This window comes from Saccharothrix sp. BKS2, assembly GCF_047689505.1.
Classification (GTDB): domain Bacteria; phylum Actinomycetota; class Actinomycetes; order Mycobacteriales; family Pseudonocardiaceae; genus Actinosynnema; species Actinosynnema lopnurensis.
In genome coordinates, this window is the sequence record NZ_JAUQOL010000001.1 from 519,045 (window position 1) to 576,284 (window position 57,240).

Consider the following 57,240-nt stretch of genomic DNA (forward strand, 5'->3'; position numbering starts at 1 on the left):
GAAGACCACCCTGGCGCCGGGCTCCAAGGTCGTCATGGACTACTACGAGCGCGCCGGCCTGCTGCCGTACCTGGAGAAGCTGGGCTTCCACCTGGTCGGCTACGGCTGCACCACCTGCATCGGCAACTCCGGCCCGTTGCAGGAGGAGATCTCGGCGGGCATCGACGAGGGCGACCTCGCGGCGGTGTCCGTGCTGTCGGGCAACCGGAACTTCGAGGGCCGGATCAACCCCGACATCAAGATGAACTACCTGGCGTCCCCGCCGCTGGTGGTGGCCTACGCGCTGGCCGGCACGATGGACAAGGACATCACCACCGAGCCGCTGGGCACCGACGCCGAGGGCCGTCCGGTGTACCTGGCCGACATCTGGCCGTCGGCGCAGGAGATCTCCGAGGTCGTCGCGTCGTCGATCTCGCCGGAGGGCTTCACCAAGGGCTATGCGGACGTGTTCGCGGGCGACCAGCGGTGGCGGTCGCTGCCCACGCCGACCGGCAACACGTTCGACTGGGACGCGGAGTCCACCTACGTCCGCAAGCCCCCGTACTTCGAGGGCATGGAGATGGAGCCGACCCCGGTGACCGACATCGGCGGCGCGCGCGTGCTGGCGCTGCTGGGCGACTCGGTGACCACCGACCACATCTCCCCGGCCGGCGCGATCAAGGTCGACTCGCCCGCGGGCAGGTACCTGACCGAGCACGGCGTGGAGCGCAAGGACTTCAACTCGTACGGGTCGCGGCGCGGCAACCACGAGGTGATGATCCGGGGCACGTTCGCCAACATCCGGCTGCGCAACCAGCTGCTGGACGACGTCCAGGGCGGGTACACCCGCAACTTCCTGGCCGGCGGCGAGCAGACCACGATCTACGACGCGTCGGTGGCCTACGCCGAGGCCGGCGTCCCGCTGGTCGTGCTGGCGGGCAAGGAGTACGGCTCCGGCTCCTCCCGCGACTGGGCCGCCAAGGGCACCTCCCTGCTGGGCGTGCGCGTGGTGATCGCCGAGTCCTTCGAGCGGATCCACCGCTCCAACCTGATCGGCATGGGCGTGCTGCCGCTCCAGTTCCCCGCGGGCGAGGACGCCGCGTCCCTGGGCCTGGACGGCACCGAGACGTTCGACTTCACCGGCATCACCGCGCTCAACGACGGTGAGACGCCGCGCGCGGTCCACGTCAAGGCCACCAGGGAGGACGGCGCGGAGGTCGAGTTCGACGCGGTCGTCCGCATCGACACCCCCGGCGAGGCCGACTACTACCGCAACGGCGGCATCATGCAGTACGTGCTGCGCAAGATGGTCCGCGGCTGACCCGCCCGACCGACGAGGGGCCGTCCACCACCCGGTGGGCGGCCCCTTTTTTCATGCCACGCCCGCTGGAATGACAATCGAACAGCCAGTCGAAATCAATCGAAATCGTCGAACGAGTACACGCATGTGAATCTTTTTGACATATCCGAACACGACCCCCTATTGCTGGAGAGGAGAACGCCGCCACCGTTCCCACCCGCGCACTGCCGACAACGCTGTCGGCCGAGTCCAACGGAGGACTTCGTGAGGAGAACAACCGCGCTCGCGTTATCCGCGACGCTCATCGGCGGATTCACGTCAGCCGTCGTCGCGACCACACCGGCGGCAGCGGCCGAGGCGTCCCCGATCGGTTTCGCCTCCGTCAACGCCCTGGGGCAGAACGGCACCACCGGCGGGGCGGGCGGCCAGACCGTGACGGTCACCAGCCGCAGCCAGCTCGAGGCCGCGGTCGAGCGGACCGACCCGGTGGTCATCCAGGTCAGCGGCACCATCCAGATCAGCGGGATGCTCGACGTCGAGTCCGACAAGACGATCATCGGCGTGGGCACCGGCGGCCGGATCACCGGCGGCGGCCTCGACGTCGACGGCACGCACAACGTGATCATCCGGAACCTGACCTTCACCGGCGCCAACGACGACGCGATCAACATCACCGACGGCGCGCACCACGTCTGGGTCGACCACAACGACCTGTCCGGCGCCTACGACGGCGCGCTGGACGTCAAACGCGGTTCCGACTACGTCACCGTCTCCTGGAACCACTTCCACGACCAGCAGAAGAACTCGCTGGTCGGCCACTCCGACGGCAACGGCGGCCAGGACGACGGCAAACTCCGCGTCACCTACCACCACAACTTCTTCGACGGCACCGCGGAGCGCAACCCGCGCGTCCGCTTCGCCGACCCGGTGCACGTGTTCAACAACTACTACCGGGACGTCCAGGGCACCGACTCCTACGGCGCGGCCACCGCGATGGACGCGGGCGTGCTGGTCGAGGGCAACTACTTCGAGAACGTCGCCTCGCCGACGAAGGTCCAGATCTTCGAGTCCGACCCCGGTCGGCTGGTGGAGCGCAACAACGTCTACGTGAACTCCGGCGCGCCCGAGTCGGACGGGGCGGTCACCGAGCCCCGCACGTACTACGCCTACACCGTGGACGACCCGAACACCGTGCCGGCCAAGGTCCGCGCCGGCGCGGGCGTGGGCAGGCTCGGCTCGCCCGTCCCCGACACCACGCCGCCCGCCGCGCCGGGCGGCCTGCGCTCCAGCGGCACCTCGGCCACCAGCGTGTCGCTCGCCTGGAACGCCGCCACCGACAACGTCGGCGTCTCCGGCTACACCGTCTACCGCGAGGCCGGCGCGACCGACGTGCGGGTCGGCACCGCCACCGGCACCTCGTTCACCGTGACCGGCCTGAGCCCGGCCACCGACTACACCTTCTACGTGGTGGCCGGGGACGCGGCCGGCAACGCCTCGTCGCCGTCCGGCGCGGTCACCGTGCGGACCCCCGACCAGGGCGGCGGGCAGCCGACCGACGGCCCGGTGGGCTTCGCGTCGGTCAACGCCCTGGGCCAGAACGGCACCACCGGCGGCGCGGGCGGCCCCGAGGTCACCGTCACCAACGCCACCGACTTCATCGCCAACATCAAGGCCGACGGTCCGCGCGTGGTGAGGGTGCAGGGCCTGATCACCCTGCCGGCGGGCATGTACGACGTGTCCTCGGACAAGACGATCATCGGCGTGGGCGCGAGCTCCGGCATCACCGGCGGCGGCCTCAACGTCGGCCTGCCGGTCAGCGAGGTCACCTCGCCCCCGGCCAACGCGGTGCACAACGTGATCATCCGCAACATGGTGTTCCGCAACGCCAACGACGACTCGATCAACGTCCAGATGTTCTCCCACCACGTCTGGATCGACCACAACGACCTGTCCGCGGGCAAGGACGGCCTGATCGACGTCAAGCGCGGGTCCAGCTACGTGACGATCTCGTGGAACCACACCCACAACCACACCAAGAACATGCTGCTGGGCCACGACGACGACAACGGCGCGCAGGACATCGGGTACCTGAAGGTCACCTACCACCACAACTGGTTCGACAAGACGCCGCAGCGCAACCCGCGCGTCCGCTTCGGCAACCCGGTGCACGTGCTCAACAACTACTTCTACGACAACAGCGACGTCGGCGTGGCCTGCCAGCAGCAGGCGGGCTGCTGGGTCGAGGGCAACTACTTCGAGGACGTCGAGGAGCCCATGACCACCAGCTACGCGGGCCCGAAGGGCAGCATCGTCGAGCGGAACAACCACTACACGGGTGAGTCCGGCGACCCCGTGGTGGGCGGCTCGGTCGAGAACCCGGCCAACTACTACCGGTACACCGCAGCCCCGGCGGCCGACGTCAAGGCCATCGTGACCCAGGGCGCGGGCACGGGCAAGATCTGACCCGCTCCGGACCGCGCGCGGGCCGTCCCACACCGGGGCGGCCCGCGTCGCGTGCATGTCGGGAGCTGACCGTCACCGCGTGGTGACGGTCAGCTCCCGGTCGGCGGGCGAGGAGGCGGTAACGGTCAGCGTGCGGCTCTCGGCGTCGTACTCCCACCCCGGGGCGTCCGCGCCGTTGACCGCCAACCGCGTCGGCTCGGCCACGCCGCGCAGCCGCACCGTCCACGTCCGCTCGGCCACCGCGCCCGCGAACGACCCGGCGCGCGGCTCGACGGTCACCGAGCCGTCCTCCTCGGAGTAGCGGATCGCGGTGCGGGCGGACTCGCCCCGCCGGTACCCCAGGCCCTCCCCCTCGTCCTCGTACAGCTCGAAGGAGCCCGAGGCGCCGGCGACCACGTCCAGGACCAGGTCCCCGACCTGCTCCCGGGCGTTGGAGGTGTCGTCGGCGCTGGTGGGCAGGATGCCGCCGACCCGCAGGAACACCGGCATGGTGTCGAGGTCCGAGGTCACCGTGGTGGTGGTCGGCCCGGTGACGGTCTCGCCGGTGAAGTAGTCCACCCACGTGCCCGGCGGCACCCACAGCTCCGTGGGCACGTCCTCGGTCCCCGGCGAGGTCACCGGCGCCACCAGCACGTCGTCGCCGTACATGAACTGCGACGGGTGCTCGTACGCCTCCGGGTGCCCCGGGTGGTCGAGGTAGAGGGGCCGGTTCATCGGCAGGCCCGTGTCGTGCGCCTGCCGCGCCACCGTGTAGGTGTACGGCAGCAGCGCCTTGCGCAGCTTGAGGAACTTCACCGCCGCCTCCTCGACCCCCGGGTACTCCCACGGCAGCCGGTAGCCGTGGTTGGAGTGCAGCCGCAGCAGCGGCTGGAAGGCGCCGAACTGCACCCAGCGGGCGTAGAGGTCGTCGGGGAGCCGGTTGTCCGGGTTGCCCGCGTAGTTGTGGCCGCCGATGTCGTGGGACTGGTACGGCATCCCGATGTTGCCGCGGCTGCTCGTGTACTCCGAGGCGAACGCGAGCAGCTCCCAGGTGGAGGAGGTGTCCATCGACGTGTCGACGGTGTAGCGGTGCTCGGCCCACGGCCCGGCCGGGTAGACCTGGTTGCCGCCGTAGCCGTTGTAGCCGCCGCCGCTGCGGTTCCAGGAGAAGCCGCGCAGGCCCCGCTGCTCGGCGCGGCGGACGTACTCGGCGTTGAAGGCGCTGTCGGGGGAGATGCCCTCGGGCCGGAACGCGCTGCCGTCGCAGCACGAGTCGAGCCACCACAGCAGGTCCGGCTCCAGCTCCTCGAACTCCCGGTGCAGGTCGAAGTACGCCTGGCGCTGGCGCGGGTCGCTCAGGTCGAACACCCGGCAGTCCATGTCGCCGCCCATGCCGCACTCGCCGGGCGCCAGCTCCCGGCCCGCGGTGCGCACGGCCTCCGCGTACCGGGGGTCGTTCGCGTCGATGCTGGGGTGGATGTTGAGCGCCACCCGCAGGCCCTGCTCCTCGGCCCAGCGGAAGAACCCGTCCGGGTCGGGGAACAGCGACTCGTCCCAGTTCCAGCCGTTCCACTTGTTGGGGCTCTTGAAGTCGGTGTCCACCACCAGCACGTCCAGCGGGACGCCCGCCGCCTCGAACGCGGGCAGCAGCTCGTCGCGGTAGTGGTCCTGGTCGTGGGCGGCGTAGCGGGAGTACCAGTTGCCGAACGCCTGGCGCGGCAGCATCACCGGCGGCCCGGTCAGCTCCCTGAGGTCGCGCAGCCCCTGGCGGTAGTCGTGGCCGTAGCCGAAGAGGTAGCCGTCCTGGTAGCCGTCGCGCTCGGCCCGGGGCGTGGTCGAGCCGTCGGGGTTCGCGATGGCGGTCCCGCTGTCGTCGAGCAGGTACCAGCCATCCCGGCTGAGCAGCCCCTCGTACATCATCACCGGCAGCGAGCGCGGCTGGTCGACGTAGTCGAGGCTGCGCCGCCAGCCGCCGAGGTTGGCGGCCGCGTGCTCGGCCCCGGTGTGCTCGGGGAAGCCGTCGCCGGGCGGGGTGACGGCCACGTGGTCGACCGCGGCGTCGCAGCCGCCGTCGGGGCAGCGGAGGGACAGCGGTGTCCTGCCGGCGGGCAGGGTCAGCACGGCGCCCGCCTCGGCCCACTCGCCGCCGGTCGGCTCCAGCGCGACCGCCTGCTCCCGGTCACCGGCCCGCACGACCAGCTCCTGGGCGCGGTCCGCGCGGTAGCGGAGGTGGACCCGGTACTCGCCCGCCGCGGTGACCTCCCGCTGGCTCCACTCGACCCCGGCGCCCGGCGCGGTCAGGTCCGCGACGTACCCGGGACCGGTGTACCCGTCGGCGTCGCGCACGCCCTGCGCGCCCTCCAGCGCGAGCATGGTCTCGGCCTCGCACACCCCGCCCAGGCCGCACGCGCCGGGCCGGCCCCACGTCGGGCGGGCGGTGACCGCCTCGCCGCCCGCGTCCAGCTCGACCCGGAGGTTGTCCGGCCCGAACCGGCCCGAGCCCTGCCGGTAGCGCAGCGTCAGCCGGTCCGTGCGGATCACCAGGGAGCCGTCGACCTCCTCGGTGGTGAACGCGGTGGTGGCCAGGCCGCGGTTGACCGCGTTGTACGTGGGCCGGTCCTCGAACTCCCCGTCCTCGGCGTACTCCGCGCGGATCAGGGTGGGCGTCAGGACCTGGAACCGGGCCTGGCCGTCCACCACCGCGCCGGGGTGCTCCTCCCGGTCCCGGAACACCACCGCGAGCACCACCACGAGGACCGCCACGACGACGACCGCGAGGAGCACCAGCACGCGCTTGGACATGGAACGGGCCCCCGGGGGTGGTGCGATCGGCTCTCCACCGAGATGGACGCCGAGCGCCGCGGGAGGTTGCCCGCGGGCGGAACCGGCGCGGCCGACCCTACCCGCGGGGAACGCGCCGGTGCGGCCGCCGCGAACGCGACGACCGCACCGGGAAACCGCAGGGGACGGGCTAGAAGGGCTGGGCGTTGGGCTGGAAGACCTGGCCGTTGGCCGGGGCCTTGAGGTTCACCAGGTAGTCGGTCACCAGGGTGTCCACGCCCGCGCTGTCACCCAGGATGCAGTGCCCGAACGCGTCCACGCTGAGCAGCCGCGCGTTGCCCAGCTGGCGGGCCATGCGCTGGGAGAACTTGTACTGCGTGGCCGGGTCGTAGTAGTTGCCCACCACGACGACCGGGTTCGGGGTGCGCTTGCCCCACGGGCCGGCGTAGCGGTCGGGCCGCGGCACCGGCCACGTGGCGCAGGTCAGCAGGTCGGAGGTGGCCTGCGAGCGGCCGAAGGTCGGCGACTCCCGCTCCCACGCGGCGGCCACCGCCGGGTACAGCTGGGGGATGCGCAGGAACGGCTTGTCCGAGCAGTTGACGCCGTAGTACGAGTCGTCGAACTCGTACGGGGTGTCCGCGGTGGGCAGTGGCCGGACGTCGGCCAGGCCGCGCCGGTTGGCCAGCGGCGGCAGCTCGTCGACCTGCGCCTGGGCCGAGAACGGCGCGGCCTCCGGGTGCAGCACCGCGTAGACGGCCTGCAACCACGCGGCCAGCGCCTTGAAGCGGGTCGGCGCGTACAGGTCGCCGGCCACGCGGCCCACGTAGCCGTCGTAGGTCACGACCTGGCCGGACGGCAGGGTGATCGACCGGGTGCGCAGGTGGTCGCGGACCTCGTCGAACTTGGCCCGCGGGTTGCCGTCGCTGTAGGCGCACCTGTCGCCGTCGGCGTCGCAGCGCTTGAGGAAGGCGTCGAGCGCCAGCTCGAAGCCCTGCGCGCGCTGCCGGTCGTACTCGGCGCCGTTGGTGGTGCGCAGCGCCGGGTCGACGTTGCCGTCCAGCACCAGGGCCCGGGACTTCGACGGGAACATGTTGGCGTAGGTGGCGCCGATCAGCGTGCCGTAGGAGAAGCCGACGAAGTTCAGCTGCCGGTCGCCCACGCCCTGCCGCAGCAGGTCGAGGTCGCGGACCACGGCCTCGGTGGACATGTGGTCCAGCAGGGGGCCGGCGGTGCGCGCGCACGCGTCGGTGTAGTCCTCGGTGGCGACCATGGTGTCGCGGATCTGGGTCCGCGTCAGCGGGATCGCGGACATCCGGCCGAAGACCTCCTCGGCCTCCTCCAGCGTCTCGAAGCAGCGCAGCGGCGAGCTGCGGCCCACGCCGCGCGGGTCGAACCCGATCAGGTCGAACCGCTCCATCACCCCCGGCTGGAAGAAGGAGCTGCCGTAGGCGGAGTAGATGAGCCCGGCGCCGCCGGGGCCGCCGGGGTTGAGGAACAGCGAGCCGACCTTGTTCGCCTGGTCGTCGGCGGGGCGCTTCATCAGCGCCAGGGTGATCTTGGGCCCACCCGGCCTGCGGTGGTCCAGCGGCACGGGGTGGTTGGCGCAGCTGACCTTGGTCCGCTGGGCCTCGGGGATCTCGGCGAGCACGTCGGCCGCGCAGGTCGACCACTCGACCGGGGTGGCGCCCTGCGCTTCCCGGGCGGCGGCGGAACCGGTTCCGACCAGCCCTGAAACCGCGGTGCCCGCGGCCAGGGTCAGAACCAGCGCTCTGTATCGGAGTTGCATGGGGTAGCGCTCCCTCTGTTCACTCGGCGTCGCCCCTCAGAGACACCGCGACGCCATCGCGCGAGGCTCTCACCCGATCGTGTCGAGCAATACCCGCAGAACGGAGGATTTCGTGGCCGCCGATCGGTTCTTGCCCGGCCTGGAGCTGTCCGAGCGGTTCTACCGGGAGGCGGTCGAACCGCTGGTCCACGAGCACTTCGGCCCGGTGCCGCACAGCGCGGCCCGGATCGGCTCCGGTTCGGAGGTGCTGGGCTTCGACACCCCCCGATCGGCGGACCACGAGTGGGGGCCGCGCCTCCAGCTGTTCCTGGACCCGGAGGACACCAGGGCCGACGACGTCCGGGCCGCGCTGGCGGAGCACCTGCCCAAGACCTTCCTCGGGTGGCCGACGCACTTCGCGACCACCGGGGACGATGCCTCCGGCGTGATGGCGCCCACCTCGGGGCCGGTGGACCACCGGGTGGAGATCACCGACCTGGGCAGCTGGTTCGACCGGCAGCTGGGCTTCGACCCCCGCGCGGGCGTCACCGCGGCGGACTGGCTCGCGGCGCCCACCCAGCGGCTGCTGGAGACCACGGCGGGCGCGGTGTTCCACGACGGGCTCGGGCAGCTCGACCCGGCCCGCGCCGAGCTGCGCTGGTACCCCGACGACGTGTGGCGGCACGTGCTGGCCTGCCAGTGGCTGCGGATCTCGCAGGAGGAGGCGTTCGTCGGCCGGTGCGGCGAGGTCGGCGACGAGCTGGGGTCGGCCGTGGTGGCGGCCCGGCTGGTGCGCGACCTGATGCGGCTGCGCCTGCTGCTGGACCGCCGGTACCCGCCCTACTCGAAGTGGCTGGGCAGCGCGTTCGCCCGGTACGCCGAGCTGGTGCCGGTGCTGCGGGCGGTGCTGGCCGCCGAGGACTGGCGCGAGCGGGAGGAGCACCTGGTGGTGGCCTACGAGCACGTGGCGCGGGTGTGCGACGGGTTGGGGTTGGCCGAGCCGGTCGACCCGACGGTCCGGTGGTACCACGACCGGCCGTTCCGGGTGCTGCGCGCGGACCGGTTCACCCGGGCGCTGGCCGCCGCGGTGACCGACCCGGAGGTGGCCGCGCTGCCGCTGGTGGGGGCGGTGGACCAGTTCGTGGACAGCACCGACGTGCTCAGCCACCCGGCCCGGTTGCGCGGCCTGGCGTTCCGGGCGGTCGCGGCGCACTGACGGCGCGGGGCCGGGGCGCGGCCGCCGGACTTCACCGGGCCGGACTTCACCGGGCCGGACTTCACCGGGCCGGACTTCACCGGGCAGTGCCCGGCCGACCGCCCCACGACCGGCCGAGCACCCCGCACCTACCCGACCGCGCGGGCCAGGCTCAGCGCGAACCGCCCCTCCTCGTCGGTCCACCACCGGTGCAGCTCGAAACCCGCCGCGGCCAGCTCCCGCTCCACCCCCGCGCGCCGGAACTTCGTCGACACCTCCGTCCGCAGCTCCTCACCCTCCGCGAACTCCACGTCCAGACCCAGCGCCGCCACGTGCGACCGCACCGGCCGCAGCGCCCGCAGCCGCATCTCGATCCACTCCTCCTCGGCGTTCCACAGCGCGACGTGCGCGAAGTCGGCCGGGTCGAGGTCCGCGCCCAGCTCGCGGTTCACGACCCGCAGCACGTTGCGGTTGAACTCCGCCGTCACCCCGCGCGCGTCGTCGTAGGCGCGCACGAGCACGTCCGGCTCCTTCACCAGGTCGGCGCCGAGCAGCAGCCACTCCCCCGCGCCCAGCACGTCCCGCACCGAGCTGAGGAACTTGTCGCGCTCCTCGGGGATGAGGTTGCCGATCGTGCCGCCCAGGAACGCCACCAGCCGCGGCGGCGCACCCGGCAGCAGGCCCAGGTGCTCGGTGAAGTCGCCGACCACGCCGTGCACGCGCAGGCCCGGGTAGTCGGCCAGGATCGCCCGCGCCGCCTCGACCAGCGCCGACGACGACACGTCCAGCGGCACGAACTCCTCCAGCGTGCCGTGCCCGCGCAGCGCGGTGAGCAGCAGCCGGGTCTTCTCCGACGAGCCGGAGCCCAGCTCCACCAGGGCGCGGGCGCCGGTCGTGCGGGCGATCTCGTCGGCCCGCGCCACCAGGATCTCCCGCTCGGCCCGGGTCGGGTAGTACTCGGGCAGCCGGGTGATCTCCTCGAACAGCTCGCTGCCGACCGCGTCGTAGAACCACTTCGGCGACACCCACTTCGGCCGCGCGGTCAGGCCCGCCCTCGCCTCGGCCCGCAGCGCGAGCGCCGCGTCCTCCGGGGTCAGGTGCACGTCCAGCACAGGCTCGGTCATCCTCGTCCCATTCCCTTGATGTCCACAACGGACACACCGGTCACATCCGCCGTGACCGCGTGGCCGTCGGGCAGTTCCCGCCAGTCCGGGTCGTCGTCGAGCGGCTCGGAGGCCAACGTCACCGCGCCGCCGCCCGCGCGCACCCACAGCGAGTGGGTCCACGTCGTGCCGGCGAGCACGGTCCCGTCGGTGAGCAGCAGGTTCAGCCGGGAGCCCGGGGCGGCGGCGGCCACCTCGGACACCACGTCGGCCAGCGCCGCCGCCGGCTCGGCGCCCGCGTCGAGCCGGGCCCGCACCAGCGCCCACAGCAGCGCCGAGTCCGTCGGCGCGTCCAGGGTCAGCAACGCCTCGGTCGGCAGCGCCCCCGCGAGGTCCACCACGGACCCCGGCCAGTCCGCGACGCGGCCGTTGTGGCTGAACAGCCACCGCCCGTCGGTGAACGGCGCGCACGCGGTGTCCACCACGGGCATCCCCACCGTCGCCGACCGGACCGCGGCCAGCACCGCGCCGGACACCACGACCCGGCTCAACCGGGCCAGGTTCTCGTCCGACCAGATCGCGCCCGCCCGGCGGTAGCGCACCGCCGGACCGCCCGGCGCGGGGTACCAGCCCACGCCGTAGCCGTCCGCGTTGACCGTGCCACCGCCGCGCATGTCCGCCGGCGCGTACGACTGCCGCTCCAGCGAGTGCGGCGGGTCGTGCACCAGCGCGGCGAGGGGCACGGCGGGGCCCAGGTAACCCAGGTGGCGGCACACCTCAGGTCGATTCGTCCCGGCCCGCGTCCCGCGCGCAGCGGAAGCCGGCGAAGATCTGCCGCCGGATCGGGTAGTCCCAGTTGCGGAACGTGGCGCGCACCGCGGCCGGGTCCGTGCCGAACGACCCGCCGCGCAGCACCCGGTGGTCGGGGCCGAAGAACACCTGCGAGTACTCGGCGTACGGGAACACCTCGAACCCGGCGTAGCCCCGGAAGTCCGAGCTGGTCCACTCCCACACGTCGCCGATCAGCTGGTGCACGCCCAGCGGCGAGGCGCCCGCCGGGTACGCGCCGACCGGGGCGGGCGACAGGTGCCGCTGGCCGAGGTTCGCGTGCCGCGCGGTCGGCTCCTCGTCGCCCCACGGGTAGCGGCGGGACCGGCCGGTGGCCGGGTCGAACCGGGCCGCCTTCTCCCACTCGACCTCGGTGGGCAGCCGCTTGCCCGCCCACCGCGCGTACGCCTCGGCCTCGTGGAAGCAGACGTGCACCACCGGCTGGTCCGGGTCGAGCGGCGCGGTCACGCCGAACGCGGTGCGGTGCCACCGGTCGCCCTGCCGCTGCCAGGAGCGGGGCGCGACCAGGCCGGCCTCGCGCACGTGGGCCCAGCCCGCCTCGCTCCACCAGCGCGGGTCGGCGTAGCCGCCGTCGGCGATGAACTCCAGGTAGGCGCCGTTGGTGACCGGGGTGGTGTCGATGAAGAACGGGTCGGTGACCACCTGGTGCGCGGGGCGCTCGTTGTCCAGCGCCCACGCCTCGGTGGAGGTGCCCATGGTGAACGGGCCGCCGGGCACCAGCACCTCGGCGGGCCCGACCGGGCCGCCGCGCGGCGGTGGCGGCGCGTCGAGCACCGGGTCCCCGACGCGCAGCTGGTGCGTGGCCAGCATGGTTTCGCCGTGCTGCTGCTCGTGCTGCACGACCATGCCGAACGCGAACCCGCCGTCGAGGAGCCGGCGGCCCTCCAGCGGGGTGCGCTCCAGCACGTCGAGGACCTTCTCGCGGACCTCGGCCACGTACCGGCGGGCCTCGGCCGGGCCGAGCAGCGGCAGCTCCGGGCGGGAGGACCTGGCGTGCTTGAACGCGTCGTACAGCTCGTCGATGTCCGCGCGGACCGGCTCCCGACCGCCCACGTCGCGGACGAGCCACAGCTCCTCCTGGTTGCCGATGTGCGCGAGGTCCCACACCAGCGGCGACATCAGCCTGGAGTGCTGGCGCACCAGGTCGTGGTCGTCGACGGCACCGGTGAGCAGCGCGCTGCGCTCGCGCGCCCTGGTGAGCCGGGTGGCGACGTGGTCGCGCAGGCGCTCGGCGGCGGACCGGTCCCCGCCGGGGCCTGCCGTAGTGGTGCCCGTGGTGGTGCCGATCCTGTCCGTGCCGATCCTGTCCGTGCCGGTCATGAACGCCCCCCTGGCGTCTTCTCGTCGAGCGTGCGGTGCAACTCCCCCGCGATCGCGTCGGCCTGCTCGGCCGACACGTCGGTGTTCGTCAGCGCGGCGCACCCCAGTTCGACCACGTCGCGCGCGGCGCGGGCCAGCACCGGGTCGTGCAGCCCGTAGCGGGCGGCGGCGAGCCAGCGGCCCGCGGCCGTCTCGGTGGCGGCCAGCGTGGCGTCGACCACCTCGGCCGTGCTGAACAGCGCGGCCATGAGCACCACGGGCGGCACCCAGCCACCGTCCGACGGCGTGTCCAGGTACCGCACCTCCACGTACCCGCGCGGGCGCACCGGCGGGAACTGGAGGCTCAGGTGGTAGTCCAGGTCGTCCGGCGTCGGCGGCCGGTCCAGCCCGCCCGCGACCCAGTCCGCGAAGGTCAGCGGGCGCGGCGGCGTCCAGTCCGGCCCCGGTCGGCGGACCACGATGACCGGCGCGTCGAGCACGCGCCGCGCCCACGCGGCGGCCGGGTCGGCGCACACCGCCGCGGGGCGGGTGCGCACGGGGTCGGTGGCGTAGAGCGAGCGCATCCGGGCGCTGGCCCAGTCCGTGCGCCGGCCGGCCACGCCGGGCGAGTTGGCGAACAGGGCGTTGAGGACGGGCCCGAGCGCGTGCACCGCGGCCCACCGCTTCGGCAGGTCCTCCAGCAGGCCGAAGTCCAGGCAGACCTGGAGGCCGGCGGTGCTGCACATCATCGTGATGCCCTCGGGGCCGAACGGGGCGAACGCCTGCTCCATGGCCGCGTAGCGGGGCACCCGGAGCAGCCGGTGGGGCGGGCGGAACGGGTCGGCGCCCCGGCTGCCCAGGCGCAGGCCGGCCGGTTCGAGCAGGCGCTGGAGGTGGTCGACGTCGGCGGCGACGGTCTTGAGGAGGTCGCTCAGCGATTCGCGGGGCGGGGTGGAGATCTCCACCTGACCGCCGGGCTCCACCGTCAACGGGGTTCCGGAGGGGAGCGGTCGCCGGGGGCTGTCCGGGACGAGAGCGGGTGGGGCGTGCTCGCCGAGCGCGGTCGCGAGGGCGGCGGCGTCCAGCGGGCGGGAGGGGTCTTCGACGTGGTGGACGGTCCATTCCAGTTCGACTCCGAGCAGCCTCGGAGGTCCGTGCTTGAAGCAGACCGAGGCCACGTAGGCTTCGGCCTCCGCTCGGTCCCGGAAGACCGCCGGGACGGGCCCCTCCGCGGGGGCGTTACGGACAGCAGTCACTTTGCGCACTCCCGGTGATGATCCTCGTCTGATCGACGCTACACGGGGGTACCGACAAACACAGCAGCCCCAAACCCCTGCGGTTGCCCGGTGTCCACCCTGTGAGCAGGGTGTTCACCTCGCGGACAGCGGGTAGTGGGCGGATCTTCGCGGCCGCGCGGCCCCCTGGGGCGGCTCACCTGCCGGGTCGCTCACCTGCCGGGTGGCTTGCCTCCCAGGTGGCCCCACCTCCCGGCAGCCCACCCTTGGACAGCCCGCCCTTGGCGGCCGCCCTCGAGGGCCCGCCTCCCCGGAGCCCTGCCTTCAACCACCCCAGCCAACCCCGGCCCGCCGCACCTCCCCGTCCCGCGCCTCCCCGTCCCGCCCTTCCCCACCCCGCACTTCCCCACCCCAGACCTCGGCCCTCCGCCGGAACGCCGCCCGCGACGACGGCACGTCGAGCGCGATCCGGTCGAGCAGGTCCCCCGGGTGCACCCCCACCGGCAGCGCGAACGGCGCCCGCAGCACCCCGGCGTGCCCCGCCGCGAACGGCACGAGCCGCACCACCACGTCCTCCCGGTCCGCCACCGCCCGCCACTGCTCGGCCAGCACCCCGGCATCACCGACCCGCGCGTGCAGCGCCGCCTCGTGCACGAAGAACCGCCCGGCGGGCACCACGCCCCCGCGCTCCTCGCCGAGCGCGGCGGCGTAGGCCGGGGTGCGCAGCGGCTCCGGCACGCACAGCGTCTCGAACACCACCAGCTCCACCCCGGCGGGCGCGGCGACCCCCGACCCGACCAGTCCGAGGAGGTCGATCAGGTCCGGCCCGCGACGGCCGCGGTCCTGCGTGGACGGTCGACGCGCGGGCCACCCCAGGACCGCCGCGGTCCGCGACAGCGGCCGGATGCCCTCACCTGCGGTCACACCACCCCACCGTAGTGGTCCTGACCAGGTGTTTCGACCCCTGATCGACAAGTACACCCCAAAGTGGACCTGCCCAAGCCGTACGTACTGATTGGATTTCGCCGGGCCACCCTGGCAACATCGACCGGTGCCCAGGGTGAGCCAGGACCACCTCGACGCCCGCCGCCGCCAGATCCTGGACGGCGCGCGTACGTGTTTCGCGCGCTTCGGCTACGAGGGCGCGACCGTGCGCCGCCTGGAGGAGGCTACCGGCCTCTCCAGGGGCGCGATCTTCCACCACTTCCGCGACAAGGAATCCCTCTTCCTCGCCCTCGCCGAGGACGACGCGCTGCGCATGGCGGAGGTCGTCGCCGAGCAGGGCCTGGTGCAGGTGATGCGCGACCTGCTGTCCGCGCCCGCGCCCACCGGCGACGCCGAGCACCCGGCGGACTGGCTGGGCACCCGGCTGGAGGTGTCGCGTCGGCTGCGCACGGACCCCGAGTTCCGGGCGCGCTGGGCCGAGCGGTCGCGGCAGCTCACCGACGCCACCCGGCAGCGCCTGGAGCGCCAGCGGGAGGCCGGCAACCTGCGCGACGACGTGGACGTGGACGTGCTGACGTCGTTCCTGGAACTGGTGCTGGAGGGCCTGGTCTCGCACCTGGCCATGGGCCTGCCCGCGGACGACCTGGAACCCGTGCTCGACCTGGTCGAGGAGAGCGTCCGCCGGCACCGCCGCACCGGGTGACCCGGCACGCCCGGTGACCCGGTACCTGCTGTCGGCGGGTCTCGCTCGCCTCGCGGACGAGATGGTGGGCGTGGCGGTGCTGCTGCTGGTCGCCTCGCGCACGGGCTCCGAACTGCTCTCCGGCCTGGTGGTCGCCGCCTACACCGTGCCGTCGGTGGTGTCCGGGCCGCTGCTCGGCGCGTGGCTCGACCGGGCCCGCCGCCCCGTGCTCCTGCTGGTGGGCAACCAGGTCGTGCTCGCGGCGATGGCCCTGGCCATGCTCGCCGCCCCGGCGGCGCTGCTGCCCGCGCCCGCCTTCGTCGCGGGCGTCACGCTGCCCATGACCAGCGGCGGCTTCACCAGCCTGGTGCCGCGGCTCGCCGCGGCGGGGCGGGTGGACCTGAACCGGGCGACCTCCCAGGACGCGCTGCTGTTCAACGCCGCCGCGATCGGCGGCCCGGCGCTGGCGGGCGTGCTGGGCGCGACCGCGTCACCGGCGACGGCGGTGGCCGTGATCGGCGCGCTGTCGCTGGTGGGCGCGCTGTGCACGGCGGCGCTGCGGGTGCCGCCGCACCCGGCGGACGCGCACCCGTCGCTGTGGACCGCCGTGCGGCGCGGGCTGCGGCACCTGGCGGTCACTCCCCCGCTGCGCGGCGCGACGACCGCGTCGGTGCTCGGCTACGGCGCGTCCGGCCTGGTGTTCACCACGCTGCCGTTCCACCTGGAGGACCTGGGCGCGGGCCGGGACGCGACCGGCATCGCCTGGGCGGTGCTCGAAGTGGGCTGCGTGGTGGGCGTCCTGGCGGTGCGGCGCCGGCTGCCGGGGTGGCGACCCGAACGCGTGGTCTTCACGACGGTCGCGCTCTACGGGGTCACGCTGCTGCTGTGGCCGCTGGCCGGCGGGTTCACCGCGCTGCTCGGGGTGGTCCTGCTCAGCGGCCTGGCGCAGGGACCGACGCTGCCCGCCACCATCACCGCCCGGCAGCGGTACACGCCGGGGCCGCTGCTCGGGCAGGTCTCGACCACCGGGGCGAGCCTCAAGATCGGCGCGTTCTCGCTCGGCGCGGCGGCCGGCGGCACGCTCGTGGAGGTGTGGGGGTGGGCACCCGTTTCGGTGATCTTGCTGGTGGCGGGCTGCGAGCTGGTGGCCGCGCCACTCGGCGCGATCGCCGCGAGGTCCCCGCGCGACCGCCCGGCCACCCCATAGGATCTCCGGCATGGCCGACCCGCGAGCTGCCCACGTGCACCGGGTGCGGGTGCGCCCGGTCGACTGCGACCGCCAGGGGATCGTGCACGCCTCCCGCTACCCGGTCTTCTTCGAGGCCGCGATGGTCGAGGCGCTGCGGTCCCTGCTGGGCTCCTACAAGGAGCTGGAGAAGCACGGCGTCGACTTCGTGGTGTCGGAGACGTCCATCCGCTACCTGCGCCCGGCCCGGTTCGACGACCTGATCCGGATCGGCGTGCGGGTGCGCACGCTCGGCACCACGACGCTGACCATGGGGTTCGACGCGGACGTGGACGGCACGCCGGTCGCCACCGGCTGGAACCGCTACGTCTCCTTCGGGACCCCGGAGCTGCGCAGCACCCCGATCCCGGACGACTTCCGCCGGGTGCTGGAGCGCAGGCCCGCGCCGAGCCGGACCGCCAGGCCGACGGGCGCCAGGACCCCGGCCGCCCGGACTCCCGCCGCCCAGAACCCCGCCGCCCCGAACCCCGCCGCCGGATCCGTGCCCGCGCCCCGCACCTGATCCCGGCCGGACCCCGACCCGGCCACCGGTCACCTCAGACCTCCGCGCGCACCCCGACACCCACCGCGTGCCCGGCACCGGCCCCCTCGGCACGAGCCACCACCCGACCACCCCGGACGCGGACCGCGACCTCAGTCTCGTCGCTGACCGCCGGCACCCCCGCCGCGGCCGCCAGCGCGCCGTCCTCGTCGCACACGACCCGCACACCCGGCCACGCCCCCACCGGGAACGCCTGCCGCAGGCACCCGCACAGCTGCCCCACCACGAGCCGGACCAGCGGCGCCAGCTCCCCCGGCTCCCCGGTGACCGCGGCGACCGTGACGGGCCCACCGGTCCGCACCGCCTCCTCCGCGGCGGCCAGGCGGTTGAGCCCGAGCACGACGACCACCCCGTCCCCGTCCGGCGTGACCGGCGCGGCGCGCACCAGGTCCACCGCGGTCGGCGGTCGCCACGGCGCGTCCCCCACCCGCACCGGCGGCCGCTCGGGCGGCGGCCACCAGTCGCTCAGGTCCAGGCCCGCCAACCGCTCGCAGGCGCTGATCACGTCGAACGGCTCGCCGAAGCCGGGCGCGGCGGCGGCCAGCCCGCTCGCGCCGTGCAGGGCGGTCAGCACGGTCTCCGCGACGCGGACCATCCGCCTCGGCGGCCCGCCGGACCGGGGACCGGCCGGGGTCAGGCGCTCCACGGCCAGGCCGAGCAGCAGCGCGTCGAGCTTGAGCAGCTGGGTGAACGGGCGCCGGGTGCCCTCCTCGGCGGCCACCTCGGCGGGGAAGTCGCGGTGCAGCGGGTCGAACGCGGGTGAGGTGACCCACGCGCGCGCCAGCGCGCCCAGGGCGGTGCGGAGGTCGGTGCCCAGCTGGGGGTTCGGCGGCACGGACGCGCGCTCCACCAGGTCGGCCAGCACGGCGAAGTACAGCGCGCGCTTGCCCGGGAAGTTGGAGTAGACCGCCCCGCGGGTCAGCTCGGCGCGCTGGGCGATTCCGTCGACCTTCGCGTCCCGGAAACCGCGCTCGGCGAACTCGGCGCGCGCCGCGGCCAGCACCCGCGCGCGGTTGCGCTCCTGGAGCTCCGCCCTGCTCAGCCGCACCGTCACGCTCCCCGTTTGCCCCGCGCCGCGCGATCAAGATACCGTGCGCCACTCAGATGACAAGAACATCTGATCTCAACATCTGGAGTTGCCGATGACCGTCCCCGAGCTGAACCCCGCCGACCCGGCGGTGCTGCTCGACCCCTTCACCGCCTACGGCCGGGCCCGCGAGGAGTCACCCGTGGCGCGGATGACGCTGCCCGGCCTCGGCACGCTGTGGATCGTCACCCGGCACGCGGACGCCCGGGTGGTGCTGGGCGACCCGCGCTTCGAGGTCAACTCCGCCAGCTTCATGCGCCTGCCGGGCATCCCGGAGGACTGCCTGCCGTACCTGCGCACGATGGCCGAGATCGACGGGCCCGAGCACACCAGGCTGCGCAGGCTGGCCGCGCCCGCGTTCACCGCCCGCCGGGCGGCGGCGCTGCGCTCGCCGGTCGAGGCGACCGTGGAGGCGATGCTCGACGCGCTGCCGGCCGGCGACACCGTCGACCTGCACGAGCACTTCGCCCGGCCGCTGCCGATGGAGGTGATCTGCGAGCTGGTCGGCATCCCGCCGGGCGACCGGGCGCGGTGGCGCGAGCACGGCGCGGCCGTGGCGGCGGGTCACGGCGGGGCGTTCGTCGCGGCGATCCCCGGGATCATCGCGGACGCGCGGGCGGCCGTGGCGCGGCGCGCGGCCGAACCGGGCGACGACCTGATCTCCGAGCTGCTGCGCGCCAGGGCGGAGGACGGCGACCGGCTCTCCGAGGTCGAGCTGGTCACCCTGGTGTGGCACCTGGTGCTGGCCGGGCAGACGCCGACGAACCTCGTCACCAACGGCCTGGTGGCGCTGCTGGACCACCCCGACCAGCTGGCCGCGCTGCGCGCCGACCCCGCCCTCCTGCCGCGCGCGGTGGAGGAGCTGACGCGGTGGGCCGGGCCGCAGCTGCTCACCACGCCCCGGTACACGCGGGAGGAGGTGTCGATCGGCGGCGTGGTGATCGGCGCGGGCCAGGCGGTGACGGCGGCCATCGTGTCGGCCAACCGCGACCCGCGCGCGTTCGACGACCCGGACCGGCTGGACGTCACGCGCACGCCCGCCGTCGGGCACCTCGGGTACTCGCACGGGCCGCACTTCTGCCTGGGGGCGGCGTTCGCGCGGGTGCAGACCGAGGTGGCGCTCGCGGCCGTGCTGCGGAGGTTCCCGGACCTGGCCCTGGCGCAGCGGCCCGAGCCCATCCCCGACGGCGGCACGTGGCGGCTGGCGTCGCTGGTGGTCCGGCGCTGACCGGCGGCGGGGTGGGGCCGCCCGGCCCCACCCCGCGAGGGTCCCCCCGACCCCCGACCCGCCCACCCCGGACCCGGCGGCCGGACCGTCGCCCCAGCCGCACCCGAAACCGCCCGATCGGGACCTTTCCGCTCACTCGACCGGGTAGCGTGAACCGTGCCCGACGACCTCGACTACTCCCCGCTCACCGCCCCGGTCGACCCGGCCGCGGCATTGGCGCACGCGAAGGCGAACGGCGACCGCCCGGCCCGCGACCTGGCCTGCTGCGCGTTCTTCTCCGCCCTGGTGGCCGCCGCCTTCTTCGGTTTCCTGAGCGTCCCGCTCAACATGTACCTCGCCGGCACCTACCCGGACGGCGGTGTGGGCGTCCGGCTCCTCGGGCTGCTGCCGCCGGCGATCGGTCTCGGGCTGGTCGTCGCGGTGGTCGTCCTGCGCCACAGGAGCGGCCGGCGGGAACTGATCGACCACTACCGCATCATGCGGTTCGCCGGCCGGAACGGCCTGGGTTACCGGATGAAGGTCAAGGACCCGGAGCAGCCCGCCGGGATCTTCTACATCGGCATCAACCGCTGCGCCTCCGACGTCGTCGGCATCAACGGCCCGCGTCCGGTGGAGGTCGGCCAGTACAGCTACACGGCCGGCTACCGCAACGGGGAAACGTACCGCTGGGGCTACGCGACCACTCCCCTCGACGCCGACCTCCCCCACCTGGTGCTGAACTCGCGGGCGAAACGCACGGGCACCGTGACCGCGTCCGGCGGGGACTCGCTCGGGCGACTCGACCTGCGCGGCCCCGGCGCCGAAGCCTTCAGCGTCTCCGGGCCGTTCGGCAGGACCCCGGAGATCCAGGCCCTGCTGGACCGCACCCTCTTCTCCCCCGACCTCCTGGCCCGGTACGCCGAACGCCCGGTCCACATCGAACTCGTCGAGAACCGCCTGTACTTCTTCTCCCCCGAGCCGCTCTCCACCACCGACCCGGACACCTGGCGCCGGCTCCTCGCCCTGCTCACCGACACCGCGGAGCGCCTGGAATCCTGAGCGCGGGTCACCGGAAGCGGAAGAGGACCCGTCGTGCGGGCTCCCGCGAGAGGGGGCCTCCCCGGGCCGGGACGCGGGCCCGCGGCTCCTCCGGGTCCGCCCGCGGCCGGCACGAGGTGATCCCCGCGCCGGGCGGCGGTTCGGCGTACCGCAGCGCCGGTTCCGGCGCGTCCGGGCCGCCGGGCACCGCGAAAGCGCCGTGCGCGCGGCCGGACCGCAGCGCGCCGGGGCGCCCGACTCGACCCGGTGGCCGGCCGCGGGGCAGCCGCGCCGACCCGCCGGACCGGCCCCCTTCCTTGAAACCGCACCGCGGCCGGTCCAGTGTGGTCACATGCCGTCCACGGTGAAGAACGCGGCCCTGCTGTTCGCGGGCCGCAACGTCATGCGATTACAAGCCCTCCTCGGCGACCCCGCCGGCCGGTTGTTCGGGGTGGACCCGACCCGCGACCCCTACCCGGAGTACGAGCGGGTGCGCCGGCGCGGCGTGCTGGTGAAGAGCCGGATGGGGCTGCACCTGACCGCCTCCCACGCGCTGAGCACCTCGCTGCTGCGCGACCCCGGCTTCGGCGTGCTGGCCCCGAACGCGCTGTCACCCGTGGACTCGTCGGCCCACGTCGGCGGACGCCGGCTGGTGAACCCGGTCGAGGAGTCGTTCCTGGTGCTCAACCCGCCGGAGCACACCCGGCTGCGGCGGCTGGTCGCGCCGTGGTTCACGCCGCGCGGGCTGCGGGCCCAGACCGAGACCGTGGAGCGCGTGGTCGAGGACTACCTGGACGAGGTGGCCGGGCGGCCGACCTTCGACCTGGTGCGCGACTTCGCCGGGCGGGTGCCGATCCAGGTCATCGCGGACCTGCTCGGCGTGCCCAACGCGGACCACACCGCGTTCGCCCGGTGGGCCAGGGCGCTGGTCAACGCCATCGACGGGGTGCGCGACCTCGGCGAGATGCGGGCGCTGCACCAGGGCCTGCGGGAGTTCCAGGAGTTCCTGGACGACCTGGTCGAGCACCGGCGGCGCGAGCCGGGCCCGGACGACGTCGTGTCGGCCCTGGTCGCGAACGAGGACCTGAGCCGCGACGACCTGATCGCCACCACGGAACTGCTGCTGGTGGCCGGGTTCGAGACGACGGTCAACCTGATCGGCAACGCGGTGCTGGCCGTGCTGGGCCACCCGGAGGTGCGCGAGCGCCTGCTCGCCGACCCCTCGTACGCGGAGGCCGTGGTGGAGGAGACGCTGCGCCTCGACCCGCCGGTGCAGTACGCGGTGCGGGTGCCGTTCGCGACGACCGAGGTCGCCGGCACGCGGGTGCCCGGCGGCACGCCGATCATGATGCTGATCGGGGGCGCGAACCGGGACCCGGGGGTGTTCGCCGACCCGCACCGCTTCACGCCCGGCAGGCCGGAGGCGCGCGAGCACCTGTCGTTCTCCTCCGGCATCCACTACTGCCTGGGCGCCGGCCTGGCCCGGATGGAGGCGGCCGCCGCCCTGCGCGGCCTGTTCCGCCGCTTCCCGGACCTGCGCGCGGCGGGCCCCGTGGTCCGGCGGCCGTCGCGGGCCATCCGGGGTCCGGCGCGCTTCCCGGTAACGAATGGGGTGAAAAAACGACACACGATGGTGGAAACCATCAGCTGAGCTTCAGCACCTTGGTGCATGCTGATGGGGCGGGCGACCCGCCGCACCGCCGCCGCGGCGGGTCGCTCGCATTCCCGCGCGGGTGCGGAGAGCCGCACCCCGGTCCGACCGGCGCTGGTCATGGAACCGGTCGGTGCCGGTTGCGTGTCCTGGCGGAGCACCCACCTCCGCCGTCCGGCCCCACTCGCGCCAACCCGGCCCACGGCACCCCTCGACCCGCTTAAGGTGCCGGAATGGCGGAGGACGGGTTCGTCGAAGTACAGGGGGCCAACCGGGGCAACAACGTCGTCCTGCACCTCTTCGCCGTGGCGCTGGTGGTCACCGGACCGATCGTCTACGCGGCCGACGACGGCGGCACCGTGGGCATCGTGCTCACCGCGGTGCTGCTACCGCTGGGCATCGCCGTGCTGCGCGGTATCGCGCGCGCCAAGCGGCGACTGCTGCGCCTGGACGAGGTGGGCCTGCCGGCGACCGCCGAGGTCCTGTCCGTCGGGCCGATCAGCGAGGACCCCACCATCCGCGTCCGGCTCCGGATCAGCGGCCAGGACGTGCCCGAGTTCGAGATCGAGCACGACACCCCGTACCACGGCCTGGAGCCCGGGGACAGGCTCGTCGCGGCGGTCGACCCCGACGACCACCGCGACTTCGAACTGGGCCACCGGGGAACGCCGTGATGCCCCAGGAGGCGGGTGCCGTTCGGGCGATCGGGCAGATCCGCTCCCGGATCGCCCCACCGGTCGTCCCGGGACGCCCGCCCGCTCCACACCGACTACCGGGCCGACGTTCCGGGACGCAGCACTAGTCCACGCCCCGCATCAGGCCGTGGATGGACTTCGCGCCCAGGACCAGCGCCACGCCCAGCGCGATCGCCAACCCGCCGAGCACGCCGAAGTAGGTCACCGCGTTCTCGTCGCTGTAGGAGCGCACCACGATCGCGCCCACGCCCTGCCCGGCCGCCGCGGCGAGGAACCACAGGCCCATGGTCTGCGAGGCGAACGCGCGCGGCGCGAGCTTGGTCGTCACCGACAGCCCCACCGGCGACAGCATCAGCTCGCCGCAGGTCATCACCAGGTACATCACGATCAGCCACAGGAAGCCGACCCGGACCGCCGGGTCGCCCTGGCCGGCCACCATCAGCAGCAGGAAGGACAGCCCCACCAGCAGCAGCGAGAAGCCGAACTTCCGCGGCGTCACGGGCTGCCGGTTGCCCAGCCTCACCCACAGCAGGGCGAACAGCGGCGCGATCGCGATGATCATCACCGGGTTGATCGACTGGACGAACGAGGGCGGGAACGACAGGCCCAGGAACGAGTTGTCCACGCGCGTGTCCGCGAACGCCGCGATCACCGTCGCGCTCTGCTCGAACAGCAGCCAGAACATGGCCGCCGCGATGAACAGCGGGATGTAGGCGATCACCCGGGACCGCTCCACCGGCGTGGTGCGCGGGCTGCGGATCATCACCGCGAAGTAGCCGACCGGCAGCAGCACCGACAGCAGGCTGATCAGGTTGATCACGCCCTCCGCGCCGAGCACGCCGGTCACCACCAGCAGCCCGACCACCAGGACCGCGCCCACCACCGCGGCCGTGATCCGGCCCAGCACCCGGCCGCGCTCCCCGGCGGGCAGCGGGTTCGGCGGGGTGGCGGCCGAGTCGCCCAGGCCGCGCACCCCGATCCGGTACACGACCAGGCCCAGCGCCATGCCGACCGCCGCCGCGCCGAAGCCGAGGTGCCAGTCGTACTCCTCGCCCAGGAAGCCGCACACCAGCGGGGCCAGGAAGCCGCCGAGGTTGATGCCCATGTAGAAGATCGTGAAGCCCGAGTCGCGCCGCGGGTCCTGCCGGTCGTAGAGGCCGCCGACGACGGTGGAGATGTTCGGCTTGAGCAGGCCGGTGCCGAGCACGATCAGCACCAGGCCGGCGTAGACGCCGGCCAGGCCGATCGGCAGCGCCAGCACGATGTGCCCGAACATGATCAGCAGGCCGCCGTGGAACACCGCCCGCTGCCCGCCCAGCACCCGGTCGGCGAGCCAGCCGCCCGCCACGCCGGACATGTAGACCGAGGCGCCGTAGATGGCGACCAGCGACAGCGCGAAGCTCCTGTCGAGCCCGAGCGCGCCCTCGGCCGTGGAGCGGTACAGGTAGTAGGCGAGGATCGCCTTCATCCCGTAGTAGGAGAAGCGTTCCCACAGCTCGGTGAAGAACAGCGTGGACAGTCCCCGGGGGTGACCGAAGAAGCCACGCTGCGGGGTGGGGACGGCGCTCGTGGCGCTCACTGGGTCCTCCTGGTGTCAACCGTGCCACCATCGACGTTCGGCAAACTACGCCGAACGGGGGTACGGGAGGAAATCGGCGTACAGCCGGGTGGCCCAGGGCACACCGCGGGAGGGACCTGTCGGCAGGCCCCCCGGCACGGTCCACGCGCACCGCCCCGCCCGGCTCCCCCCGAACCCGAACGGGACGGCACGCGCCTCCCCCTCCAGCGGTGCGCCGACCCCCGAACCCCCACGACCTCCGGCGCACCCCGCAGTGGTACCGCGCGGAACGTTGTCCGTGGTCGGTCGCCCCGGGTTGACAACACTCCCCGGACAACGCCGGAGGGGATCAGGGACCGTTGACGCCCGGCTCCCAGCTCTCGGGCCGGCCGCTCTCGGTCAGCAGCAGCTGCCAGTCGCCGAAGCCCATGGGCGCGTCGTGGTGCCAGGGGAAGCGGCCCTGGGCGGTGGGCACGATGATCTGCACGGCCGCGAAGTCGCCCTTGCCGTACAGCAGGAACGCGCTGCCGAAGAACTCCGGGTAGAAGCCCTTGAACACCCGCTCGAAGGTGACCGGCACGCCCGCGAAGAAGTCGGGGTACAGCCTGCCGGGCAGGAACCGCTCGCCCCGGCGCGCCCGGTCGACGTAGGCCCGGATGAGCACCTGCGCCTGCTCCGGGGGCAGGCCGATGACCACGGCCTCGGCCACGCCGAACCGGCGCCACGCGCCGACCGAGAACGCGTACCCGGCGCCCTCGTCGTCCTCGGGCACGGTGACCACCGCGTGCCCGTGCAGCTCGGCCTGCTCCAGCAGCCAGTCGCGCAGCCTCAGGTCCTGTGGGGTGGGGGTCGACACCGGGTCATTGTCCCGCCGCGGCCGTCACCCCCGCGTAAGACGACGACCCCGCGCCGGCCGGCGGCGCGGGGTCGCGGTCCGGACCGCCCGGGGTCAGCCGACCTCGGCCATGACCTCGTCGGACACGTCGAAGTTCGCGTAGACGTTCTGCACGTCGTCGCAGTCCTCCAGCGCGTCGATCAGCTTGAAGATCTTCCGCGCGCCCTCGGCCTCCAGCTGCACCGACACCGACGGCAGGAAGTTCGCCTCGGCCGACTCGTAGTCGTACCCGGCGTCCTGGAGGGCCTTGCGCACGGCCACCAGGTCACCGGCCTCGGAGACCACCTCGTAGCTCTCGCCCAGGTCGTTGACCTCCTCGGCGCCCGCGTCGAGCACGGCCATGAGCACGTCGTCCTCGCTCAGCCCGCCCTTGGGCACGATCACCACGCCCTTGCGGCCGAACATGTAGGACACCGAGCCGGGGTCGGCCATCGAGCCGCCGTTGCGGGTCATCGCGGTGCGGACCTCGGACGCGGCCCGGTTGCGGTTGTCGGTCAGGCACTCGATCAGCACCGCCACGCCGTTGGGGCCGTAGCCCTCGTACATGATGGTCTGCCAGTCGGCGCCGCCCGCCTCCTCACCGCCGCCGCGCTTGCGGGCGCGCTCGATGTTGTCCAGCGGCACCGAGTTCTTGCGGGCCTTCTGGATGGCGTCGTAGAGCGTGGGGTTGCCGTCCGGGTCACCGCCGCCGGTGCGGGCCGCGACCTCGATGTTCTTGATCAGGCGCGCGAACAGCTTGCCGCGCTTGGCGTCGATGGCGGCCTTCTTGTGCTTGGTGGTCGCCCACTTGGAGTGGCCGCTCATGTCTCCTCCGTCTGTCCCTCAGCCCGCGGAACGGACCATGTCCACGAATAGGCGGTGCACGCGCCCGTCGCCGGTCAGTTCCGGGTGGAACGAGGTGGCGAGCACGTGCCCCTGCCGAACCGCGACGATCCTACCGGCGGCCTCCCCCGCGTCCTCGGATTCGGGGACCCTGGCGAGCACCTCCACGTCGTCGCCCGCGGCCTCGACCCACGGCGCGCGGATGAACACGGCGTGGACCTCGCCCACGTCGGTGAAGTCGAGCTCGGCCTCGAAGGAGTCCACCTGCCGGCCGAAGGCGTTGCGCCGCACCACGATGTCGAGGCCGCCGAGCTGGTGCTGGTCGGGCCGCCCGTCGAGGACGCGGTCGGCGAGCAGGATCATGCCCGCGCACGAGCCGTAGGCGGGCATCCCCTCCTTGATCCGGGCGCGCAGCGGCTCCAGCAGGTCGAACGTGGCGAGCAGGCGGCTGATGGTGGTCGACTCGCCACCGGGCAGCACCACGCCGTCGACCTCGGCCAGCTCCTCGGGCCTGCGGATCGGCCGGGCCAGCGCGTCGGCCTCGGCCAGCGCGACCAGGTGCTCGCGGACGTCGCCCTGGAGGGCGAGGACACCGATGACGGACACGGTGGGGTTCCTCCTCGATCGGCTCACCCCAGGGTAGGTGACCGGGAGGGACGCGTGCTCGTGGCACCCGCCCGCCCCGGTCGGTCTTCCCGCGGCCGCATCCGTGGCCGCGACTGCGTCGCGGCGGCGGGGTCGTGGTGGAGCGCGACCCCGCGAATTCGGGGCTTGTGGCCCGCCGTGGCGGTGAAAACGCTATCCGGTCTGGACCAGTGCCCTCTCCCCGCTTGAGGAAGGCTTGATGTAATGGCGCTCACAGGCGCCCGACAGCGCCCGGTCCAGGTCCGCCCACAGGTCCTCGACGTCCTCCAGCCCCGCGCTGAGCCGCAGCAGGTCGCCCGGCACGCCCGACGCCTCGCGCTCCGCCCCGGGCACCAGCCGGTGGGTCAGCGCGGCCGGGTGCTCGACCAGGGTGTCGACCGACCCGAGGCTGACCGCGGGCGTGATGAGCCCGAGCCGCGCGACCACGGCCGCCGGGTCCTCCCGGGTGGTGAACGCCAGCACCGCGCCGGGCCCGCCCATCTGCGTGCCGACCAGGCCGGCCGGGTCGGCGCCGGGCAGGGACGGGTGGCGCACGAGGCCGACGCCGGGGTGCCCGGCCAGCCGCCGGGCCAGCTCGACGGCCGTGCGCTGGGCCGCCTCCACGCGCAGCGGCAGCGTGGCCAGGCCGCGGTGCAGCAGGTAGCCGCCCAGGGGGTGCAGCACCGCGCCGGTGACGATCCGGATCCGGCGCAGCTCCGCCGCGCGCTCCTCGGCGCAGGCCACCACGCCGCCGAGCACGTCGCCGTGGCCGCCGAGGTACTTGGTGGCCGAGTGCAGCACGTAGGCCGCGCCGAGCGCGGCCGGGTTCTGGAGCACGGGCGTGGCGAAGGTGTTGTCCACGACCACCGGCACCGTCCCGGCCCGCGCCACCACGGCGGCGATGTCGAGCAGGTCGAGGTTGGGGTTGGCGGGCGTCTCGACCACGACCAGGCCGGTGTCCGGGGTGATCGCGTCGGCGACCCGGTCGGCGGTCGCGTACGTGGTGCGCACGCCGAGCAGGCCGCTGGACAGCAGGTGGTCGGTGCCGCCGTAGAGCGGGCGCACGGCCACCACGTGCGGCTTGCCGGCCAGCACGCACGCCGCCTGCACCACGGCGGTCACCGCGGCCATGCCGCTGCCGAACGCGACCGCCGCGGCCGTGCCCTCCAGCGCGGCCAGCGCCTGCTCGAACCGGGCGACGGTCGGGTTGTGCAGCCGCGCGTAGACCGGGGAGCCGGCCCGCGCCGCGCCCTCGGCCAGGTCCTGGAGCGCACGGCCGCCGGCGGCCTGGTCGGGCACCGGGTAGGTGGTGGACAGGTCGAGGGGCAGGGCGTGCACACCCAGGTCGGCGAGGTCCTCGCGCCCACCGTGCACCGCCGTCGTTCGCAACCGCGTCATGGACGGATCGTGGACTTCCCGTCGGCGAAGCGGGCAGACTTCCGCACCTGGTTCGGACAACGAGGGGAATCGCCGTGCTGGATTCGGTGGACGCGGCCATCGTGCGGGAGCTCCAGAAGGACGCGCGGCTGCCCAACAAGGACCTGGCGCAACGGGTGAGCGTGGCGCCCTCCACGTGCGTGGTGCGGCACCGGTCGCTGCGCGAGCGCGGCGTGATCACCGGCTACCACGCGGAGGTGGACCCGGCGGCCGTCGGGCGGCCGGTGCAGGCGGTCATCGCGATCCGCGTCCGGCCGCACACCAGGGCGATCGTGGGGCCGTTCATGGAGTACGCCCTGTCGCTGCCCGAGGTGCTGGCGCTGTCGCACGTGGCGGGCCCGGAGGACTTCCTGGTGCACGTGGCGGTCGCCGACACGGCCCACCTGCAACGGCTCGTGCTGGACCGGTTCACCACGCGGCGCGAGGTCAGCGAGGTGCAGACCAACCTGCTGTTCCAGCACGTGCGCAAGCACACGATCCCCCCGACCGGGTGACCCATTCCACTCGTCGCGAGGGCTACCGGCGGGTACCCCCGTCTCCCAAGCGGTGGAACGGGGGTTCGTGGTGGCGGAGCTGACCGAGGCGCTGCGGGAGCTGCTCGACGGCAGGTGGGCCGGGTTGCGGCGCGACTCGCTGGACCTGCTGGGCAAGGTCGCGCCGGTGCGCGACCTGCCCCGCGAGGAGCACCGCGCGTGGGTGCTGGAGCAGATGCGCGTGCTGGCCGAGGGCGGCCACGCGCTGATCGGGTTCCCGCCCGAGCACGGCGGGCACGGCGACGTGGGCGGCTCGGTGGTGGCCTTCGAGGTGCTCGGGTTCGGCGACCTGTCGCTGATGGTCAAGGCGGGCGTGCAGTGGGGCCTGTTCGGCGGCGCGGTGCAGGCGCTGGGCACCGAGGAGCACCACGCGCGGTACCTGCCCGGGATCATGAGCATGGAGCTGCCCGGCTGCTTCGCCATGACCGAGACCGGCCACGGGTCGGACGTGCAGCACCTGCGCACCACCGCCACCTACGACCCGGAGGCCCGGGAGTTCGTCGTGCACACGCCCGACGAGGGCGCGCGCAAGGACTACATCGGCAACGCGGCCCGCGACGGGCGGCTGGCCGTGGTGTTCGCGCAGCTGGTCACCGGCGGCGAGGAGCACGGCGTGCACGCCCTGGTGGTGCCGATCCGGGACGGGGAGGGCCGCCCGGCGCCCGGTGTGACCATCGAGGACTGCGGGCCCAAGGCGGGCCTGAACGGCGTGGACAACGGGCGGCTGACCTTCGACCGGGTGCGGGTGCCGCGCTCGGCGCTGCTCAACCGGTACGGCGACGTCGCCCCCGACGGCACCTACTCCAGCCCGGTCGAGGGCCGGGGCCGCCGGTTCTTCACCATGCTGGGCACGCTGGTGCGCGGGAGGATCAGCGTGGCGGGCGGCGCGGGCAGCGCGACGAAGAAGGCCCTGACCCTCGCGGTCCGCTACGGCGAGAGGCGGCGGCAGTTCCCGCGGCCCGGGAGCGGTGAGGAGGTCGTGGTGCTGGACTACCTGGCCCACCAGCGGCGGCTGCTGCCCGCGCTGGCGCAGACCTACGCGCTGCACTTCGCGCAGGAGGAGCTGGTGTCGGCGCTGCACGACGTGTCCGACGACCGGGGTCGGCGGGAGCTGGAGTCGCGCGCCGCCGGGCTGAAGGCGGTGGCCACCGGGCACGCGACGCGCACGATCCAGGAGTGCCGCGAGGCGTGCGGCGGCGCCGGGTACCTGGCGGAGAACCTGCTGCCGGCGCTGAAGGCCGACACGGACGTGTTCACCACGTTCGAGGGCGACAACACGGTGCTGCTCCAGCTCGTCGCGAAGGGGCTGCTGACCAGCTACCGCGACCACGTGGGCGACCTGGACCCGTGGGGCGTGATCCGGTTCGTGGCCGACCAGGCGGTCAACGTGGTGATCGAGCGGACGGCCGCGCGGGCGCTCATCGACCGGCTCGTGTCGGGCAGCTCGGACGCGCTGCTGGACCGGGGCTGGCAGCTGCGGCAGTTCGAGGACCGCGAGCGGCACGTGCTGGAGGGCCTGGCGCGGCGGCTGCGGCGGGCGTCGGCGGACGACGCGTTCGAGGTGTTCAACGCCGCGCAGGACCACGTGCTGCACGCGGCGCGCGTCCACGTGGACCGGGTGGTGCTGGAGGCGTTCGTGGCCGCGCTGGGTCGCGGCACCGACCCGGCGGCGACGGAGCTGCTGGGGCGGGTGTGCGACCTGTACGCGCTCAGCGTCGTCGAGGCCGACCGGGCGTGGTTCCTGGAGCACGGCAGGCTGACGCCCCAGCGGTCCAAGGCGGTGACGCAGGCGGTGAACGAGCTGTGCGGGCAGCTGCGGCCGCACGCGCGGACCCTGGTGGACGCCTTCGGCATCCCCGAGACCTGGCTGGCCTCGCCGATCGCGATGTGAGGGGTGGACATGTGGCCCGAGGACGAAGCGGGTGGGCTGGCCTCCGGCCTGGCCGGGTACGTGCGGGCCGTGGCCGAGGAGATCGGCGTGCCGCCCGAGGGCACGGAGTTCGAGGTCTCCGACACCACCACGGCCTACCTCGCGCTGGCCGAGGGGCCGGACCGCGACCTGATGCTGGTGTGGAGCGGCGAGCACGGCTGGTCGGTGGAGGTGGAGACCGATCCCGGTGAGCGGGCGTTGACGCTCGCCCACCTCGGTCCGCCCCTGGTGCCCGAGCCGGCGGAGGTGGCCCGGTTCGTGGCGGACGTGCGGGCGGGCAAGCCGGGGCGGCCGGAGCTGACCGTGACGGACGACCGGGGCCTGCTGGCGCGGCGGCTGCGCGACTACATCGAGCAGGAGTAGCGGCCGGTCGGTCCCCTGGGAGCCGGTCAGCGGGAGCCGGTCAGCCGGGGCCGAGCACCTCCCGCGCCCCGGTGTCCTGCCGCTGCCTGAGCGCCAGCCACTCGTCCACCAGCTCGCGGTGGGCGTCCAGCCACCGTTGCTGGAGGACGGCCAGGCGCGCGTAGGCGAGGTAGTGCTCGTCGTGGACGGGCTCGGGGGCAGTGGTTCCGCCTCGGCTCCCTCCAGCGATTCCAGCCCGAACGGCCGCAGCGCGGCGAGCGCCTCGTCCTCGGTGACGTCCACGACGTCCGGGGTGTAGCTCAGACCGCGCGCGGCCATGTAGTCGACGATGAGCGCGTCCTTCGCCCGCGCGATCCGCCGGTCCTGCTCGTCGGGCAGGTACATCATGCGGTGGAGTTGCTCGCCGCCCACGAGTTGTTGTTCACGGCCTGGCCGCTGCCCACCCCGTTGTCGCCGGCCAGCGCCGGCGCCGCCGTGACGGCACTTCCGGCCAGCACGACCCCGACGACCACGCCGGCGCTCTTGAGCACGCGTGAAATCCTGGTGTGGATACCCACGACGACCTTTCTGATTTCGCGACCCCCGGCCTGCCCGGCGCACGTCGCTGTTGCCGAGCATGCCTGTCCCCGATGGGCCGCCGGCCGGGTTTCGAGCAGGTTCGAATCAGCGCGCGGTGCTGCTCTGATCAGAGCCACCGTTGTTCGACCGACGGCTCGACGACGTCGCCGCGGGGTACGCCAAGCGGTCGATCTTGCGGTGTTCCGGCTGCTCACACGTGCCCTGGCGGCATCATGTGGTTGTTCCGGCCTCCGGTGGAGGTCGGTCGGTCGCGATCTCGGGGGGAGACGTGCCGCAGTTGCGCATCCATTTCAGCGATGTCGACATCAGCCGCACCAGGATGAGGATGAATTTCGATCCGGTGTGGGAGGTGATCGGCAGCGTGCAGGTCCTCCGGCACGGCGGGGGCGGCGTTTTCTTCGAGAGGTGGCGCTGTGACTTGCGCGAGCAGGTGGCGAGGGACCGCGAATTGCGCGCCGCGGTGCACGCGCTGATCGCGGTGGCGACCCGGTTGATCCGTTTTCCCGACCTCCCCGCACCGGTTCCGGACGAGCAGGCCCTCTATTTCAGGCACGCCGTCGAACCGTACGAGGAGGTGATCGGCGCGGCGGTCCGGCTGGAGGCGACCAACCGCGCGCAAGCGCACCTGAGCCGGGGCACCGAGGGGCTGCTGACCGGGTTCGGCCCCGCGATGACCTGGGCGCCCCCGGTGCTGGCCGTGGACCACCACGTCGAGCGGGACCTGCACCTGGAGGGGCGCGGGTTGCTGCTCGTGCCCTGCCGCTTCTGGCCGACCCGCCCCGTCGTCGCGGCTCGCCCGCGCGCGCAGCCGGTCCTGGTCTTCCCGGTCACGCCCGAGGCGCGGCTGACGGCCGCCGGAGCCGGAGCGGGCGACTCCCTGAAAGCGCTGCTGGGACCGACCAGGGCCGCGATCCTGCGCTCGGTCCTCGACCACGGCACCAGCACCCACCTGGCCAGGACCAACCACATCAGTCCCGCCACCGTCAGCCACCACACCACCGTGCTGCGCGAAGCCGGCCTCATCACCACCCGCCGCGTCGCCAACCACGCCGTCCACGCCATCACCCCGCTGGGGCTGCGCCTCCTCGCCCGGGGCTGACCGCGCGCCGGGTCCCGGTCGGTCCTCCGGGAGCCGTTCAGTCCACCCCGGCCAGCCGCAGCAGCGCCGTGCTCGCGGCGGCCAGCACGACCACCACCACGAACGGCGCCCGACGCCACGCGGCGACCGCCCCCACCAGCACACCGGCCGGCAGGGCGAGCCCCGCGAACCCCCGACCCTCGGTCAACGTCGACGTCGCCACCAGCGCGAACAGCATCACCGTCGCCGCGGTCGACATCAGTCCCCGGACCCGGTCGGACAGCCGGAGGCGCCCGCGCAGCAGCGGCCCGGCCACCCGGAACGCGTAGGTGCCCGCGGCCAGCACCAGGACGGCGGTGAGGGTCACGCCCCCACCTCCCGCCGTGCCGCGGCCAGCAGGCCGACCAGGGCGAGCAGCACCGGCACACCCGCGGGCAGCACCGGGGTCGCGGCCAGCGCGACGGCCGCGCCCAGCAGCGCCGCGTTCCGCGTGACGCGGTCCTCGAGCGCGGGCAGCAGCAGCGCGAGCAGGGCCGCGGGGAACGCCGCGTCCAGCCCGAACGCGTCCGGGTCACCGATGTTCCGCCCCACGAACGCCCCCACCAGCACCGCCGCGTTCCACGCGCCGAACAGCGTGACTCCGCACGCCCAGAACGCGGTGCGGGCCCTCTCCGGGTCGTGCCGGTTCGCCAGCGCGAACGCGGTCGACTCGTCGATCAGCAGGTGGCTGCCCAGGAGCTTGTGCGACAACCGGTCGCCGAGCACGTGCCCGACCGCGAGCCCGAAGGGCAGGTGGCGGGCGTTGAGCACGAGCCCGGCGAGCACGGCCGCCACGGGCCCGCCGCCCGCCGCCACCACGCCGACGGCCATGAACTGCGAGCCGCCCGCGAAGACCAGCAGCGACATCACCACCGGGACCCACCACTCCAGGCCCGCCGAGGTGGAGATCGCCCCGAAGGAGGCGCCGCTGACCGCCGCGCCGGCCGCCACCGCGGTGACGTCGCGCAGCAGCGGGGGGTCCGGGGTTCGCCATGTCGAACGCATCGTCTTCTACGATGAACACCAGGGGTGGTGTTCGTCAAGCCGAACGATGGGACCGTTATGTCGAACACAGGCGCGCCGCTGGAGGTCATCGCCGCCTCCCTGCGGCGGGAGCGCGAGCGAGTGGGCCTGTCCCTCAGCGAACTCGCCAAGCGGGCCGGCATCGCGAAGTCGACCCTGTCGCAGCTGGAGGCCGCGAACGGCAACCCCAGCGTGGAGACGCTGTGGGCGCTCGGCGTGGCGCTGGGCGTGCCGTTCGCCCGCCTGGTGGACCCGCCCGCGCCACGCGTCAGGGTGATCCGCGCGGGCGAGGGCCCGGCCATCTACTCGGAGAAGGCGCACTACACCGCCACCCTGCTGGCGTCCTGCCCGCCGGGGGCGCGCCGCGACATCTACGTGCTGCACCTGGAGCCCGGCGCGGCCCGCGAGTCCGAGCCGCACATGGCGGGGACGGTGGAGCACGTGGTCGTCGGGGCGGGGCGGGTGCTGGCGGGGTTGCGGGAGGAGCCGGTGGAGCTGGGACCGGGTGACTACCTGATGTACCCGGGGGACCTGCCGCACACGGCCCAGGCGCTGGAGCCGGGGACCACCGTCGTGCTGGTCTCGGAGCACATCTAGGGGACAGGCGGTCCCGGGTGGGGCTCAGCACACCCGTTCGAGCGGTTCAGCCGGTCGAGGACCCGACCGATGGATCACGCGTGCACACCGCCACGGCAACACCTACATTCGACAGAATGAGCGAGCGCGAGACGAAGTCCGTCCACGTCCGCGAAGTACCCGCCGAGGTGATCGACGCGCTCCAGGCGCGGGCGACCGCGCTCGACGTACCGCTGAACACCTACCTGCGCGACATCCTCGTCGACAGGGCGAACAGGCCGACGATGCAGGAGTGGGTGGCGGAGACCTCCACCCAGTACACCTGGAGCCTCGACCACGAGACGATCCAGCAGGCCGTCCGCGAGGTCAGGGAGAGCGAAGGATGAAGCCGAACGTCGTCGTGGACAGTTCGGCGCTCATCGAGATCGTCGCGAACAAAGCTCCCGACCAGGCCCTGGTGCACCGACTCGCCAGTGCCGAGGCCGCGACCCCCGCCCTGCTCGACGCCGAGGTGCTGAGCGTCTTCCGCCGCCTCGAACGCGCCGGCCACCTCTCGCGGGAGCAGGCGACCGCAGCGGTCGTCCAGGTCCTGGGCGCCCCTGTCGAGCGCTTCCCCCTCCGCCCGCTCGCCTGGCGCGCGTGGGAACTGCGCCACGCGGTCTTCGCGTACGACGCCTTCTACCTCGCCCTCGCCGAGGAACTGGTGGTGCCGCTGGTCACCTGCGACGAGAAGCTCGCCGGGTCCAACGGTCACCAGGTGGACATCGAGGTCTACCCGGTCTCCTGAAAACGCCGGTGGCCCGCCGGAACCCCCGGCGGGCCACCGCGAAAAACCCCTACCAGCCCCGCTCGGCCAACCGGTGCGGCTGCGGGATCTCCTCGACGTTGATGCCGACCATCGCCTCGCCCAGCCCGCGCGACACCTTGGCGATCACGTCCGGGTCGTCGTAGAAGGTGGTCGCCTTCACGATCGCCTCGGCCCGCTGCGCCGGGTTCCCGGACTTGAAGATGCCCGACCCGACGAACACGCCCTCCGCGCCCAGCTGCATCATCATCGCCGCGTCGGCCGGGGTGGCGATGCCGCCCGCGGTGAACAGCACGACCGGCAGCTTGCCCGCCTCCGCGACCTCGCGCACCAGCTCGTAGGGCGCCTGCAACTCCTTCGCCGCGACGTACAGCTCGTCGGCGGGCAGGTTCTGCAACCGCTTGATCTCCGCGCGGATCTTGCGCATGTGCGTGGTCGCGTTGGACACGTCGCCGGTGCCGGCCTCGCCCTTCGACCGGATCATCGCCGCGCCCTCGGTGATCCGCCGCAGCGCCTCGCCCAGGTTCGTCGCGCCGCACACGAAGGGCACGGTGAACTGCCACTTGTCGATGTGGTTGGCGAAGTCGGCCGGGGTGAGCACCTCGGACTCGTCGACGTAGTCCACGCCGAGCGCCTGGAGCACCTGCGCCTCGACGAAGTGGCCGATCCGCGCCTTGGCCATCACCGGGATCGACACCGCGCCGATGATGCCCTCGACCATGTCCGGGTCGCTCATCCGGGACACGCCGCCCTGCGCGCGGATGTCGGCGGGCACCCGCTCCAGCGCCATGACGGCCACGGCGCCCGCGTCCTCGGCGATCTTGGCCTGCTCCGGGGTGACCACGTCCATGATCACGCCGCCCTTGAGCATCTCCGCCATGCCCCGCTTGACGCGGGAAGTGCCGGTGACCTGCGTGCCGGCGTCGGGTGAAGTGGTCACGACCAACCTTTCGTGAGGACGAGTGCCCAGAACTGGACGTCACCCATCGTAAGGCGCACGTGGACCGCCGAAGCAGGCCAATCCGACCCGTTCTCGGCAGGCCACTTCGTGTTCCCGCGCAGGTGGTGGCGTACGCCACGTCCCAACGGACCGAATCGGCCGGATTCCTCCTGCCGGGTTGGGTGTGACCACTTGGGGTTGTCCGACACGGCCCGGAGGTGTGAGATCGAACACTAAACACTTGTGGAGGGTGGTCCCATGGGTTCCAAACACTCCGACAACGGCCACTCGGCAGGCGCGGTCGCTGTGGACGACCCGGCCAAGGTCCGCAACGTCGTGCTGGTCGGCCCGTCGGGCTCCGGCAAGACGACGCTCACCGAGGCCCTGCTCGCCAGCACCGGCGTCCTGACCCGGGCGGGTTCGGTCACCGAGGGCAACACGGTCTGCGACCACGACCCGGCCGCGGTCCGCCAGCAGCGGTCCGTCGGCCTCGCCGTGGCCCCGGTCCGGCACGGCAACATCAAGATCAACCTCATCGACACCCCCGGCTACGCCGACTTCGTGGGCGAGCTGCGCGCCGGCCTGCGCGCGGCCGACGCGGCGCTGTTCGTGGTCAGCGCGGCGGAGGGCGTGGACGCCGCCACGGTCGCGCTGTGGGAGGAGTGCGCGGCCGTCGGGATGCCGCGCGCCGTGGTGATCTCCCGGTGCGACCACCAGCGGGCGGACGTGCGGGCCGAGATCACCGCCTGCCAGGACGCGTTCGGCACGGGCGTGGTCCCGCTGTACCTGCCGGCCGACGACGGCGGCCTGGTCAACCTGCTCATCACCGACGACCCCTCCTACGAGGAGCAGCGCAACGCGCTCATCGAGGGCGTCATCGCCGAGAGCGAGGACGAGACCCTGATGGACCGCTACCTCTCCGGCGAGGAGGTCGACCAGGCCACCCTGGTCGCCGACCTGGAGACCGCCGTCGCGCGCGGCTCGTTCCACCCGGTGGTGCCGGTGTGCTCGATGACGGGCCTGGGCCTGCCCGAGCTGCTCGACGGCATCGCCCGCGCCTTCCCCTCCCCCCTGGAGCACGCGCTGCCCGCCGTCACCGGCGTGGACGGCATCCCGCACCCCCGCATCGAGGCCGACCCGGACGGCCCGCTGGTGGCCGAGGTGGTGCGCACCGCCGTGGACTCGTACGTCGGCAGGGTGTCGCTGGTGCGCGTGTTCTCCGGCACGCTGCGCCCCGAGCGCCCGGTGCACGTCTCCGGCCACGGCATGGCCGACCGCGGTCACGAGGACCACGACGCCGACGAGCGGGTGGCGCACGTCTACTCGCCGCTGGGCGCGACCCTGCGCGAGGTGCCCTACTGCGTGGCGGGCGACCTGTGCGCGCTGACCAAGCTGGGCTCGGCGGAGACCGGCGACACGGTGTCCGCGCCGGAGAAGCCGCTGCTGGTGGCCCCGTGGGAGATGCCGGAGCCGCTGCTGCCGGTCGCGATCGTGCCGCGCAGCCGCAGCGACGAGGACAACCTGGCGCGCAACCTGGGCAAGCTCGTGGCGGGCGACCCGACGCTGCGGCTGGAGCGCAACGCCGAGACCCACCAGCTGGTGCTGTGGTGCATGGGCGAGGCGCACGCCGACGTGGTGCTGGCGCGGCTGCGCGCGGGCGGCGCGGAGGTCGACACCGAGCAGGTGAAGGTGGCGCTGCGCGAGACGTTCGCCGCGCCGGCCAGGGGCCGCGGGCGGCACGTGAAGCAGTCCGGCGGGCACGGCCAGTACGCGGTGTGCGACATCGAGGTGGAACCGCTGCCGCGCGGCGCGGGCTTCGAGTTCGTGGACCGGGTCGTGGGCGGCGCGGTGCCCCACCAGTTCATCCCGAGCGTGGAGAAGGGCGTGCGGGCCCAGCTGGAGCGCGGTCTCCAGGGCGGGTACCCGGTGGTCGACGTGCGCGTGGTCCTGGTCGACGGCAAGGCGCACTCGGTCGACTCCTCCGACGCCGCGTTCCAGACCGCGGGCTCGATGGCCCTCAAGGACGCCGCCGCCAACGGGACGACCTGCCTGCTCGAACCGGTGGACGAGGTGACCGTGCGGCTGCCCGACGAGCACCTGGGCACCGTGCTGGGCGACCTGTCCGGCCGGCGGGGCCGGGTGCTGGGCACGGAGGCCGCCGCGGGCGGCGCCACGGTCGTGCGCGCCGAGGTGCCGGCCACCGGGCTGCTGCGCTACGCCGTCGAGCTGCGCTCGCTCACCTCGGGCACCGGCACCTACACCCGCCGGTTCAGCCGGTACGACCCGCTCCCCCAGAGCCTGGCCGCCCAGGTCGGGTGAGCGCGACCGCGCGGGCGGACCACCCCGTGGCCCGCCCGCGCGCCGGACAGCCGCGGGCTCACGCGTTGCGCGGGAAGCCCAGGTTCACCCCACCGTGTGACGGGTCGAGCCACCGGCCGGTCACCACCTTGGTGCGGGTGAAGAAGTGCACCCCGTCGGGGCCGTAGGCGTGCGAGTCGCCGAACAGCGAGTCCTTCCACCCGCCGAACGAGTAGTAGGACACCGGCACCGGGATGGGCACGTTCACGCCCACCATGCCCACCTCGACCTCGTGCTGGAACCGCCGCGCCGCGCCGCCGTCGTTGGTGAAGACCGCGGTGCCGTTGCCGTACGGGTTGGCGTTGACCACGTCCAGCGCCTCGTCGTAGGACGCCGCGCGCAGCACCGACAGCACCGGCCCGAAGATCTCGTCCCGGTAGAGTGACATGTCCGTGCCGACGTGGTCGAACAGCGTCGGCCCGAGCCAGAACCCCTCCGCCGCGCCGTCGACGGCGTGCAGCCGGCCGTCCACCACCAGCGAGGCGCCCTCGGCCACCCCGGCGTCCAGGTAGGACCGCACGCGGTCGCGGTGCGCCGCCGTCACCAGCGGCCCCATCTCGCAGCCCGGCCGGCGACCGTCGCCGACGCGCAGCCGCTCCACGCGCGAGACGATCTTCGAGGTCAGCTCGTCCCCGACCGGGTCGACCGCGACCACGACCGAGATCGCCATGCACCGCTCCCCCGCCGAGCCGAACCCGGCCGAGACCGCCGCGTCCGCCGCCAGGTCCAGGTCCGCGTCGGGCAGCACCACCATGTGGTTCTTGGCCCCGCCCAGCGCCTGCACGCGCTTGCCGTGCCGGGTGCCGGTCTCGTAGACGTACCGCGCCACGGGCGTGGACCCGACGAAGGAGACCGCCTTCACGTCCGGGTGCGCCAGCAGCCGGTCCACGGCCGGCTTGTCGCCGTGCACCACGTTCAGCACGCCGTCCGGCAGGCCCGCCTCGGCGAACAGCGAGGCGATGAAGTTCGCCGCCGACGGGTCCTTCTCCGACGGCTTGAGCACCACCGCGTTGCCGCACGCGATCGCGTTGGGCACGAACCACAGCGGCACCATGGCCGGGAAGTTGAACGGCGAGATCACCCCGACCACGCCCAGCGGCTGCCGCAGCGAGTACACGTCGACGCCGGTGGAGGCGTTCTCGCTGAACCCGCCCTTGAGCAGGTGGGGGATGCCGCACGCGAACTCCGCCGCCTCCAGCGCGCGCTGCACCTCGCCGCCCGCGTCGGAGAGCACCTTGCCGTGCTCGGCGGTGACGATCGCGGCCAGCTCGTCCTTGCGCGCGTCGAGCAGCTCGCGGAAGCCGAACAGCACGGTCGTGCGCCGCGCCAGGGACGAGTCGCGCCACTGCGCGAACGCCTCGCGCGCCACCGCCACCGCCTCGTCCACGGTGGACTCGTCGGCGAGGTCGACGCGCCCCGTCACCAGACCGGTCGCCGGGTCGTGCACGTCGCCGGACCGCGCGCTCGCGCCGTCCCACGGCTTGCCGCCGATCCAGTGGGGAATCCTGCCGGGAGCGGTGTTCACAGCACGGCCTCCAGGGTGCCCAGCGCCTCTTCGACCTCGTCCTCGGTCACCGTCATCGGCGGCGCGAGCCGGATGACGTTGCCGTACAGGCCGCCCTTGCCGACCAGCAGGCCGCGTTCCCGCGCGCCCTCCAGCACCGCGCCGGCCTTCAGCGCGTCCGGCTCGCCCTGCGGGCCGACCAGCTCGATGCCGACCATGAGCCCCTTGCCGCGCACGTCGCCCACCGCCGGCCGGTCCTCGGCGATGCGCCGCAGCCCGCCGATCAGCCGGTCGCCGAGCTTCGCCGCGTTGGCCTGGAGGTCGTGGTCGAGCAGGTAGTCCAGGGTCGCCAGGGCGCCGGTGGTGGACAGCGGGTTGCCGCCGAAGGTGGACAGCGAGTTCGCGGTCAGGCAGTCCATCAGGTCGCCGCGCGCGACCACGCCGCCGATGGCCAGGCCGTTGCCCAGGCCCTTGGCGAAGGTCATCGCGTCCGGGGTGACGCCGTGGGCCTGGATGCCCCAGAAGTGCTCGCCGGTGCGGCCCCAGCCGGTCTGCACCTCGTCGGAGATCAGCAGGATGCCGTGCTCGTCCAGCACCTCCTTGAACGCGGCGAACAGGCCGTCCGGTGGCGAGGAGAACCCGCCGACCCCCTGGATGGGCTCCACGACCAGGCAGGCCACCTCGCCCGCGGTCGCGGTCGCGATCACCTCGCGCAGGTCGGCCACGCACGCCGAGACGTAGTCGGCGTCGGGGAGGTCGCGGAACGGGCTGCGGTACCGGTAGCCGCCGTGCACCCAGGCCACCTTGACCGGGCTGAGCGAGGAGGCCGACCAGGAGCGGTTGCCGGTGATCGCGACGGTGGCGAACGCGCGGCCGTGGTAGGAGTTGCGCAGCGCCAGGACCTGGTCGCTGCGGCGGTACCGGGTGGCCAGCATGAGCGCGGTCTCGTTGGCCTCGGTGCCGGAGTTGGTGAAGAAGACCTTGGCGTCCGGGATGCCGGACAGCCCGGCGATCCGCTCGGCCAGCTCGACCTGCGAGCGGATGAGGTAGAGCGTGGAGCTGTGCACCACGCCGGTGCCCAGCTGGGCGCGGATCGCGTCGGAGATCTCGGCGACGTCGTAGCCGACGGCGTTGGTCAGGATGCCGGCGAAGAAGTCCAGGTAGGTGCGGCCCTCGCCATCGGTGACGTGCCGGCCGGACGCGCTCGCGATCTCGATCGGCCGGTCGTAGTAGAGGGCCATCCAGTCGGGCATCACGGCGCGGTGCCGGGCGAGCAGCTCCTCGTGTCCCATCGCGTCCTCCGGTCGTAGTCCCTGCCCTGGAGTGTGCTGCGGGCCCGCGGGGGCCGCCATGGACAACCTGCTCCGCTTTCGGGCTCCTCCCATTACGTTGTGTCCATGTACCCGACGGTGGCCGAAGCGCTCGCCCTGCCGGTGGTCCGCCGGGGCGGGCCCGCGGTGGTCGCCGGCGCGACCGGGCTGGGGCGGCGGGTGCGCTGGGTCCACGCGGCCGAGGTCGCGGACATCGCGCACCTGCTGCGCGGCGGCGAGCTGGTGCTGACCACCGGCATCGCGCTGCCCGAGGACGCCGAGGGGCTCGCCGGGTACGTGGCCGACCTGGCGGCGGTGGGCGCGGCCGGGCTGGTCGTCGAGCTGGTGCGGCGGTGGCGCGACGAGCTGCCGGGCGCCCTGGTCGCCGCCGCCGAGCGGCACGACCTGCCGCTGGTCGCGCTGGCCCGGGAGACCCGGTTCGTGTCGGTGACCGAGGCCGTGGTGGCGCTGATCGTGGACGCGCAGCTGGCCGAGCTGCGGGCGGCCGAGCAGGTGCACGAGGCGTTCACCGCGCTGACCGTGGCCGGGGCCGAGCCCGCCGAGGTGCTGCGGGAGGTGGCGCGGACCTCCGGGCTGCCCGTGGTGCTGGAGACGCTGGCGCGCGACGTGCTGGCCTACGACGCGGCCGGGCAGGACCCGGCGGCGTTGCTCGCGGACTGGGCGCAGCGGTCGCGGGAGGTCGCGCCGGCCGAGCGGACCGCCTACCACGAGGCGTCCGGCTGGCTGGTCACGGTGGTCGGCGCGCGGGGCGCGGACTGGGGCCGGTTGGTGCTGGTCACGCCCGAGGCGCCGCCGCACCGGCACGTGGTGGTGGCCGAGCGGGCGGCGTCGGCGCTGGCGGTGCACCGGTTGGTCGCGCGCGACCGCGAGTCGCTGGAGCGGCAGACCCACCGGACCCTGCTGACCCAGCTGCTCGGGCAGCCGCCGCGGGACCTGCCGACCCGGGCCGCCGCGCTGGGCGTGCCCCTGGAGCGGCGGCAGCTGGTCGGCGTGGCGATCCGGCCGGGCGCCGCGACCCCGCCCGCGCAGGCGCTGGCCACCCAGGAGGTGCTGCGGGACCTCGCCGAGGCGACGGCGCTGGCGGCCCGGCGGGTGACGGTGCCCGCGCTGGTCGGGGTGGTGGACGACACCAGCGTGCGGGCGCTGCTCTCGCTGCCGCCGCAGGCCGGGCTGGACGGCGTGCTGCGGCGGTTGGCGCGGGAGGTGCACCGGACGGCGGCGGCGACGCAGCACGCGCTGCCGGTGGTGGTGGCCGTCGGGACGACCGTGACGGGACCGGCGGACGTGCGCCGCTCGCTGGGCGAGGCGGCGCACGTCGCCGGGGCGGCGCTGCGGTCGCCCGGGAGCCGGCTGTACCACCGGCTGGACGACGTGCGCCTGCGCGGGCTGCTGCACCTGCTGCGGGAGGATGAGCGGGTGCTCGCCTTCGCGGACCGGGAACTGGGACCGCTGCTCGCGCGTGATGGCCACCAGGGCAGCCGCCTGGTGGAACTGCTGCGGTGCTTCTGCGAGCACGGCGGCAACAAATCGGCCGCCGCCGCGGCCGCGCACCTCTCCCGCACCGCGTACTACCAGCAGCTGAACCGGATCGAGCAGGTCCTCGGGGTGTCCCTGGAGGACCCGGACTCGGTGCTGTCGCTGTACGTCGCGCTGCTGGTGCGGGAGATGGGCGAACGGGACCCTCAGCTGCCCCGCCCGCCCGCGCCGGCCGGCCAGGGCACGGCCGACCGGGGCACGGCCGACTAGGGCAGCCGGGGCGCCTTGACCGGCAGCTCGGGAACGGCGGGCAGCTCGATGCCGGGCGCCGACTCGGCCGGGGTCAGCGAGCGGGCCTGGGGCGCGAGCAGGCCGCCGGTGAGGCCGGTGGGGTCGGTCGGCCGCGGCGCGTCGGGCAGGCCGATGCCCGCGGGCGCGGCCACGTGCGGCGCCTTGGCCGGCGGCACTACGGCCGGCACGGGCGCGGGCAGCTGCACCGACTGCCCGGGGACGAGGTCGGCGGCGGGCGTGACGACCTGCTGCCCCACCTCGGGGGAGTGACCGACCTTGCCGTCGAGCAGGTCGGTGGGGGCCTCCGCGGCGTTCGCGGCGGAGGTGAGCAGTGGTGAGGTGCCGACGGCGAGCAGGGCGGCGGCACGCAGGAGTCCGCGGGTGCGGTTTCCGGACACGGTTTTCCTAACCTGGTCGGGGACCTTCGACTTGACTCCTTCTGCATCGGTCGTTGGCAAACGTCTCCACAGCTGCACGATCAGGTGACTGACGCTCCGTGTTGATGTCACCCGATGGGGCCAGAATGGCGATGTGGACGACTTGCGCAACACCTCGGGCCCGGTGCGGGGACCCGTGGTGCAGGCGGGAACGATCAACGGCGGCGTGCACCTGACCGGTGCCCCGGCACGACCCATCAGCCAGCTCCCTCCCGCCGTCCCGCGCTTCGTCGGCCGTGCGGACGAACTGGCACTCCTGTCCGGGCTGCTCACCGGCGACGGGGCCACTCCGGTGATCGCCATCAACGGCACTGCGGGCATCGGCAAGACCACCCTGGCCGTCACGTGGGCGAGATCGGTGGTCGACCGCTTCCCCGACGGCCAGCTGTACGTGGACCTGCGCGGCTTCGACCCGCTCGGACCGGTCGAGCCGACCGCGGCGGTGCGGGGCTTCCTGGACGCCTTCGCCATCCCCGCCGAGCAGGTCCCGACCGATCTGGAGGCGCAGGCGGCCCTGTACCGCAGCCACGTCGAGGGCAGGCGGGTGCTCGTGCTGCTGGACAACGCCCGCGACGCCGAACAGGTCCGCCCGCTGCTGCCCGGCAGCCCGACCTGCGCGGTCCTGGTCACCAGCCGCGACCACCTGAGCGGGTTGGTGGCGCGCGAACAGGCCAGGCGGTGCGTCCTGGCCCCGCTGTCGATCCGGGAGTCCCGGGAACTGCTGTCGACCTACCTCGGTGAGCGACGGGTCAGCGCAGAGGAGCGGGCGGTGGACGAACTGGCCGAGCGCTGCGCCCGGCTGCCGATCGCCCTGGCCATCGCGGGCACCAAGGCGGTGGACGAGCCGCACCTGCGCGTGTACGAGATGGTCACCGAGCTGGCGGAGCTGTCCACCGAAGACGACGCGAGCACCGACCTCCGCGCGATCTTCGGTTGGTCCTACCACGTGTTGCCCCCGGACGCTGCCAGGCTGTTCCGGCTCCTCGGGCTGCACCCCGGTGCGGATGTTCCGGGTGAAGCGGCGGCAAGCCTGCTCGGACTGCCCGCAGCGGCCACCCGGCGTTTGTTGCACCACCTGGTCAGGGCGTCGCTGTTGGAGGAATGGTCCCGGGACCGCTACCGGTTCCACGACCTGCTGCGCGAGTACGCGGCCGAGCGGGCCGCCGAGGAGGAACCCGCCGGGGAGCGGCGCGCGGCCGTGCGCCGACTGCTCGACCACTACCTGCACGCCAGCTTCGCCGGCGAGCGACAACTCCACCCGCACCGGGCCTCGATCCGGCTCGACCCACCCTACCCGGGCACTGTGGTCATGTCGGTCGAGGGCATCACCTCGGCGTGGTCCTGGTTCACCGCCGAGCACGCGAATCTGCTCGCCGCACTGGACCTCGCCGACCGCGAGGGCTTCGCGGGGCATGTGTGGCGGCTGGCCTGGACCGCGCAGTCGTACCTGGGCCGCAGCGGGCGGTGGTGGGATTGGGAGGCGGTCCAGCGCAGGGCGTTGGCAGCGGCCGAGGACCCGGAGGTCGAGGTGCTCGCGCTGCGGGGGCTCGGGCGGATGTTCACGCTCAGCGGCCGCTACGACGAGGCGGTCGAGGTGCTGGAACGCGCACTGGCCATCCCTCTCGACCTCATGCACACCCACGAGGCGATCAGCCTCGCCTACGAGCGACGTGGTTCGTCGATCGAGGCACACGCCCACGCGCGGATCGCGGTCTCCCTCGCCACCGACGACAGCGGGCGGCGGCGGACACGCGCGCTCCTCCAACTGGGCCGCACGCTGGTCGCCCTCGACGAGGTGGCCGAGGCGCGCACCCACTTGGACCGGGCGCTCGAACTGTTGGCCGACTCGGATGACCGGATCAGCATGGCCGACGCGGCCGAGTGCCTGGGTCGGGTGTGCCTCCGCACAGGCGACTTCGCCGGGGCGTTGGCGCATTTTGAGGAGGCCCTGGTGGGCTACCGCGAATTCGGTCACCGCTGGTCCCACGCGCACACCCTGACCCGCGTCGGCGAGGCGTGGTCCGGCTTGGGCGAGGACGAGAAGGCCCGGCGCGCGCGGCGGCGGGCCTTCCGGCTGTTCACGCTCATCGGCCACCCTGAAGCGGAGCGCTGGGCGGTGGAAAACGCCCCGCGGTCGCCCAGTCCGCCGACCAGGACGACCGCGGGGCTACCCGCCCCCTCAGGCGGTTCGCGGGCCGTCGCGGGGTGGGAAGAGGCACCCCGCGACGGCCTCCCCCGGGACTAGGGGTTCGTGACCCCCAGGGTGTAGGCGCCGGACCCGCTGTACGCGTGCACCCGGTACCGGTAGTAGCCGGCGGTGCCGTTGTAGGTCACCGTCTCGCTCGCGGCCGGGCTGTCGCCCTTGGCCACGTCCGCCCACGCGCTGCCGTTCCACTTCTGGAGGTACAGGTCGAAGTCCGCGCCGCTCGGCCCGGCCAGGCAGCCGACGTGCGCGCCGGACACCGTGGACTGGTAGTAGCTCCCGTTCGGCTGGATCGCCTGCCCGCCCGCGGCCAGCGAGCCGTTGTGGCGGGTCTCGGAGCTCTGGCAGCCGGTCGGCGGGTTGGGCGTGCCGCCACCGCCGGTGAGCAGGGACAGCCCGTACGCCTGGAGGATCTCGTTGACCGGCTGGAAGTACGTGGTGCCGCCGGTGCGGCAGTTGCCCGAACCGCCCGAGGTCACGCCCTGCGCCTGGGTCCCCGCCAGCAGCGAGCCGCCCGAGTCGCCGGGCTCCGCGCACACCGTGGTCTGGATCAGGCCGGTCACCGTGCCCTGCGGGTAGCTCACCGACGAGTTGCGGGCCTGGATGGTGCCGCAGTGCCACCCGGTGGTCGAGCCCGATCGGCACACTGTGGCGCCGACCGGCGCGTCCTGCGAGCCCGCCACGGACACCGTGCCGCCGGAGTAGTTGTTCACCAGGCCGCGCGGCGTGTTGCCGGCCGCGACCTGCACCCACGCGTAGTCGTTGCCGGGGAAGCTGGAGCCCCGGAAGGTGCCGCTCGGGTTGGACGTGGACGCGCCGGTCGAGCCGCAGTGCCCGGCGGTGACGAAGCCGCCGTTGACCGGGAACCCGACCGAGCAGCGCGAGCCGCTGCCGATGTTGTAGGCGTTGCCGCCCACCACGTCGATCAGCGGGCGCGGCGCCTCGTCGGTGCCGACGAACCGGACCGCCGCCGCGTCGACGCCCGAGGAGGCCACGAACGCCCGCGCGGCGGCCGGCTCCGAGGGGCGGGACTTGACCACGACGGTGTTGGTGGGCAGGTCGACGTACCAGCCGGGCACCGACTTCGGCGCCTTCGCGACGTGGGCGTCCAACGCGGACTTGACCGCGTCCAGGTCCCGTTCGCTGCGCTGCACGAGGGTGGTGCGCACGCCCCGCGCCACATCGGCCGACTTCCCGGTGACACCGACGGTCAGCGTGCCGGACGAGTCGATCCACGCGCCGCCGAACCGGCTGTCCAGCTGCTTGCGCAGGGCGCGGGCGGTGTCGCCGGAGCGCCGGTCGGCGGCGAGCCGGGTGCGTGCCCGGTCCGCGTCCAGGCCCAGGTCGCGCTGGACGGCGGAGAGGATCAGGGCGTCCTGGTCGGCGGGCGCGGCCTGGGCGGCGGGGGTCAGGGTCCCGGCCACGACCAGCGCCGCGGCGAGCGCGAGCGGTCTCAACGAAGCGGACATGGGGGTTCTCCTCGAGGGAGTGCAGGGAGTGCAGGGATTCCCCGTGAAAAGTAATTCGGCCCGCCCGACAGGGGTAATACCGATTGGGTCATAAGGCCGCGTGATGCCCCCCCGGTCAGGCGGGCAGGTGGTGCGCCACCGCGCCGTACTCGGGGTGCCGGGCGAGCCAGGCCGCGTAGCGCGGGCTGCGCTCGGCGGTCTCCCGGTACGCCTCGGCGGCGTAGCGCAGCACCTGCGGGCCGAGCGCGGCGGCCGGCCCCTCCGGGTCCCAGCCGATGAGGTGGCGCCACCGCAGCGGCACGCCCGCCAGCGGCACGGTGACCACGCCGGGCGTGCGGCGGAACGTCGGCTGGCACAGCACCACCGCGTCACCCGCCGCCGCCAGGTCGATGCAGCCGGGCATGTCCACCTCGTACATCGGGCGCGGCGTGAACCCGGCCCGGCTGCACGCGGCCACGAAGCAGTTGCCGAAGCACCCGTCACCCGGCACCGCCGCCCACTGGGTGTCCTTCAGCGCGGCCAGCTCCACCTCCTCCAGCAGCGCGAACGGGTGCCCCTCGGGCACCAGCACGAACACCGGGTCGACCGCGATCACGCTCCACGCCAGCCCGTGCCCGTCCGGCGGCGAGGCGTTCCCGCACACGCCCGCCAGCACGTAGTCCAGCCGGCCACCGGCCACCATGGCGGCGAGCTCGTCACCGGACCACGACACCTGGGTGGACACGTGCGCGCCGGGGTGCGACTCGGTGAGCCGGTGCACCAGGCCGCCGAGCATCGGCCCGTTCACCGCGCCCACCCGGTAGCGGTCGGTGGGCTGGTCGTCGTCCACCAGGCGCAGTGCGTCCTCCTGGAGCCGGGAGAACGCGGGCAGCAGCACGCGCGCCCGTTCCAGCACCAGCTCGCCCAGCGCGGTCGGCCGGGCGCCCCGGTGGTCGCGGTCGAACAGCTTGCCGCCGAGCAGACCCTCGACCCGGTGCAGCTGCGCGGTCAGGGCGGGCTGGGCCAGGCCCAGGACCGAGGCCGCCTTGGACAGGCTGCCCTCCTCCGCGATCGCGCAGACCACGCGCAGGTGACGCAGTTCGAGCTTCATCCGCCCGACGTTAAGACACCGGTCACGCTGCGGTCGACAGCGAACATCCCATCACCCGAACGATGGATCGACCGCCGAGGCGCCGCAGACCATTCATATCACGCTCGGTAGCACTGCCACTACCGGGAGCACACCGCACGACGTCACCGGGCGCCCACCGGGGACAATGGGCAGACTGTCCGCTGATCATGGCAAGCGTGGACACTCTGACACTGCCCAACGCGCGTGGCCCGACCGGAGGATGCCGGGATGGGAATCGCGCCGAACCGCCCGCCAGCGGGATGTTCCACGAGCGTAACAGGGGCGTGACCGATGGCCCTCCACCCCGCGAGCCAGGTCACGACCGATGCCGACGGCCGCGTCGAGCTGCGGGACCACTCCGCGATCGCGGACAGCCCGCACTACAACCCCGAGCTGGCCCCGGTGCCGCTGGAGCGCCGCACCTGGTCGACCTACAACTTCTTCGCGCTGTGGATGGGCATGGCGCACAACATCCCCAGCTACACCCTCGCCGCGTCCCTGGTCGCCCTGGGCATGGACTGGCTCCAGGCGTTCCTGACCATCACCCTGGGCAACCTGATCGTGCTGGTCCCGATGCTGCTCAACAGCCACGCCGGCACCAAGTACGGCATCCCCTTCCCGGTGTTCGCCCGCGCGTTCTACGGCATCCGCGGCGCGAACCTGGTCGCCCTGCTGCGGGCGTTCATCGCCTGCGCGTGGTTCGGCATCCAGACCTGGGTGGGCGGCAAGGCGCTGCACGTCATCGTCGGCCGCCTGGCCGGCGACGGGTGGGTGAACGCCCCCGTCGTCCTCGGCCAGACCTCCACCCTGTGGCTGTGCTTCCTGGGCTTCTGGGTGGTGCAGATGCTGATCATCTGGCGCGGCATGGAGGCGATCCGGCGCTTCGAGAACTGGACCGCGCCGCTGGTCAGCATCGGTTTCCTGGTGCTGCTGGGCTACGTGGCGGTCAAGGCGGGCGGCTTCGGGCCGATCCTGTCCGAGCCCTCGAAGCTCGGCTGGGGCGCGGACTTCTGGAAGGTGTTCTTCCCCGCCCTCATGGGCATGATCGCGTTCTGGTCCACCCTCTCGCTGAACATGCCGGACTTCACCCGGTTCGGCGGCAGCCAGCGCAAGCAGGCCGTCGGCCAGCTGCTGGGCCTGCCCACGACCATGTCGTTCATCGCGATCGTGGCGATCCTGACCACCTCGGGCGCGGTGGCCCTCTACGGCGAGGCGATCTGGGACCCGGCCGAGCTGGCGAGCCGGTTCGACTCGACGGCCGTCGTGCTGGTGGCGCTGGTCGCGCTGGTGCTGGCGACCATCTCGGCGAACCTCGCGGCGAACGTGGTCAGCCCGTCCTACGACTTCTCCAACGCCTTCCCGAAGAAGATCTCGTTCGCGCTCGGCGGCCTGATCACCGGCGTCGTCGGCATCGTCATCCAGCCGTGGCGGCTGATCGCGGACCCGAACATCTACATCTTCGCCTGGCTCGGCTTCTACGGCGGCCTGCTGGCGTCGGTCGCCGGGGTCTTCGTCGCCGGCTACTGGATCCTCGCCAGGACCCACCTGGAGCTGCCCGACCTGTACCTGTCCGGCCGCGGCGCCTACTGGTTCTCGGCCGGCTGGAACTGGCGCGCCGTGGTGGCGACCGTCGTCGGCTCCGTGCTGGCCGTGGGCGGCGCGTACGGCGGGCCGTTCCCGGCCGACGGGCTGATCCCGTTGCTGAAACCGCTCTACGACTACAACTGGGTCGTCGGACTGCTCGGCGGCCTGCTCGTCCACCTGGCGCTGGCGCCGCGGAGGGAGAAATCGTGAGCAACGTCGTCCGGGCAGGGCTGGTCCAGCAGAGGTGGACCGGCGACAAGGACTCGATGACCGCGAACGCGGTCGAGGCGATCCGCGCCGCCGCCTCGCGGGGCGCGCAGGTCGTGTGCCTCCAGGAGCTGTTCTACGGGCCGTACTTCTGCCAGGTGCAGGACGCCGACTACTACTCCTACACCGAGGGCATCCCCGACGGCCCGACCACCGAGCTGATGTGCCAGGTGGCCGAGCAGCACGGCGTGGTGCTCGTGGTGCCGATGTACGAGGAGGAGCAGCCGGGGGTCTACTACAACACCGCCGCGGTGATCGACGCGGACGGCACCTACCTCGGCAAGCACCGCAAGAACCACATCCCGCAGGTCAAGGGGTTCTGGGAGAAGTTCTACTTCCGGCCCGGCAACCTCGGCTACCCGGTGTTCGACACCGCCGTGGGCAAGGTCGGCGTCTACATCTGCTACGAGCGGCACTTCCCGGAGGGCTGGCGCGCGCTGGGGCTGGGCGGCGCGCGGATCGTGTTCAACCCGTCGGCGACGAGCCGCGGCCTGTCCGAGTACCTGTGGCGGCTGGAGCAGACCTCGGCGGCGGTGGCCAACGAGTACTTCGTGGGCACCATCAACCGCGTCGGCGTGGAACCGCTGGGCGACAACGACTTCTACGGCCAGTCGTACTTCGCCGACCCGCGCGGGCAGCTCATCGGCGAGGCCGCCTCCGACACCGAGGAGGAGGTGGTGGTCCGCGACCTGGACATGGACCTGCTGGCCGAGGTCCGCGACCTGTGGGCGTTCTACCGCGACCGCCGCCCCGACACCTACGGCGGGCTGGTGCAGCCGTGACGATCCTGATCAGGGGCGGCACGGTCGTCAACGCGACCGGCGCGGCGCCGGCCGACGTGCTCGTGGACGGCGAGCGGATCGCGGCCCTGCTGGCGCCCGGGTTCCCGCTCCAGGCCGACGAGACGATCGACGCCGCCGGCAAGTACGTCATCCCCGGCGGCATCGACGCGCACACCCACATGGAGATGCCGTTCGGCGGCACGTCCTCCGCCGACGACTTCCCCAGCGGCACGACCGCCGCCGCGTGGGGCGGCACCACCACGATCATCGACTTCGCCGTGCAGGCCAAGGGCACCTCCCTGCTGTCCACACTGGACAGGTGGCACCAGAAGGCCGACGGCAGGTGCGCCATCGACTACGGGTTCCACATGATCGTCTCCGACGTCAACGACACCTCGTTGAAGGAGATGGAGTCCTGCGTGGACGCGGGCGTGAACACCTTCAAGATGTTCATGGCCTACCCCGGCGTCTTCTACGCCACCGACGGCGAGATCCTGCGCGCCATGCAGAAGGCCCGCGAGACCGGCTCCACGATCATGATGCACGCGGAGAACGGCATCGCGATCGACGAGCTGGTGGCGCAAGCGCTTGCGCAGGGCCGCACCGAGCCCGTCGAGCACGGCCTGACCCGCCCGCCCGAGCTGGAGGGCGAGGCCACCTCCCGCGCCATCGCCCTGGCGAAGGTCACCGGCTCGCCGCTCTACGTCGTGCACCTGTCCGCCGCGCAGGCGCTGGACGCGGTGGCGCGAGCGCGCGACACCGGGCAGAACGTGTTCGCCGAGACCTGCCCGCAGTACCTGTACCTGTCGCTGGAGGACCTGGCCAGGCCGGACTTCGAGGGCTCGAAGTACGTGGCCTCTCCCCCGCTGCGGCCCAGGGAGCACCAGTCCGAGCTGTGGCGCGGCCTGCGCACCAACGACCTGTCGGTGGTGTCGACCGACCACTGCCCGTTCTGCTTCAAGGACCAGAAGGAGCTGGGGCGCGGCGACTTCTCCAAGATCCCCAACGGCATCCCGGGCGTGGAGCACCGGATCGACCTGCTGCACCAGGGCGTGGTGAGGGGTGAGATCAGCCTGGCGCGGTGGGTGGAGATCTGCTCCACCACGCCCGCCCGGATGTTCGGCCTGCACCCGCGCAAGGGCGTCGTCGCGCCCGGCGCGGACGCCGACCTCGTGGTCTACGACCCGGCGGCGACGCAGGTGATCTCGGCGGCCACGCACCACATGGACGTCGACTACTCCGCCTACGAGGGCATGGAGATCACCGGCAGGGTCGACACCGTGCTCTCGCGCGGGCGCGTGGTCGTGGACGCCTCCGGCTTCCGCGGCTCGACCGGTCACGGGCGGTTCCTGGCCCGCGAGCTGAACCAGTACCTGGTCTGAGGGGGCGGCCGTGGACTTCGGTGTGGTGTTGCAGACCGACCCGCCCGCGCGGGACGTGGTGAGCGGGATGAGGGCCGCGGAGGACAACGGCTTCCGCTACGGCTGGACGTTCGACTCGTGCGTGCTGTGGCAGGAGCCGTTCGTCATCTACTCGCAGGTGCTGGCGGCGACGTCGTCGCTGGTCGTGGGCCCGATGGTGACCAACCCGAGCACCCGGGACTGGTCGGTGACCGCGTCGCTGTTCGCCACGCTGAACGACATGTTCGGCAACCGCACGGTGTGCGGGATCGGGCGCGGCGACTCGGCGCGGCGGGTGATCGGGCAGCAGCCCGCGTCGCTCGCGACCCTGGGCCGGGCCATGACGGTGATCAGGGAGCTGGCCGAGGGCCGCGAGGTCGAGCACCACGGCACGCCGGTGCGCATCCCCTGGGTGCGCGACGGCCGGCTGGAGGTGTGGATGGCCGCCTACGGCCCCCGCGCGCTCAGGATGGTCGGTGAGCAGGCCGACGGGTTCATCCTCCAGACCGCCGACCCGGACATCGCCCGGTGGACCATCGGCTCGGTGCGCGAGGCGGCCGCCGCGGCGGGCCGCGACCCGGCGTCGATCACGATGTGCGTGGCCGCGCCCGCGTACGTCGGCGACGACCTGCCGCACCAGCGGGACCAGCTGCGCTGGTTCGGCGGCATGGTCGGCAACCACGTGGCCGACCTCGTCGCCCGGTACGGCGACTCGGGCGCGGTGCCGAGGGCGCTGACCGACTACATCCGCGACCGCGAGGGCTACGACTACGCCCACCACGGTCGGGCGGGCAACCGGTCGACCGATTTCGTGCCGGACTCGATCGTGGACCGGTTCTGCCTGGTCGGCCCCGCGTCCGCGCACGTGGAGCGGTTGGCGGAGCTGAGGGAGATCGGCGTGGACAACTTCGCGCTGTACCTGATGCACGACCAGAAGGACAAGACGCTGACCGCCTACGGCAACGAGGTGATCGACGCGGTGTGACGGCGTGCGCCGGTTCCCCGGGGAACCGGCGCGCACCGGCTCAGCGCTCGGGCAGCTTCCCGAGGAAGGCCCGCCACGCGGTCAGGGTGAAGGCCAGGCGAGGGGCGGTGTTCTTGGAGTCCCGCACGCCCACGGCCTCCGGGGCGAACGCCACCTCCACGCAGTTCGTGTTCCCACCACCGCTGAAGCTGCTCTTACGCCACTGCCTCGCCTCCAGCCCCACGCTGTTCCTCCCGCAGTCGGTCGTAGCGGTCCGCCCACTCGGCGAACACCGACCGCGATTCTTCCTCACTCAACGCCACCCGGTCGAGATCGTTACACGCCTGCCGGAACCGCTCGGTGGTTCCGGGGTCGTCCGAGAACACGGACATCGGCCCGGTCTCGGCGTACGAGACGGGCTGGTGGTCGGCGAAGGTCATGAAGGTGAAGGCCGCCAAGAGCGACGGGGGCAGTTGGTTCTCGAAGGTCAACAACCGCACGCCGCCACGGAACAGCAGTTGCAGCATCTGCTCGTACATCACCTGCGGACCGCCCACGACGTGGCGCAGCACCGATTCAAGGATGAAGAAGCACCCCAGGGGCGGTCGGGGCCGGTCGAAGATCCGCTGACGCGCCATGCGATTGGCCACGCCGTGCTCGAAGTTCGGCAAACCGATCAGCGCGGCGGCGTAGTCCACGGTCTGGAGCAGTCCCGGGATGTTGACGACCTCGTACGCCCAGATGACCCGGGCCGTCTGCTCGTGCAGGAGCAGTGCGCGCAGGTCATCGGGCATGGCGATCTTGTGCGGTCGGACGAGGTGGCCCGTGTTGGGCTCCTGCACCAGCGACATGATGTGGTCGTAGGTGGACTGGTCGGTGCGGAGGTGGCCGACGTAGCGGGCGACGTCGAGCGGGCTCGTGCCGCGCGTCCCGCGTTCCAACTTCGATATCTTGCCGGGCGACCACCCCAATTCCTCGGCCAGGTTCCCGAACCTGACCTCGGACCCGCGACGGGCTCGACGGAGGGCATCGCCCAGTTCACGACTGAGGGCATTCGACTCACGGGAATCCATGCGGGGAAGCTACAACCTTTTCAGCCGGCCGCCCCAGTGGTACCGGACCTTTTCATCCTAAAAGGTCAGAGGTGTACCGGGGGGCCACTCCTCGGCATTGTTGCGCCCGCGCAACAATGCCGAGGAGAAACGCTCAGACCGCTTGCGCCGCGCAGGGCGTTGCGGCACCCGCACCGGCGGCCGTCGCCGTGGGGGTCGTGGTCGGACCCGTGATCGGGGGCCCGCCGGACGCGGCGCGGTTGCCGGAGCAGGAGTTGGTCCTGAAGATGCCCTGGGAGCCGTACGCGAACACCAGGTAGTCCTGTCCGACCGCCAGCCTCGTACCGCACATCGAGCCGTGGACCGTCGTCTCGACGGTGACCACCGCGACGGGCACGTCACCCTTGTACTCGGTGCCGACCCTGATCACGTAGAGGTGGTTGTCGTCGTAGGTGTCGCTCGACTTCCCGGTGTCGAGGACCTCGGCGAGCACGACGCCGGTGAACACGTAGCCGGCCCGCGCGTAGCGCTGCGCCTCGCTGTCGTTCGGGTAGCAACTACAGGCGCTGGCCGAACCGGCGAACGCCGCCGTCAACATTCCGACGACCAGCACCAGGACGCCGGTCGTGCGTGCCAAGAACCGCAGGAACATGGCTGTCTCCCCTGTCCGGGTACCGGCGGTCAGACCGCTTGCGCCGCGCAGGGCGCCACGGCGCCCGCACCGGCGGCGGTCGCGGTGGAGGTCGTGGTCGGGCCCGTGACCGGGGGCCCGGCGGACGCCGCGCGGTTCCCGGAGCAGGAGTCGGTCCTGAACGAGTCGCCGACCCGGTAGGCGAACAGCAGGTAGTCGGTGCCGACGCTCAGCCTGGTGCCGCACGCCGTGCCGTGGATCGTGGTCTGGAGCGTGACCACCGAGACGGGCACGTCGCCCTTGTACTCGGTGCCGACCCTGACCATGTAGAGGTAGCTGTCGTCGGCGGAGTTGTTCGGCTGTCCCATGTCGAGGACCTCGGCGAGCACGACGCCGGTGAACACGTGGCCGTACCGCGCGTAGCGCTTCGGCTCGGTGTCCTGGGAGGGACAGGTGCAGGCGAGGGCCGTACCGGCCGACGCCGCGACCATCCCGGTGAGCAACACCAGCACACCGACCGCACGTGCCAAGAACCGAAAAAGCATGGAGGACCTCCATCAGGTGGCGACAACGGCACTGTGGCGGTGTTCGTCCAGAATAACTTCTCCCGGACGAAAAAACAGGCGCCGCTCGTATGCCGGTAACTCCGGCGAACAGCGCAATGGCATTTTCGGGCAATGGGACAGGAAGGTCCGCCCCGGCGCGGTCGTGGCACGGGGCGGTCCGCCCTCCCGGCGCGACCGGCGGGCCGGACCCTCCACCCCGGTCCCGACGCCGAATCCCCCGCTTGCGAAGCGGAACACTGCTCCGTATGGTTACCGGAGCACCGTTCCGCTTGCGTGCCCGGCACCGACCGGGCCCTCTCCTGATCGCCCCGCCGGTCCCGTGGACCGCCGCGCGGGCGTCGAAGGGAAACGACGAACCATGACCGCCACCCTTGATGCCGGGACGACCACCCCCGTCCTGTCCTACAGCCCCGTGGTGCTCCCGGTGCCGGGGCGCCCGGTGGACCTCACGCTGCGCGTGACCGCGCCGGAAACCGGCGACGACCTGCCCGTGGTCCTGTTCTCCCACGGCCACGGCGGAGCCAGGGACCTCGCCTCGCAGGACGGCTACGCGCCGCTCGCCGCGCGCTGGGCGGCGGCCGGTTTCGTCGTCGTCCAGCCCACCCACCTCAGCTCGCGCAGGCTCGACCACCTCTGGGAGCGCACCCCCGGAGCGCCCCTGTTCTGGCGCTCGCGCGCCGAGGACCTGATCCACGTCCTCGACCGCCTGGACGAGGTCGAGCGGGCCGTGCCGCTGCTCGCCGGGCGCGTCGACCGCGACGCCGTCGCCGTGGCCGGGCACTCCCTGGGCGGCTTCACCGCCGCGCTCCTGCTCGGCGCGGGAGTCACCGACCCCGACACCGGGGAGCGGGTGAGCTACCTCGACCCGAGGGTCGAGCGGGGCGTCCTGCTGGCCGCGCCCGGCCGGGGCGACGTCCTCAACGGCCCGGCGGCCGACCGGGTCCCGGTCTTCCGCACCCTGGACCTCTCCACCATGACCCGGCCGGCCCTGGTCGTCGCCGGCGACCAGGACGACTCCCGCCACTTCACCGACCTGGGCCCGGCCTGGCACCGCGACCCCTACCACCTCGCGCCCGGCCCGAAGTCCCTGCTGACCGTCTTCGGCGCGGGCCACCTGCTCGGCGGCGTCCAGGGCTACGACGCGGCGGAGTCCGTGCAGCTGTCGGACGACGCCCCGGGTCTCGCCGCCGCCGTCGCCCACCTGACCGCCGCCTACCTGCGCACCGGTGCCCGCCCCGGCGACGACGCCTGGCAGCGGGCGCGCGACGAGCTGACCACCGGCCCCGACGCGATCGGCGCCGTCGAGTCCAAGCGCTGAACCGGCGGCGGGACGCGATTGTCGGACCCTCTCGCTACCGTGCCCCCATGATCCTTCCCACCGCTGCCGAGGAAGCCCGGTTCTGGGCGCTGCTGGAGAACGCGTGGGCCGGTCGCGGCCCCGAGGTGGCCGCGCTGCGCCGCGCCCTGGTGGAGCGCGCGCCCGGCGAGGACGCCTTCGACGAGGCCGCCCAGCTCGAAGAGCACCTGGACCGGGTGCTCGGCGCCCTGCACGAGGCCGCCGCGGACCTGTCG

52 protein-coding genes (2 of these 52 running past the window's edge) are annotated in these 57,240 nt (G+C 73.2%); 26 read left to right on the plus strand and 26 right to left on the minus strand.

Annotated elements, in window-relative coordinates; all coding sequences use genetic code 11:
* Both Q5530_RS01790 and Q5530_RS01795 read left to right on the plus strand, forming a co-directional pair.
* Positions 1–1,300, plus strand: the final stretch of a protein-coding gene (locus Q5530_RS01790; protein WP_415360232.1) for an aconitate hydratase. It extends 1,511 nt beyond the left edge of the window; the window shows 1,300 of its 2,811 coding nt (coding positions 1,512–2,811); the start codon falls outside the window, past its left edge; its stop codon occupies positions 1,298–1,300.
* A 243-nt stretch (positions 1,301–1,543) separates the two neighbouring features.
* Positions 1,544–3,742, plus strand: coding sequence for a fibronectin type III domain-containing protein (locus Q5530_RS01795; protein ID WP_415360234.1), 2,199 nt, complete (start codon positions 1,544–1,546; stop codon positions 3,740–3,742).
* A gap of 72 nt (positions 3,743–3,814) precedes the next feature.
* Here the strand turns inward: Q5530_RS01795 and Q5530_RS01800 are convergent, their stop codons facing one another.
* Together Q5530_RS01800 and Q5530_RS01805 are read right to left on the minus strand one after the other, a co-directional pair.
* Positions 3,815–6,523 carry a TIM-barrel domain-containing protein gene (locus tag Q5530_RS01800; protein WP_415360236.1) on the minus strand — a complete coding sequence of 903 codons (2,709 nt, stop codon included), beginning with the start codon at positions 6,521–6,523 and terminating at the stop codon, positions 3,815–3,817.
* A gap of 169 nt (positions 6,524–6,692) precedes the next feature.
* Positions 6,693–8,288 carry an alpha/beta fold hydrolase gene (locus Q5530_RS01805; RefSeq protein WP_415360238.1) on the minus strand — a complete coding sequence of 532 codons (1,596 nt, stop codon included), beginning with the start codon at positions 8,286–8,288 and terminating at the stop codon, positions 6,693–6,695.
* 112 nt (positions 8,289–8,400) lie between these two features.
* Here Q5530_RS01805 and Q5530_RS01810 point away from each other — a divergent pair, with 112 nt between their 5' ends.
* Positions 8,401–9,483 (plus strand): DUF4037 domain-containing protein, encoded by a 1,083-nt coding sequence (locus tag Q5530_RS01810; protein ID WP_415360239.1) that lies wholly within the window; start codon positions 8,401–8,403, stop codon positions 9,481–9,483.
* Between the two features lie 128 nt (positions 9,484–9,611).
* On the opposite strand, the gene egtD is transcribed toward Q5530_RS01810, so the two are convergent.
* From egtD to Q5530_RS01835, 5 genes are all read right to left on the minus strand, one after another.
* Positions 9,612–10,586, minus strand: a complete 975-nt coding sequence (egtD, locus tag Q5530_RS01815; RefSeq protein ID WP_415360240.1) for an L-histidine N(alpha)-methyltransferase — start codon at positions 10,584–10,586, stop codon at positions 9,612–9,614.
* Positions 10,583–11,341 carry an ergothioneine biosynthesis protein EgtC gene (egtC, locus tag Q5530_RS01820; RefSeq protein ID WP_415360241.1) on the minus strand — a complete coding sequence of 253 codons (759 nt, stop codon included), beginning with the start codon at positions 11,339–11,341 and terminating at the stop codon, positions 10,583–10,585. The genes egtD and egtC overlap by 4 nt, the downstream gene beginning before the upstream one ends.
* A 1-nt stretch (position 11,342) precedes the next feature.
* The gene (gene egtB, locus Q5530_RS01825) at positions 11,343–12,734 is read right to left on the minus strand and encodes an ergothioneine biosynthesis protein EgtB (protein WP_415360242.1); all 1,392 of its coding nucleotides are present in this window, start codon (positions 12,732–12,734) and stop codon (positions 11,343–11,345) included.
* Positions 12,731–13,969, minus strand: a complete 1,239-nt coding sequence (locus tag Q5530_RS01830) for a glutamate-cysteine ligase family protein (protein ID WP_415360243.1) — start codon at positions 13,967–13,969, stop codon at positions 12,731–12,733. Before Q5530_RS01830 ends, egtB begins: the two co-directional genes overlap by 4 nt.
* A gap of 303 nt (positions 13,970–14,272) precedes the next feature.
* The gene (locus Q5530_RS01835) at positions 14,273–14,872 is read right to left on the minus strand and encodes a Scr1 family TA system antitoxin-like transcriptional regulator (RefSeq protein ID WP_415360245.1); all 600 of its coding nucleotides are present in this window, start codon (positions 14,870–14,872) and stop codon (positions 14,273–14,275) included.
* Between the two features lie 127 nt (positions 14,873–14,999).
* Here Q5530_RS01835 and Q5530_RS01840 point away from each other — a divergent pair, with 127 nt between their 5' ends.
* From Q5530_RS01840 to Q5530_RS01850, 3 genes are read left to right on the plus strand one after another with little or no spacing between them, the layout of a single operon-like run.
* Positions 15,000–15,596: a TetR/AcrR family transcriptional regulator gene (locus Q5530_RS01840; protein ID WP_380633613.1), complete on the plus strand. Its 597-nt coding sequence runs from the start codon at positions 15,000–15,002 to the stop codon at positions 15,594–15,596.
* 13 nt (positions 15,597–15,609) lie between these two features.
* Entirely contained in the window at positions 15,610–16,782 is a 1,173-nt protein-coding gene (locus Q5530_RS01845; RefSeq protein WP_415360247.1) for an MFS transporter, read from the plus strand.
* Positions 16,783–16,792: 10 nt separating this feature from the next.
* Entirely contained in the window at positions 16,793–17,323 is a 531-nt protein-coding gene (locus Q5530_RS01850; RefSeq protein ID WP_415360249.1) for a hotdog domain-containing protein, read from the plus strand.
* Positions 17,324–17,357: 34 nt separating this feature from the next.
* On the opposite strand, the gene Q5530_RS01855 is transcribed toward Q5530_RS01850, so the two are convergent.
* On the minus strand, positions 17,358–18,410 hold the full coding sequence (locus Q5530_RS01855; protein ID WP_415360250.1) for a TetR/AcrR family transcriptional regulator: 1,053 nt from the start codon (positions 18,408–18,410) through the stop codon (positions 17,358–17,360).
* Between the two features lie 94 nt (positions 18,411–18,504).
* On the opposite strand from Q5530_RS01855, the gene Q5530_RS01860 reads away from it, so the two are divergent.
* The 4 genes from Q5530_RS01860 (at position 18,505) to Q5530_RS01875 (ending at position 23,019) form a co-directional block, all read left to right on the plus strand.
* The gene (locus Q5530_RS01860) at positions 18,505–19,677 is read left to right on the plus strand and encodes a cytochrome P450 family protein (protein WP_415360251.1); all 1,173 of its coding nucleotides are present in this window, start codon (positions 18,505–18,507) and stop codon (positions 19,675–19,677) included.
* A 156-nt stretch (positions 19,678–19,833) separates the two neighbouring features.
* Complete coding sequence (locus tag Q5530_RS01865) at positions 19,834–20,715, plus strand: hypothetical protein (RefSeq protein ID WP_415360252.1); 882 nt, start codon at positions 19,834–19,836, stop codon at positions 20,713–20,715.
* Positions 20,716–21,046: 331 nt separating this feature from the next.
* On the plus strand, positions 21,047–22,345 hold the full coding sequence (locus Q5530_RS01870; RefSeq protein ID WP_415360254.1) for a cytochrome P450: 1,299 nt from the start codon (positions 21,047–21,049) through the stop codon (positions 22,343–22,345).
* A 233-nt stretch (positions 22,346–22,578) separates the two neighbouring features.
* A complete protein-coding gene (locus Q5530_RS01875) occupies positions 22,579–23,019 on the plus strand; it encodes a hypothetical protein (RefSeq protein WP_415360255.1) in 441 nt (146 codons plus the stop codon).
* Positions 23,020–23,143: 124 nt separating this feature from the next.
* Here Q5530_RS01875 and Q5530_RS01880 read toward each other — a convergent pair whose 3' ends face one another.
* From Q5530_RS01880 to Q5530_RS01900, 5 genes are all read right to left on the minus strand, one after another.
* Positions 23,144–24,619: a peptide MFS transporter gene (locus Q5530_RS01880; protein ID WP_415360256.1), complete on the minus strand. Its 1,476-nt coding sequence runs from the start codon at positions 24,617–24,619 to the stop codon at positions 23,144–23,146.
* A gap of 328 nt (positions 24,620–24,947) precedes the next feature.
* Complete coding sequence (locus Q5530_RS01885) at positions 24,948–25,454, minus strand: DUF4262 domain-containing protein (protein WP_380633603.1); 507 nt, start codon at positions 25,452–25,454, stop codon at positions 24,948–24,950.
* 93 nt (positions 25,455–25,547) lie between these two features.
* A complete protein-coding gene (locus Q5530_RS01890; RefSeq protein WP_415360259.1) occupies positions 25,548–26,297 on the minus strand; it encodes a YebC/PmpR family DNA-binding transcriptional regulator in 750 nt (249 codons plus the stop codon).
* A gap of 18 nt (positions 26,298–26,315) precedes the next feature.
* Positions 26,316–26,921 (minus strand): pyridoxal 5'-phosphate synthase glutaminase subunit PdxT, encoded by a 606-nt coding sequence (gene pdxT, locus Q5530_RS01895; protein WP_380633599.1) that lies wholly within the window; start codon positions 26,919–26,921, stop codon positions 26,316–26,318.
* A 192-nt stretch (positions 26,922–27,113) separates the two neighbouring features.
* Positions 27,114–28,337 (minus strand): trans-sulfuration enzyme family protein, encoded by a 1,224-nt coding sequence (locus Q5530_RS01900; RefSeq protein WP_415360261.1) that lies wholly within the window; start codon positions 28,335–28,337, stop codon positions 27,114–27,116.
* Positions 28,338–28,411: 74 nt separating this feature from the next.
* Here Q5530_RS01900 and Q5530_RS01905 point away from each other — a divergent pair, with 74 nt between their 5' ends.
* The 3 genes from Q5530_RS01905 to Q5530_RS01915 all read left to right on the plus strand — a co-directional run bounded on the left by Q5530_RS01905 (position 28,412) and on the right by Q5530_RS01915 (position 31,202).
* The gene (locus tag Q5530_RS01905; protein WP_415360263.1) at positions 28,412–28,870 is read left to right on the plus strand and encodes an Lrp/AsnC family transcriptional regulator; all 459 of its coding nucleotides are present in this window, start codon (positions 28,412–28,414) and stop codon (positions 28,868–28,870) included.
* A gap of 70 nt (positions 28,871–28,940) precedes the next feature.
* A complete protein-coding gene (locus tag Q5530_RS01910) occupies positions 28,941–30,800 on the plus strand; it encodes an acyl-CoA dehydrogenase (protein ID WP_415360449.1) in 1,860 nt (619 codons plus the stop codon).
* A 9-nt stretch (positions 30,801–30,809) separates the two neighbouring features.
* The gene (locus Q5530_RS01915; protein WP_415360265.1) at positions 30,810–31,202 is read left to right on the plus strand and encodes a DUF6292 family protein; all 393 of its coding nucleotides are present in this window, start codon (positions 30,810–30,812) and stop codon (positions 31,200–31,202) included.
* A gap of 383 nt (positions 31,203–31,585) precedes the next feature.
* Here Q5530_RS01915 and Q5530_RS01920 read toward each other — a convergent pair whose 3' ends face one another.
* A complete protein-coding gene (locus Q5530_RS01920) occupies positions 31,586–31,732 on the minus strand; it encodes a hypothetical protein (protein ID WP_415360266.1) in 147 nt (48 codons plus the stop codon).
* Between the two features lie 374 nt (positions 31,733–32,106).
* On the opposite strand from Q5530_RS01920, the gene Q5530_RS01925 reads away from it, so the two are divergent.
* The gene (locus Q5530_RS01925; protein WP_415360268.1) at positions 32,107–32,880 is read left to right on the plus strand and encodes an ArsR/SmtB family transcription factor; all 774 of its coding nucleotides are present in this window, start codon (positions 32,107–32,109) and stop codon (positions 32,878–32,880) included.
* A 37-nt stretch (positions 32,881–32,917) separates the two neighbouring features.
* Here Q5530_RS01925 and Q5530_RS01930 read toward each other — a convergent pair whose 3' ends face one another.
* Both Q5530_RS01930 and Q5530_RS01935 read right to left on the minus strand, forming a co-directional pair.
* Positions 32,918–33,226 (minus strand): AzlD domain-containing protein, encoded by a 309-nt coding sequence (locus Q5530_RS01930; RefSeq protein ID WP_415360269.1) that lies wholly within the window; start codon positions 33,224–33,226, stop codon positions 32,918–32,920.
* Positions 33,223–33,903 carry an AzlC family ABC transporter permease gene (locus Q5530_RS01935; RefSeq protein WP_415360270.1) on the minus strand — a complete coding sequence of 227 codons (681 nt, stop codon included), beginning with the start codon at positions 33,901–33,903 and terminating at the stop codon, positions 33,223–33,225. The genes Q5530_RS01930 and Q5530_RS01935 overlap by 4 nt, the downstream gene beginning before the upstream one ends.
* Before the next feature lie 57 nt (positions 33,904–33,960).
* On the opposite strand from Q5530_RS01935, the gene Q5530_RS01940 reads away from it, so the two are divergent.
* From Q5530_RS01940 to Q5530_RS01950, 3 genes are all read left to right on the plus strand, one after another.
* Positions 33,961–34,518, plus strand: coding sequence for a helix-turn-helix domain-containing protein (locus Q5530_RS01940; RefSeq protein WP_415360271.1), 558 nt, complete (start codon positions 33,961–33,963; stop codon positions 34,516–34,518).
* A 116-nt stretch (positions 34,519–34,634) separates the two neighbouring features.
* A complete protein-coding gene (locus tag Q5530_RS01945; protein WP_415360272.1) occupies positions 34,635–34,883 on the plus strand; it encodes a hypothetical protein in 249 nt (82 codons plus the stop codon).
* Positions 34,880–35,284 carry a type II toxin-antitoxin system VapC family toxin gene (locus Q5530_RS01950; RefSeq protein WP_415360273.1) on the plus strand — a complete coding sequence of 135 codons (405 nt, stop codon included), beginning with the start codon at positions 34,880–34,882 and terminating at the stop codon, positions 35,282–35,284. Before Q5530_RS01945 ends, Q5530_RS01950 begins: the two co-directional genes overlap by 4 nt.
* A gap of 49 nt (positions 35,285–35,333) precedes the next feature.
* Here the strand turns inward: Q5530_RS01950 and pdxS are convergent, their stop codons facing one another.
* The gene (gene pdxS, locus Q5530_RS01955; protein ID WP_415360274.1) at positions 35,334–36,242 is read right to left on the minus strand and encodes a pyridoxal 5'-phosphate synthase lyase subunit PdxS; all 909 of its coding nucleotides are present in this window, start codon (positions 36,240–36,242) and stop codon (positions 35,334–35,336) included.
* Between the two features lie 258 nt (positions 36,243–36,500).
* On the opposite strand from pdxS, the gene Q5530_RS01960 reads away from it, so the two are divergent.
* Complete coding sequence (locus Q5530_RS01960) at positions 36,501–38,561, plus strand: elongation factor G-like protein EF-G2 (protein WP_415360275.1); 2,061 nt, start codon at positions 36,501–36,503, stop codon at positions 38,559–38,561.
* A 58-nt stretch (positions 38,562–38,619) separates the two neighbouring features.
* On the opposite strand, the gene Q5530_RS01965 is transcribed toward Q5530_RS01960, so the two are convergent.
* Positions 38,620–40,125 (minus strand): CoA-acylating methylmalonate-semialdehyde dehydrogenase, encoded by a 1,506-nt coding sequence (locus Q5530_RS01965; RefSeq protein WP_415360277.1) that lies wholly within the window; start codon positions 40,123–40,125, stop codon positions 38,620–38,622.
* Positions 40,122–41,396, minus strand: coding sequence for an aspartate aminotransferase family protein (locus Q5530_RS01970; protein ID WP_415360278.1), 1,275 nt, complete (start codon positions 41,394–41,396; stop codon positions 40,122–40,124). The genes Q5530_RS01965 and Q5530_RS01970 overlap by 4 nt, the downstream gene beginning before the upstream one ends.
* A gap of 105 nt (positions 41,397–41,501) precedes the next feature.
* On the opposite strand from Q5530_RS01970, the gene Q5530_RS01975 reads away from it, so the two are divergent.
* Positions 41,502–43,181 (plus strand): PucR family transcriptional regulator, encoded by a 1,680-nt coding sequence (locus Q5530_RS01975; protein ID WP_415360280.1) that lies wholly within the window; start codon positions 41,502–41,504, stop codon positions 43,179–43,181.
* Here Q5530_RS01975 and Q5530_RS01980 read toward each other — a convergent pair.
* Positions 43,178–43,600, minus strand: a complete 423-nt coding sequence (locus Q5530_RS01980; protein WP_380633578.1) for a hypothetical protein — start codon at positions 43,598–43,600, stop codon at positions 43,178–43,180. The genes Q5530_RS01975 and Q5530_RS01980 overlap by 4 nt on opposite strands.
* 133 nt (positions 43,601–43,733) lie before the next feature.
* Between Q5530_RS01980 and Q5530_RS01985 the strand changes: the two genes are divergently transcribed.
* Positions 43,734–45,884 carry an NB-ARC domain-containing protein gene (locus Q5530_RS01985; protein WP_415360281.1) on the plus strand — a complete coding sequence of 717 codons (2,151 nt, stop codon included), beginning with the start codon at positions 43,734–43,736 and terminating at the stop codon, positions 45,882–45,884.
* Here Q5530_RS01985 and Q5530_RS01990 read toward each other — a convergent pair.
* Both Q5530_RS01990 and Q5530_RS01995 read right to left on the minus strand, forming a co-directional pair.
* Positions 45,881–47,311: a S1 family peptidase gene (locus tag Q5530_RS01990; protein ID WP_415360282.1), complete on the minus strand. Its 1,431-nt coding sequence runs from the start codon at positions 47,309–47,311 to the stop codon at positions 45,881–45,883. The genes Q5530_RS01985 and Q5530_RS01990 overlap by 4 nt on opposite strands.
* A 115-nt stretch (positions 47,312–47,426) precedes the next feature.
* Positions 47,427–48,401, minus strand: a complete 975-nt coding sequence (locus Q5530_RS01995; RefSeq protein ID WP_415360284.1) for a LysR substrate-binding domain-containing protein — start codon at positions 48,399–48,401, stop codon at positions 47,427–47,429.
* Positions 48,402–48,713: 312 nt separating this feature from the next.
* Here Q5530_RS01995 and Q5530_RS02000 point away from each other — a divergent pair, with 312 nt between their 5' ends.
* The 4 genes from Q5530_RS02000 to Q5530_RS02015 are packed head-to-tail and all read left to right on the plus strand — an operon-like array spanning position 48,714 to position 53,440.
* The gene (locus tag Q5530_RS02000; RefSeq protein ID WP_415360286.1) at positions 48,714–50,216 is read left to right on the plus strand and encodes an NCS1 family nucleobase:cation symporter-1; all 1,503 of its coding nucleotides are present in this window, start codon (positions 48,714–48,716) and stop codon (positions 50,214–50,216) included.
* On the plus strand, positions 50,213–51,055 hold the full coding sequence (locus tag Q5530_RS02005) for a nitrilase-related carbon-nitrogen hydrolase (RefSeq protein WP_415360288.1): 843 nt from the start codon (positions 50,213–50,215) through the stop codon (positions 51,053–51,055). The genes Q5530_RS02000 and Q5530_RS02005 overlap by 4 nt, the downstream gene beginning before the upstream one ends.
* Positions 51,052–52,437, plus strand: a complete 1,386-nt coding sequence (gene hydA / locus Q5530_RS02010; RefSeq protein ID WP_415360289.1) for a dihydropyrimidinase — start codon at positions 51,052–51,054, stop codon at positions 52,435–52,437. The genes Q5530_RS02005 and hydA overlap by 4 nt, the downstream gene beginning before the upstream one ends.
* Positions 52,438–52,447: 10 nt before the next feature.
* A complete protein-coding gene (locus tag Q5530_RS02015; RefSeq protein WP_415360291.1) occupies positions 52,448–53,440 on the plus strand; it encodes a TIGR03842 family LLM class F420-dependent oxidoreductase in 993 nt (330 codons plus the stop codon).
* A 40-nt stretch (positions 53,441–53,480) separates the two neighbouring features.
* Here Q5530_RS02015 and Q5530_RS02020 read toward each other — a convergent pair whose 3' ends face one another.
* The 4 genes from Q5530_RS02020 to Q5530_RS02035 form a co-directional block, all read right to left on the minus strand.
* Entirely contained in the window at positions 53,481–53,663 is a 183-nt protein-coding gene (locus Q5530_RS02020) for a DUF397 domain-containing protein (protein WP_415360293.1), read from the minus strand.
* Positions 53,635–54,492 carry a helix-turn-helix domain-containing protein gene (locus Q5530_RS02025; protein WP_415360295.1) on the minus strand — a complete coding sequence of 286 codons (858 nt, stop codon included), beginning with the start codon at positions 54,490–54,492 and terminating at the stop codon, positions 53,635–53,637. Before Q5530_RS02025 ends, Q5530_RS02020 begins: the two co-directional genes overlap by 29 nt.
* A 133-nt stretch (positions 54,493–54,625) precedes the next feature.
* Complete coding sequence (locus tag Q5530_RS02030) at positions 54,626–55,123, minus strand: hypothetical protein (RefSeq protein ID WP_415360297.1); 498 nt, start codon at positions 55,121–55,123, stop codon at positions 54,626–54,628.
* 29 nt (positions 55,124–55,152) lie between these two features.
* A complete protein-coding gene (locus Q5530_RS02035) occupies positions 55,153–55,647 on the minus strand; it encodes a hypothetical protein (protein WP_415360298.1) in 495 nt (164 codons plus the stop codon).
* Between the two features lie 379 nt (positions 55,648–56,026).
* Between Q5530_RS02035 and Q5530_RS02040 the strand changes: the two genes are divergently transcribed.
* Together Q5530_RS02040 and Q5530_RS02045 are read left to right on the plus strand one after the other, a co-directional pair.
* Complete coding sequence (locus Q5530_RS02040) at positions 56,027–56,986, plus strand: alpha/beta hydrolase family protein (RefSeq protein ID WP_415360300.1); 960 nt, start codon at positions 56,027–56,029, stop codon at positions 56,984–56,986.
* Positions 56,987–57,033: 47 nt separating this feature from the next.
* Positions 57,034–57,240 carry the 5' portion of a DUF4240 domain-containing protein gene (locus Q5530_RS02045; RefSeq protein WP_415360301.1) on the plus strand. It continues 333 nt past the right edge of the window, so only the first 207 of its 540 coding nucleotides appear in the window; the start codon lies at positions 57,034–57,036; its stop codon lies beyond the right edge, outside the window.

Coding starts and splice junctions, on each gene's coding strand:
- Q5530_RS01995 (WP_415360284.1), bottom strand. CDS start 48,401: ATGAAGCTCGAACTGCGTCACCTGCGCGTGGTCTGCGCGATCGCGGAG.
- Q5530_RS02030 (WP_415360297.1), bottom strand. CDS start 55,123: ATGTTCCTGCGGTTCTTGGCACGCACGACCGGCGTCCTGGTGCTGGTC.
- Q5530_RS01960 (WP_415360275.1), top strand. CDS start 36,501: ATGGGTTCCAAACACTCCGACAACGGCCACTCGGCAGGCGCGGTCGCT.
- Q5530_RS01900 (WP_415360261.1), bottom strand. CDS start 28,337: ATGACGCGGTTGCGAACGACGGCGGTGCACGGTGGGCGCGAGGACCTC.
- Q5530_RS02000 (WP_415360286.1), top strand. CDS start 48,714: ATGGCCCTCCACCCCGCGAGCCAGGTCACGACCGATGCCGACGGCCGC.
- Q5530_RS01850 (WP_415360249.1), top strand. CDS start 16,793: ATGGCCGACCCGCGAGCTGCCCACGTGCACCGGGTGCGGGTGCGCCCG.
- Q5530_RS01945 (WP_415360272.1), top strand. CDS start 34,635: ATGAGCGAGCGCGAGACGAAGTCCGTCCACGTCCGCGAAGTACCCGCC.
- Q5530_RS01935 (WP_415360270.1), bottom strand. CDS start 33,903: ATGCGTTCGACATGGCGAACCCCGGACCCCCCGCTGCTGCGCGACGTC.
- egtD (WP_415360240.1), bottom strand. CDS start 10,586: ATGACCGAGCCTGTGCTGGACGTGCACCTGACCCCGGAGGACGCGGCG.
- Q5530_RS02035 (WP_415360298.1), bottom strand. CDS start 55,647: ATGCTTTTTCGGTTCTTGGCACGTGCGGTCGGTGTGCTGGTGTTGCTC.
- Q5530_RS01890 (WP_415360259.1), bottom strand. CDS start 26,297: ATGAGCGGCCACTCCAAGTGGGCGACCACCAAGCACAAGAAGGCCGCC.
- Q5530_RS01875 (WP_415360255.1), top strand. CDS start 22,579: ATGGCGGAGGACGGGTTCGTCGAAGTACAGGGGGCCAACCGGGGCAAC.
- egtB (WP_415360242.1), bottom strand. CDS start 12,734: ATGACCGGCACGGACAGGATCGGCACGGACAGGATCGGCACCACCACG.
- Q5530_RS02040 (WP_415360300.1), top strand. CDS start 56,027: ATGACCGCCACCCTTGATGCCGGGACGACCACCCCCGTCCTGTCCTAC.
- Q5530_RS01940 (WP_415360271.1), top strand. CDS start 33,961: ATGTCGAACACAGGCGCGCCGCTGGAGGTCATCGCCGCCTCCCTGCGG.
- Q5530_RS01950 (WP_415360273.1), top strand. CDS start 34,880: ATGAAGCCGAACGTCGTCGTGGACAGTTCGGCGCTCATCGAGATCGTC.
- Q5530_RS02025 (WP_415360295.1), bottom strand. CDS start 54,492: ATGGATTCCCGTGAGTCGAATGCCCTCAGTCGTGAACTGGGCGATGCC.
- Q5530_RS01975 (WP_415360280.1), top strand. CDS start 41,502: ATGTACCCGACGGTGGCCGAAGCGCTCGCCCTGCCGGTGGTCCGCCGG.
- Q5530_RS01925 (WP_415360268.1), top strand. CDS start 32,107: ATGAATTTCGATCCGGTGTGGGAGGTGATCGGCAGCGTGCAGGTCCTC.
- Q5530_RS01860 (WP_415360251.1), top strand. CDS start 18,505: ATGACCGTCCCCGAGCTGAACCCCGCCGACCCGGCGGTGCTGCTCGAC.
- Q5530_RS01870 (WP_415360254.1), top strand. CDS start 21,047: ATGCCGTCCACGGTGAAGAACGCGGCCCTGCTGTTCGCGGGCCGCAAC.
- Q5530_RS01800 (WP_415360236.1), bottom strand. CDS start 6,523: ATGTCCAAGCGCGTGCTGGTGCTCCTCGCGGTCGTCGTCGTGGCGGTC.
- Q5530_RS01990 (WP_415360282.1), bottom strand. CDS start 47,311: ATGTCCGCTTCGTTGAGACCGCTCGCGCTCGCCGCGGCGCTGGTCGTG.
- Q5530_RS01970 (WP_415360278.1), bottom strand. CDS start 41,396: ATGGGACACGAGGAGCTGCTCGCCCGGCACCGCGCCGTGATGCCCGAC.
- Q5530_RS01805 (WP_415360238.1), bottom strand. CDS start 8,288: ATGCAACTCCGATACAGAGCGCTGGTTCTGACCCTGGCCGCGGGCACC.
- Q5530_RS01915 (WP_415360265.1), top strand. CDS start 30,810: ATGTGGCCCGAGGACGAAGCGGGTGGGCTGGCCTCCGGCCTGGCCGGG.